At 67.7% G+C, this 40,869-nt stretch carries 41 protein-coding genes (1 of these 41 cut by a window edge); 23 read left to right on the forward strand and 18 right to left on the reverse strand.

Going from position 1 to position 40,869, the window contains the following annotated elements:
- The 6 genes from RBB34_RS09565 to RBB34_RS09590 form a co-directional block, all read left to right on the forward strand.
- Window positions 1-343: the 3' end of an acyl-CoA thioesterase II gene (locus RBB34_RS09565; protein ID WP_306118987.1), read on the forward strand. It extends 518 nt beyond the left edge of the window; the window shows 343 of its 861 coding nt (coding positions 519-861); its start codon lies off the left edge, out of view; the stop codon is at window positions 341-343.
- A 233-nt stretch (window positions 344-576) separates the two neighbouring features.
- Window positions 577-915 carry a P-II family nitrogen regulator gene (locus tag RBB34_RS09570; protein ID WP_306119028.1) on the forward strand — a complete coding sequence of 113 codons (339 nt, stop codon included), beginning with the start codon at window positions 577-579 and terminating at the stop codon, window positions 913-915.
- A 33-nt stretch (window positions 916-948) separates the two neighbouring features.
- Complete coding sequence (locus tag RBB34_RS09575; protein WP_306118988.1) at window positions 949-2,298, forward strand: ammonium transporter; 1,350 nt, start codon at window positions 949-951, stop codon at window positions 2,296-2,298.
- Between the two features lie 381 nt (window positions 2,299-2,679).
- On the forward strand, window positions 2,680-5,259 hold the full coding sequence (locus RBB34_RS09580; protein ID WP_306119029.1) for a DNA translocase FtsK: 2,580 nt from the start codon (window positions 2,680-2,682) through the stop codon (window positions 5,257-5,259).
- Between the two features lie 110 nt (window positions 5,260-5,369).
- Window positions 5,370-6,005, forward strand: a complete 636-nt coding sequence (locus RBB34_RS09585; protein WP_306118989.1) for an outer membrane lipoprotein carrier protein LolA — start codon at window positions 5,370-5,372, stop codon at window positions 6,003-6,005.
- 149 nt (window positions 6,006-6,154) lie between these two features.
- Window positions 6,155-6,976, forward strand: coding sequence for an exodeoxyribonuclease III (locus RBB34_RS09590; RefSeq protein ID WP_306118990.1), 822 nt, complete (start codon window positions 6,155-6,157; stop codon window positions 6,974-6,976).
- A gap of 53 nt (window positions 6,977-7,029) precedes the next feature.
- On the opposite strand, the gene RBB34_RS09595 is transcribed toward RBB34_RS09590, so the two are convergent.
- Both RBB34_RS09595 and RBB34_RS09600 read right to left on the reverse strand, forming a co-directional pair.
- Window positions 7,030-7,497, reverse strand: coding sequence for a Crp/Fnr family transcriptional regulator (locus tag RBB34_RS09595; RefSeq protein WP_306118991.1), 468 nt, complete (start codon window positions 7,495-7,497; stop codon window positions 7,030-7,032).
- A 299-nt stretch (window positions 7,498-7,796) separates the two neighbouring features.
- Entirely contained in the window at window positions 7,797-8,480 is a 684-nt protein-coding gene (locus RBB34_RS09600; protein ID WP_306118992.1) for a response regulator transcription factor, read from the reverse strand.
- Between the two features lie 130 nt (window positions 8,481-8,610).
- Between RBB34_RS09600 and RBB34_RS09605 the strand changes: the two genes are divergently transcribed.
- On the forward strand, window positions 8,611-9,180 hold the full coding sequence (locus RBB34_RS09605) for a L,D-transpeptidase family protein (RefSeq protein WP_306118993.1): 570 nt from the start codon (window positions 8,611-8,613) through the stop codon (window positions 9,178-9,180).
- On the opposite strand, the gene RBB34_RS09610 is transcribed toward RBB34_RS09605, so the two are convergent.
- The 4 genes from RBB34_RS09610 to tsaD all read right to left on the reverse strand — a co-directional run bounded on the left by RBB34_RS09610 (window position 9,181) and on the right by tsaD (window position 12,258).
- A complete protein-coding gene (locus RBB34_RS09610) occupies window positions 9,181-9,588 on the reverse strand; it encodes a DUF1761 domain-containing protein (protein ID WP_306118994.1) in 408 nt (135 codons plus the stop codon).
- A 173-nt stretch (window positions 9,589-9,761) separates the two neighbouring features.
- A complete protein-coding gene (locus RBB34_RS09615; RefSeq protein ID WP_306118995.1) occupies window positions 9,762-10,193 on the reverse strand; it encodes an EVE domain-containing protein in 432 nt (143 codons plus the stop codon).
- Window positions 10,194-10,195: 2 nt separating this feature from the next.
- Window positions 10,196-11,179, reverse strand: a complete 984-nt coding sequence (locus RBB34_RS09620; protein ID WP_306118996.1) for an NAD(P)H-dependent glycerol-3-phosphate dehydrogenase — start codon at window positions 11,177-11,179, stop codon at window positions 10,196-10,198.
- Window positions 11,176-12,258, reverse strand: a complete 1,083-nt coding sequence (gene tsaD, locus RBB34_RS09625) for a tRNA (adenosine(37)-N6)-threonylcarbamoyltransferase complex transferase subunit TsaD (protein WP_306118997.1) — start codon at window positions 12,256-12,258, stop codon at window positions 11,176-11,178. Before tsaD ends, RBB34_RS09620 begins: the two co-directional genes overlap by 4 nt.
- A gap of 90 nt (window positions 12,259-12,348) precedes the next feature.
- On the opposite strand from tsaD, the gene hemC reads away from it, so the two are divergent.
- From hemC to RBB34_RS09665, 8 genes are all read left to right on the forward strand, one after another.
- Window positions 12,349-13,284, forward strand: coding sequence for a hydroxymethylbilane synthase (gene hemC, locus RBB34_RS09630; RefSeq protein ID WP_306118998.1), 936 nt, complete (start codon window positions 12,349-12,351; stop codon window positions 13,282-13,284).
- Entirely contained in the window at window positions 13,281-14,030 is a 750-nt protein-coding gene (locus RBB34_RS09635) for a uroporphyrinogen-III synthase (RefSeq protein WP_306118999.1), read from the forward strand. Before hemC ends, RBB34_RS09635 begins: the two co-directional genes overlap by 4 nt.
- A 94-nt stretch (window positions 14,031-14,124) precedes the next feature.
- On the forward strand, window positions 14,125-15,765 hold the full coding sequence (locus RBB34_RS09640) for a mitofilin family membrane protein (RefSeq protein WP_306119000.1): 1,641 nt from the start codon (window positions 14,125-14,127) through the stop codon (window positions 15,763-15,765).
- A gap of 22 nt (window positions 15,766-15,787) precedes the next feature.
- A complete protein-coding gene (locus RBB34_RS09645; RefSeq protein WP_306119001.1) occupies window positions 15,788-17,740 on the forward strand; it encodes a heme biosynthesis HemY N-terminal domain-containing protein in 1,953 nt (650 codons plus the stop codon).
- Window positions 17,741-17,813: 73 nt separating this feature from the next.
- The gene (locus RBB34_RS09650; RefSeq protein ID WP_306119002.1) at window positions 17,814-18,305 is read left to right on the forward strand and encodes a TerB family tellurite resistance protein; all 492 of its coding nucleotides are present in this window, start codon (window positions 17,814-17,816) and stop codon (window positions 18,303-18,305) included.
- Window positions 18,295-19,068, forward strand: coding sequence for a glutamine amidotransferase (locus tag RBB34_RS09655; protein ID WP_306119030.1), 774 nt, complete (start codon window positions 18,295-18,297; stop codon window positions 19,066-19,068). Before RBB34_RS09650 ends, RBB34_RS09655 begins: the two co-directional genes overlap by 11 nt.
- Before the next feature lie 161 nt (window positions 19,069-19,229).
- Window positions 19,230-21,050, forward strand: a complete 1,821-nt coding sequence (gene typA / locus RBB34_RS09660) for a translational GTPase TypA (protein ID WP_306119003.1) — start codon at window positions 19,230-19,232, stop codon at window positions 21,048-21,050.
- A 106-nt stretch (window positions 21,051-21,156) separates the two neighbouring features.
- Window positions 21,157-21,663 (forward strand): GNAT family N-acetyltransferase, encoded by a 507-nt coding sequence (locus RBB34_RS09665; protein ID WP_306119004.1) that lies wholly within the window; start codon window positions 21,157-21,159, stop codon window positions 21,661-21,663.
- Window positions 21,664-21,708: 45 nt separating this feature from the next.
- Here the strand turns inward: RBB34_RS09665 and RBB34_RS09670 are convergent, their stop codons facing one another.
- Window positions 21,709-22,341 (reverse strand): hypothetical protein, encoded by a 633-nt coding sequence (locus tag RBB34_RS09670; RefSeq protein ID WP_306119005.1) that lies wholly within the window; start codon window positions 22,339-22,341, stop codon window positions 21,709-21,711.
- A 147-nt stretch (window positions 22,342-22,488) separates the two neighbouring features.
- On the opposite strand from RBB34_RS09670, the gene ppa reads away from it, so the two are divergent.
- On the forward strand, window positions 22,489-23,016 hold the full coding sequence (ppa, locus tag RBB34_RS09675; RefSeq protein ID WP_306119006.1) for an inorganic diphosphatase: 528 nt from the start codon (window positions 22,489-22,491) through the stop codon (window positions 23,014-23,016).
- Window positions 23,017-23,083: 67 nt separating this feature from the next.
- Here ppa and RBB34_RS09680 read toward each other — a convergent pair whose 3' ends face one another.
- Window positions 23,084-24,136 (reverse strand): aldo/keto reductase, encoded by a 1,053-nt coding sequence (locus RBB34_RS09680; protein ID WP_306119007.1) that lies wholly within the window; start codon window positions 24,134-24,136, stop codon window positions 23,084-23,086.
- 185 nt (window positions 24,137-24,321) lie between these two features.
- Window positions 24,322-24,615 (reverse strand): YggT family protein, encoded by a 294-nt coding sequence (locus tag RBB34_RS09685; protein WP_306119008.1) that lies wholly within the window; start codon window positions 24,613-24,615, stop codon window positions 24,322-24,324.
- 142 nt (window positions 24,616-24,757) lie between these two features.
- On the opposite strand from RBB34_RS09685, the gene RBB34_RS09690 reads away from it, so the two are divergent.
- The gene (locus RBB34_RS09690) at window positions 24,758-26,005 is read left to right on the forward strand and encodes an MFS transporter (RefSeq protein ID WP_306119009.1); all 1,248 of its coding nucleotides are present in this window, start codon (window positions 24,758-24,760) and stop codon (window positions 26,003-26,005) included.
- Between the two features lie 18 nt (window positions 26,006-26,023).
- Here the strand turns inward: RBB34_RS09690 and RBB34_RS09695 are convergent, their stop codons facing one another.
- The 4 genes from RBB34_RS09695 to RBB34_RS09710 all read right to left on the reverse strand — a co-directional run bounded on the left by RBB34_RS09695 (window position 26,024) and on the right by RBB34_RS09710 (window position 28,141).
- Entirely contained in the window at window positions 26,024-26,641 is a 618-nt protein-coding gene (locus tag RBB34_RS09695; protein WP_306119010.1) for a DsbE family thiol:disulfide interchange protein, read from the reverse strand.
- Window positions 26,638-26,820, reverse strand: a complete 183-nt coding sequence (ccmD, locus tag RBB34_RS09700) for a heme exporter protein CcmD (RefSeq protein WP_306119011.1) — start codon at window positions 26,818-26,820, stop codon at window positions 26,638-26,640. The genes RBB34_RS09695 and ccmD overlap by 4 nt, the downstream gene beginning before the upstream one ends.
- A complete protein-coding gene (locus RBB34_RS09705) occupies window positions 26,820-27,608 on the reverse strand; it encodes a heme ABC transporter permease (RefSeq protein ID WP_306119012.1) in 789 nt (262 codons plus the stop codon). The genes ccmD and RBB34_RS09705 overlap by 1 nt, the downstream gene beginning before the upstream one ends.
- 68 nt (window positions 27,609-27,676) lie before the next feature.
- Window positions 27,677-28,141, reverse strand: coding sequence for a hypothetical protein (locus RBB34_RS09710; RefSeq protein ID WP_306119013.1), 465 nt, complete (start codon window positions 28,139-28,141; stop codon window positions 27,677-27,679).
- Window positions 28,142-28,222: 81 nt separating this feature from the next.
- On the opposite strand from RBB34_RS09710, the gene RBB34_RS09715 reads away from it, so the two are divergent.
- Both RBB34_RS09715 and RBB34_RS09720 read left to right on the forward strand, forming a co-directional pair.
- The gene (locus RBB34_RS09715; protein ID WP_306119014.1) at window positions 28,223-28,579 is read left to right on the forward strand and encodes a type II toxin-antitoxin system RelE/ParE family toxin; all 357 of its coding nucleotides are present in this window, start codon (window positions 28,223-28,225) and stop codon (window positions 28,577-28,579) included.
- 17 nt (window positions 28,580-28,596) lie between these two features.
- Window positions 28,597-28,884: a helix-turn-helix domain-containing protein gene (locus RBB34_RS09720; protein ID WP_306119015.1), complete on the forward strand. Its 288-nt coding sequence runs from the start codon at window positions 28,597-28,599 to the stop codon at window positions 28,882-28,884.
- A gap of 15 nt (window positions 28,885-28,899) precedes the next feature.
- Here RBB34_RS09720 and ccmB read toward each other — a convergent pair whose 3' ends face one another.
- Window positions 28,900-29,565 carry a heme exporter protein CcmB gene (gene ccmB, locus RBB34_RS09725; protein ID WP_306119016.1) on the reverse strand — a complete coding sequence of 222 codons (666 nt, stop codon included), beginning with the start codon at window positions 29,563-29,565 and terminating at the stop codon, window positions 28,900-28,902.
- Window positions 29,562-30,176: a heme ABC exporter ATP-binding protein CcmA gene (ccmA, locus tag RBB34_RS09730; RefSeq protein ID WP_306119017.1), complete on the reverse strand. Its 615-nt coding sequence runs from the start codon at window positions 30,174-30,176 to the stop codon at window positions 29,562-29,564. The genes ccmB and ccmA overlap by 4 nt, the downstream gene beginning before the upstream one ends.
- Before the next feature lie 224 nt (window positions 30,177-30,400).
- On the opposite strand from ccmA, the gene acnA reads away from it, so the two are divergent.
- Window positions 30,401-33,091 carry an aconitate hydratase AcnA gene (gene acnA, locus RBB34_RS09735; protein ID WP_306119018.1) on the forward strand — a complete coding sequence of 897 codons (2,691 nt, stop codon included), beginning with the start codon at window positions 30,401-30,403 and terminating at the stop codon, window positions 33,089-33,091.
- A gap of 236 nt (window positions 33,092-33,327) precedes the next feature.
- Window positions 33,328-34,335 carry a formylglycine-generating enzyme family protein gene (locus RBB34_RS09740; RefSeq protein WP_306119019.1) on the forward strand — a complete coding sequence of 336 codons (1,008 nt, stop codon included), beginning with the start codon at window positions 33,328-33,330 and terminating at the stop codon, window positions 34,333-34,335.
- Between the two features lie 87 nt (window positions 34,336-34,422).
- Here the strand turns inward: RBB34_RS09740 and RBB34_RS09745 are convergent, their stop codons facing one another.
- From RBB34_RS09745 to RBB34_RS09755, 3 genes are all read right to left on the reverse strand, one after another.
- The gene (locus RBB34_RS09745) at window positions 34,423-35,796 is read right to left on the reverse strand and encodes an aspartate aminotransferase family protein (RefSeq protein ID WP_306119020.1); all 1,374 of its coding nucleotides are present in this window, start codon (window positions 35,794-35,796) and stop codon (window positions 34,423-34,425) included.
- Window positions 35,797-35,825: 29 nt separating this feature from the next.
- Window positions 35,826-37,322 carry an NAD-dependent succinate-semialdehyde dehydrogenase gene (locus RBB34_RS09750; RefSeq protein WP_306119021.1) on the reverse strand — a complete coding sequence of 499 codons (1,497 nt, stop codon included), beginning with the start codon at window positions 37,320-37,322 and terminating at the stop codon, window positions 35,826-35,828.
- A 192-nt stretch (window positions 37,323-37,514) separates the two neighbouring features.
- Window positions 37,515-38,012, reverse strand: a complete 498-nt coding sequence (locus RBB34_RS09755) for an Lrp/AsnC family transcriptional regulator (protein WP_306119022.1) — start codon at window positions 38,010-38,012, stop codon at window positions 37,515-37,517.
- 64 nt (window positions 38,013-38,076) lie between these two features.
- On the opposite strand from RBB34_RS09755, the gene RBB34_RS09760 reads away from it, so the two are divergent.
- Both RBB34_RS09760 and dctP read left to right on the forward strand, forming a co-directional pair.
- A complete protein-coding gene (locus RBB34_RS09760) occupies window positions 38,077-39,465 on the forward strand; it encodes a PLP-dependent aminotransferase family protein (RefSeq protein WP_306119023.1) in 1,389 nt (462 codons plus the stop codon).
- Window positions 39,466-39,713: 248 nt separating this feature from the next.
- On the forward strand, window positions 39,714-40,745 hold the full coding sequence (gene dctP, locus RBB34_RS09765; protein ID WP_306119024.1) for a TRAP transporter substrate-binding protein DctP: 1,032 nt from the start codon (window positions 39,714-39,716) through the stop codon (window positions 40,743-40,745).
- The last annotated feature ends 124 nt before the right edge of the window (window positions 40,746-40,869 follow it).

Genomic DNA, 40,869 nt, shown 5'->3' on the forward strand with positions numbered 1-40,869 from the left:
GACCCTGCCGCCGTTCCAGAACGTGTGGCTGCGCGCCACCGGACCGGTGCCCGACGACCGCGCCGTACAGGCGGCGGTGCTCGCCTATCTGTCCGACATGACGCTGCTCGACACATCGCTGTTCGCCCATGGCCGCTCGATCTTCGATCGCGATCTGCAGGTGGCAAGCCTCGATCACGCCATGTGGTTCCATCGGCCCAACCGGCTCGACGACTGGCTGCTCTATACCCAGGACAGCCCCAATGCATCGGGCGCTCGCGGCTTCACCCGCGGCAGCCTTTACACGCGCGAGGGCCTGCTGGTGGCCTCGGTGGCCCAGGAGGGGCTGATCCGGCCACGCTGATGCTCAAAATTCAGGCAAACGCCACAATCTGCCTATTCTCTAGCCACTTGCCGGCGGAATGATTGCCTTCTTGTCGGGCAAGCGCTCGATTTTCTCATGAATATCAATCCGTTGCCGAATTGGCACGCGGTGTGAATCGGCATGTTGCGACGCAGCGTGCCGTGGTTTGGCACCTGTGGCCTACCGCGAGCGGCATGGGGTCGTCGTGGCAAACCAAACGGGGAAGAAAGCGCATGAAAATAGTCATGGCTATCATAAAGCCCTTCAAGCTCGACGAGGTGCGCGAAGCGCTTACCGGGCTTGGCGTTCAGGGCCTGACCGTGACTGAAGTCAAGGGTTACGGACGTCAGAAGGGCCACACGGAAATCTATCGCGGCGCCGAATACGCCATCAGTTTCCTGCCGAAGCTCAAGGTCGAAGTCGTGGTCGATAACGACATGGTCGACAAGGTGGTCGAAGCCATCTCCGGCGCCGCCAAGACGGGCCAGATCGGCGACGGCAAGATCTTCGTTCACGCAATCGACCAGGCCGTTCGCATCCGCACCGGCGAAACCGATTCAGAAGCGCTTTGATGCGGCTTCGGTATCCTTAGGAGTTCTGAACCCATGACCAAGACAAAACTTGCAACTCTGGGATGGACCGGTCTTGCGGCAGCCGTGCTGTTCGCCGAGCCCGGCCTCGCTCAGGAGGCCGCCGAAACGGCCGAGGCGGCCGCCGACGCGGCCGGCGGTGCGCCCTCGCCTCAGGTGCAATACATCTTCAACACGCTGCTGTTCCTGATGGGCGGCTTTCTGGTGATGTGGATGGCGGCTGGATTTGCCATGCTCGAAGCGGGCCTGGTGCGGTCCAAGAACGTCTCCATGCAGTCGCTCAAGAACATCTCGCTGTATTCGATCGCCGGCCTGATGTACTGGGTGGTTGGCTACAATCTGATGTATACCGGTGTCGACGGCGGCTATATCGGCTCGTTCGGCACCTATTCGTTCGACCCGGTCGGTGGCGACGCCCTCGATACCGGCTATTCGACGGCCTCGGACTGGTTCTTCCAGATGGTGTTCGTCGCAACCGCCGCCTCGATCGTCTCGGGCACGGTGGCCGAGCGCGTCAAGCTGTGGCCGTTCCTGATCTTCGTGGTTCTGCTGACCGGCTTCATCTATCCCATCGCCGGCTCCTGGCAGTGGGGCGGCGGCTGGCTCGCCGAGATGGGCTTTTCCGACTTCGCCGGTTCGACCCTCGTCCATTCGGTCGGCGGCTGGGCGGCCCTGGCCGGTGCCATCGTCATCGGCGCGCGCAGCGGCAAGTTCCCGTCCGAGGGCGGCGTTTCGCCACTGCCGGGCTCGTCGATCCCGCTGGCGACGCTGGGCACCTTCATCCTGTGGCTGGGCTGGTTCGGCTTCAACGGCGCCTCGCAACTGGCCATGGGTACGATCGGCGATGTCACCGACGTCAGCCGCATCTTCGCCAACACCAACCTGGCCGCCGCCGCGGGCGTGGTGACGACGCTGGTCCTGCTGCAACTGCTGTACAAGAAGGTCGACACGACCATCGTGCTCAACGGTGCACTGGCCGGCCTCGTCTCGATCACCGCCGAACCGCTGGCGCCCGCGGTCTGGCAGGCGATCCTGATCGGCGGCGTGGGCGGCGCGATCGTGGTCTTCACCGTGCCGATGCTCGACCGTTTGAAGATCGACGATGTCGTCGGCGCCATCCCTGTGCACCTTTTCGCCGGCATCTGGGGCACGCTGATCGTGCCGTTCTCCAACGCCGATGCCAGCTATGGCGTGCAGCTTGTCGGCATCGTCGCCTATGGCGTGTTCACGCTGGTCGCCTCCTTCGTGATCTGGTTCGTGCTCAAGGCCACGCTGGGCGTGCGTGCCAGCGAGGAAGACGAGATGAACGGTCTGGACATGTCCGAAACGGGCGTGGAGGGCTATCCCGAATTCACCCGGGCCTAGTCACCGGAGAATTCGGCTCGAAGGCGGGGCCATCCTCCTCCCGGCCCCGCCTTCGTCACAACGATCCCGTCGTGATGGTTTCCATCACACCAACTGGCCCGGTCCCTGCGACCGGGCCTTTTTTTGCCGCCAGCGGCCGTCTTGTTTCGACTTCCGGCCCGCCGCACGCCCCGCCCACCGGGCCTCCGGGACGTCTCCCGGGGATGATGAGAGCCGGCGAGCGCGCGCCGCGCAGATGGTTAATGCCCCCTTTACCATCCCCGCCTACTGTGGCGGCAAACCGACCCGATTGGCACGACCAGGACGCAACGCATGCCGGCCAACCGCGCAGCAAACCCTTCGCTCAGCGGCCACAGCACCAATGGTGCGATCGAGATGGACATGGACCGGCGGGCATCGCGTTGGCCGGTGCCGGCCTGGCTGCGCCGCCAGGGCCGCCGTGCGGGCGGGACCGCGCTGTTGGCCTTCGGCGCATTCCTGATCGCGGCGGTGACCACCTGGAACGTCGCAGACCCCAGCCTGAGCCACGCCACCGACGCGCCGGTCACCAATCTGATGGGCTATCCGGGCGCGGTCGCCGCCGACCTGGCCATGCAGTTCTTCGGCCTTGGTGCGCTCGCCGCACTGGCGCCGATCGGCTTTTGGGGCGTGACATTGCTGCGCCAGGCCGTGCCCGATCTCGCCGCGCGGCGCCTGGGTGCCTGGCTGGCCGGCGTTCTGCTCGCCGCCGCCGCGATCGGCTGCATTCCCGCGCCGGCGAGCTGGCCGCTGCCATCGGGCCTGGGCGGGGCGCTCGGCGACATGGTGCTGCGTCTGCCGGCGCTGTTCCTGGGCGGATATCCGACCGGCTTTGCCGCGTTCGTCATCGCGCTGCTGCTTGCGCCGATGGCCGGCCTGCTGCTGGCGATTGCCGCCGGCTATGGCTGGCGACGGCCCGCATCGCGCGCGCCGGCCGCGGCCGAGGGCCGGCCGGCAGATGCCGATGCCGATGCTGATGCCGATGACGGCCCGGACGGCGCGAGCTTGATCACCATCGGCGCGCTCATGCATGCCTTTTACGCGTTTCGCGCCAATCTGCGCCGGCTGCTGCCCGCGCGGCGGCGCAAGCGACACGAAAGTCAGCTTCGGCACGACGAACCGGCAATGGCCGCGCCCGAGGCGCCGCCGCCGCGTCAGCCGGTGCTGATCGAGCGCCCCGGTTCGCGCATCCCGCCCGCGCCGCCCGCCGAGGACGAAATGGCAACGGCCGAGCAATGGCGCGGCGTCGAGGACTGGGCGCCCCAGCCGGCGCCGGCGCCGCAGGCCGCCGCGCCCGCCGCGAGCGAACCGGCGCCCGACCAGGGCGCATCGCGTGTCGCCGCGCCGGCCCCGCCACCCAAGCCGAGCGTGCGCGTGCAGCGCCAGGCGCAGGCCTCGCTCATCCCCGAGACCGGCTTCGAACTGCCCTCGGTGCATTTTCTGGTCGAGCCGAAAAATGTCGGACGCGACGAGACGCTGTCGGACGACGCGCTCGAACAGAATGCACGCCTGCTCGAGGGCGTGCTCGAGGATTTCGGCGTGCGCGGCGAGATCATCCAGGTCCGTCCGGGCCCCGTGGTGACGCTTTATGAACTGGAGCCGGCGCCGGGCATCAAGTCCTCGCGCGTCATCGGGCTCGCCGAGGACATCGCCCGCTCGATGAGCGCGATTGCCGCGCGCGTCGCCGTGGTGCCCGGCCGCAACGCGATCGGCATCGAACTGCCCAATGAGCGGCGCCAGACCGTCTATCTGCGCGAACTGATCTCCTCGCAGAACTACGACAAGTCCAAGGCCAAGCTGGCGCTGACGCTGGGCAAGACGATCAATGGCGAGGCGGTCATCGCCGACCTCGCCAAGATGCCGCACCTGCTGGTTGCCGGCACCACCGGTTCGGGCAAGTCGGTGGCGATCAACACCATGATCCTGTCGCTACTCTACAAGATGACGCCCGAGCAGTGCCGGCTGATCATGATCGATCCCAAGATGCTCGAACTGTCGGTCTATGACGGCATACCGCATCTGCTCACGCCGGTCGTCACCGATCCCAAGAAGGCCGTCGTCGCGCTCAAATGGACCGTGCGCGAGATGGAGAGCCGCTACAAGAACATGTCCAAGCTCGGCGTGCGCAACATTGACGGGTTCAACGCGCGCATCCGCGAGGCCGAAAGCAAGGGCGAGCAGCTCAGCCGCACCGTGCAGACCGGTTTCGACCGCGACACCGGCGAGGCGATCTACGAGACCGAGACCCTCGATCTGGAGCCGATGCCCTATATCGTCGTGATCATCGACGAGATGGCCGACCTGATGATGGTCGCCGGCAAGGACATCGAGGGCGCGGTTCAGCGCCTTGCGCAGATGGCGCGCGCCGCCGGCATCCATGTCATCATGGCGACCCAGCGGCCCTCGGTCGATGTCATCACCGGCACGATCAAGGCCAATTTCCCCACACGGATCTCCTTCCAGGTCACCTCCAAGATCGACAGTCGCACCATCCTTGGCGAGCAGGGCGCCGAACAGCTTCTGGGCATGGGCGACATGCTCTACATGGCCGGCGGCGGGCGCATCCAGCGCGTGCATGGGCCTTTCGTGTCCGACGAGGAGGTCGAGGACATCGTCCGGCACCTGAAGGCGCAAGGCGTGCCGCAATATCTCGAAGCGGTCACCGAGGAGGACGAGGACGATGCGAGCGATGGCGGCGCGGGCGGCGGCGCCTCCGATGGCGATGCGCAGGGCGCCGATCCCTACGATCAGGCCGTGGCCATCGTGATCCGCGACCGCAAGGCCTCGACCAGCTATATCCAGCGCCGCCTGGGCATCGGCTACAACCGGGCCGCCACGCTGATCGAACGCATGGAGCAGGAGGGCGTGATCAGCCCGGCCAACCATGCCGGCAAGCGCGAGATCCTGGTGCCGTCCGAGGACGAGCAGATGGCCGGCATGTGAGCGAATGCACCGACATTGCCCCGGCCCCGCCACAGGATAGCCAAAGTGTCTGCGTAGCGCCTGCAATCAACTGGGTCCGAGAACCGACCGAAAGACCGATGATGAAAACCATGCCCCGCATTACCCGTTTGAGCCGCCGCGCCGCGCTGGCGGCCGCCATCGGCACCGCCGCGACGCTTGCCCTGCCCGGCCCGTCCCTTGCCCAGGCGCCCGGCGCTGCCCAGGAAATCGCCAACCATTTCACGCGTGTGCGCACAATGATGGGCGAGTTCGTCCAGTTCGGACCGTCGGGCGAACAGACCGGCGGCCGTTTCTTCATCGAGCGCCCGGGCCGCGTCCTGTTCCTCTACGAGGAGCCGTCCAACATCCGCGTGGTGGCCGATGGCGACAACGTCGTGGTCAACAACAAGAAGCTCAGCACCTGGGACATCTATCCGCTCGGCAAGACCCCGCTCAATCTGATCCTTGGCGACCGCATCGACCTTGGCGGCGGCCGCGTCGTCAGCGTCACCGAGGACGACGATCTGACCACCATCGTCATGCAGGACAAGCAGGTCTTCGGCGACAGCCAGATCACCATGATGTTCGACCCGCAGAGCTACGATCTGCGTCAGTGGACGATCCGCGACGCCAAGGGCCAGGACACCACGGTGATGATCTACAATGTCCGCAAGGGCGTGACCTTCGGCCCGGACACCTTCGAGATCGACTACAACCGCATCCGCCGCGAGCGCGCGAGCCGCTAACGGCCCGATAGCGGCATCTGCGTTCCATCGGTGCCGCACGCGATAAGCTGTGCGCGGCACCGGTCGCGCCGGGTCCCCCGCTTGCCGGCCCGCGCCCCGTTGCCTACAGATCCGGTCCAGCAAAGCCTCACTGCCGCATGGAGCCGGAATTGCGCGCGTCCTCGACCCTGACCGTTGCCACCTGGAACATAAACTCCGTGCGGCTGCGCCAGGGCCTTCTTGAGCGCTTTGTGCTCGAGCATGAACCCGACATCGTGTGCCTGCAGGAGACCAAGTGCCAGAACGGCCAGTTTCCCGCCGCACCGTTCCGCAAGCTCGGCTACGAGCACATCGCGCTCAACGGGCAGAAGGGCTATCACGGTGTCGCCACGCTTTCGCGGTTGCCGCTGGCACAGATCCAGTGCCGGAGCTTTTGCGGGATCGGCGATTCGCGGCACGTCGAATGCGTCGTCGAGATCGCCGGTCGGCGCATTCGCCTGCACAATTTCTACGTTCCGGCGGGCGGCGACGAGCCCGATCGCGATGTGAACCCGAAATTTGCGCACAAGCTCGATTTCCTCGAGGAAATGCGCTGCGTGACGACCGATGCGGGCACCCATGACGCCGCGCTTCTGGTCGGCGATCTCAACATCGCCCCGCTCGAGAACGATGTGTGGTCGCACAGGCAACTGCTGAAGGTGGTCAGCCACACGCCGGTCGAGACCGAGACGCTGGAGGACTTGCGGCGGAAGGCCGGCTGGACCGACCTGATGCGCACGCGCATCCCGCCCGAGGAAAAGCTCTATACCTGGTGGAGCTATCGGGCGCGCGACTGGCAGGCCTCCAACCGCGGCCGCCGGCTCGACCACATCTGGGGCACGCCGAACCTGGTCTCGCCAATGTCTGACCTGCGCGTTCTCACCCAGGCGCGCGGCTGGCCAAAGCCGTCCGATCACGTGCCGGTGATCGCCCGTTTCGCGCTGGGCGCCTGACGTCGCGGACACGGAGGCCGGCAGGGCTGTCGCGGATCCGCTCGGCTCGCGACCTACAGATCGACGGACTTGCGGAAGCTGCGTTCGAGTTCGGTGATCCGGCGCAGAAAGGCCGACAGTTCGTCGCGCATGATGTCGTGGATCGCGAGCGCGGTGTCCGGATACTCGCCGAGCATGCGCTTGAAGATCGATCGGCTCACGCGGAACAGTTCGGCATCGGTCCTGGCAACCGCTCCGGTCATGCGCTCGGTTTCGGTGATCAGCGCGAACTGGCCGAGCACCTCTCCGGCGGCGGCCGTGTCCAGCGCGACGTCCTTGCCGCGAATGCGCCGCGTCAGGTCGATTTCGCCACGCACGATGACATAGCCGCATTCGGCCGGATCGTTCTGGACGTAGAGCGTTTGCCCGGCGGTCAACTGGACCCGCTCCGCGCCGAAAGCCAGGAGCCGCAATTGATCCTGGTCCAGATGCTCAAAGAGCGTTGCGGCCGAAAGGGCGCGTATGTCATCTTCGAGCGTCACGGAACCGCCCCGCCCCCGATCGTTTGCGAATCAAGCTGTTACATGAGCGTAGCAGAAATAAAAAGGGGAGCGCCGCCCCCGGCAAGTCGATCTGCGCGTCGAGCCAGTTTCGCATCCGATGCCAGGGCCACCGGGACCTTCCGACATCGATTGGCGGATCGAAAGCCCCGCTCAAATCAATGCGTTACCAGTGACCCGCCAAACCCGGCATCCGCATCGGCGAGCGCTGCGGAGGCGATGCACGCGCCGGGATCGGTTCGGCCGGGCGGTTCGCACGGCGTCCGGCTGCCCCGTTGGGCTCACGGTACCAGCTTGTAGCCGCCGCTTTCGGTCACCAGGATCGCCGCGTTGGAGGGGTCGCGCTCGATCTTCTGGCGCAGCCGGTAGACATGGGTTTCCAGCGTGTGCGTCGTCACGCCCGAATTGTAGCCCCAGACCTCCTCGAGCAGCGTGTCGCGCGTGACGACCTGTGCGCCGGCGCGATAAAGATACTTGATGATCGCCGCTTCCTTTTCGGTCAGGCGCACCTTCTTGCCATTGCCGTCGATCAGCATCTTCTGGCTCGGCGTGAAGGTGTAGGGGCCCACCGCGAAGGTCGCGTCCTCGCTCTGTTCGTGCTGGCGCAACTGCGCGCGGATACGCGCCAGCAGCACGGCGAACTTGAAGGGCTTGGTGACATAGTCGTTGGCGCCGGCCTCCAGCCCCAGGATCGTGTCCGAATCGGTATCGTGCCCGGTCAGCATGATCACCGGCGCCTTGAACCCGCCCTTGCGCAGGATCTTGACCGCCTCGCGCCCGTCCATGTCGGGCAGGCCGACATCCATGACGATCAGGTCGATCATGGCCGACCGCGCCGCCTCGATTCCCTTGGCCGCGGTCTGGGCCTGAATGACGTCGAATTCCTCGTACAGCGACAATTGCTCGACGAGGACATCGCGCAGATCGTCGTCGTCATCGACCAGCAACAGCGTCCGTGTCGTCATCTTGCACCCCTTGAGCTTCGGGCCGCGCCCGCAGCGAATCGTCCCTGACGGCCTTTTCGCCCGCCGTTTTGGCATCTTAGCGACAAAAGTGATCTCAACAAATGCTCAACTTTGCGTGTATGAGCGGGCCATGCCCGAATGCACCACGACAACCGGACCGATCGGGCGCACCGTGCTGCGCCGGCTGGTGGTGCGGCGCGCGCCGGGCCGGCCGAGCATCGGCCTGCTCGCCGCCGGCGGTCGGGTGCTGCCCTGCGCATTGGGGCGCAGCGGCACGACCACGCGCAAGCGCGAGGGCGACGGCGCAACCCCTGGCTACGCCGTGCTGCGCCCGCTGTGGGCCTACTGGCGGGCCGATCGCGGAGGACGGCCGGCCACGGCGTTGCCCGTGCGACGGACAGCGCACACCGATGGCTGGTGCGATGCGCCCGGCCATCCCGCCTACAACCGGCCCGTGCGCCTGCCCTTTGTCGCCTCGCACGAGACGATATGGCGGACCGACCATCTCTACGACATCTGCGTCGTGCTCGACTGGAACGTGGTTCCGGGTCGCCGGCGCAATGCCGGCTCGGCGATCTTCATGCATCTTGTCCGGCCCGGCTATGCGCCAACGGCCGGCTGCATCGCCCTTGCGCGGGACGATCTTGTCTGGCTGCTGGCCCGCATGGACCGGCACACCCGCATCGCCGTGTGCGGGTGATCACACGCCCATGAAGCCGATCACCGCGCCCATGAGCAGCGCCACGATCAGCCAGTGCGCGCCGTCGATCAGCGTCAGGTCCCAGCGCGCGCCCTGGTAGCGGTGGTTGACCAGCATCGCCGTGATGATGAAGCCGAGCCACACCAGCCCCCCGGAAATGACGCCGTTTCGCACCGTCACCCGGCCATCGCCCAGATGGCCGATCACGCCCGCCAGCACATAGGCCATGACAAGCAGGCTCACCGCCGTCGTCACGAACAGGGTCGGCGTGAATGCCGCCTGCTCGGGCGTCAGGCCCGCCGCCTTCATCCAGGCCCGGGACAGCGCGCCGTAATAGACCGCGCCGAACACGAAGGCCGCCAATGCCGCAAGCCCGACGGCGAGATAGTTCATTCCCGCAAATTCCATGGCCGTCTCCTCCACCGCCATCGCCCCTGTGCGATGAAACGCCGCACCGGCGCGCGAATCAAGCCCGCGCCTCACGCATCAGCCGGCCGAACCGGCGAGCAAGGCGCCGATCGCGGTCGCACGCGCGCGGTCCGCACGGGCACGCTCGCCCGGAAACGGTCATCGGGACACGGTCATCTGGGTGGATCGTCGAGGCCGCCCATGCGGCAGACTTCGAGCCACTCGTCCTCGGTGACCGGTTGCACCGAAAGCCGCATGGAGGTCACCAGCGCCATCTCCGAGAGCCTGGGATTGGCCTTGACCGCCTTGAGCGTCACCGGCTGCGGCATGTCGCACACCGCCCTGACGTCCACGCACTCCCAGCGCGGATCGTCGGTGGTCGAATCGGGATGGATCTCCTTGCAGATCTCGACGATGCCGACGATCTGAAGACCCTCGTTGGAGTGATAGAAGAACGCCTTGTCGCCCAGCTTCATCGCCCGCATGTTGTTGCGCGCCTGGTAGTTGCGAATGCCGTCCCATTCCTCGCCCGCCGCGCCCCTGGCCTTCTGCTGCTCCCAGGACCACTTGAACGGTTCGGATTTGAAGAGCCAGTACTGGGCCATGGTCATCCTTGTCGAAGTTCGGGTCGGATCGGGCGCGCCAGCAATGTCGCGATGGCGATGTCGACGTCAAGCCTGCCCGAAAGGATCGCCGCCACCGTGGCGATGATCGGCGCGTCGATGCCGTGCTGGCGCGCGATCCGGTCCGCGATGGCCGCCGTGGGCACGCCCTCGGCCAGTTTCAGCCCGGATGGATCCTCGCCGCGGCCGATGGCCCGACCATAGGTGAAATTGCGCGACTGCGCCGACGCGCAGGTCAGGATCAGGTCGCCCAGCCCGGACAGGCCGGACAGCGTCTCCGCCCGGGCGCCCAGCGCCATGGCGAGCCGCGACATTTCTGCAAATCCCCGCGTCGTCAGCGCCGCCAGCGCGCTCGCGCCGAGCCGGCGCCCGTCGACGATGCCGGCGGCGATCGCCAGCACGTTCTTGAGCGCTCCGCCCTGCTCGACCCCGACCGGATCGTCGCTCGCATAGCAGCGCAGGCCCGGCCGCGACAGCGCCCGGCTGGCCGCCAGCGCGGCCTCCAGATCGTCCATGGCGACCGTCACCGCGGTCGGCAGGCCGGCGCTCACATCGGCGGCGAAGCTCGGTCCGGACAGCACGGCGTGGCGGTGGCCCGGCGCGATCTCGCCCATGACCTCGGTCATCGTCCGCCCGGTCTCGCGCTCGATGCCCTTGGCGCAGGAGACCAGCAGCGCGCCCGGTGGCACACGGCCGGCCATTTCGCCAAGCACGGCGCGCAGTGTCTGCGCCGGAACCGCGAACAGCACATGCTCGGCGCCGGCCAGCGCTTCGGCGGCATCGGTCGTCGCACCGATGGCCGCGGGCAGTTCGATATTGCCAAGATAGTATGTGTTGCGGCGTCTGGCGTTGACTTCGGCGATGACGCCGCCATCGCGCCCCCACAGCGTGCACGGCGCCGCGCCGCGCGCCATGGCGGCTGCCAGCGCCGTGCCCCAGGCACCCGCCCCGATCACCGCCACGCTCATGCCTTGGCCCCCTTGCGGCCCGCGCCGATCAGCGGCGCGGCCGCCTCATCGAGCGGCCATCGCGGCCGCGGCGGCGCATCGAGCGGCGTCCTCGCGCCCTGGCGGAAATGTTCGAGCCCTGCCCAGGCGATCATCGCGGCATTGTCGGCGCACAGCGCCATGGGCGGAGCGAAGAAGGCGAAGCCGTGCACCCGGCAAAGCGCCTCGAGCATGGACCTGATGGCACCATTGGCCGCCACGCCGCCGGCGACGACCAGCGTCGGATTGGGCGCGGAGATCTCGTTTCGGTATCGCTGCAGGCTGCGCGTCACGCGATCCTCCAGCGTGTCGACCACCGCAGCCTGGAACGAGGCGCAAAGATCGTCGATGTCGGTGTCGCCGAGCGTGCCCAGTTCGCCGGCACGCTGGCGCAGCGCGGTCTTCAGTCCCGAAAACGAAAAATCGGGCCGCGCTTCGCCCCTGAGCGGGCGCGGCAGGTCGAAGCGCGCCGGGTCGCCCCGCGCCGCGCGCGCCTCGACCTGCGGGCCGCCCGGATAGGGCAGGCCGAGCAGCTTGGCCGTCTTGTCGAAGGCTTCGCCGAGCGCGTCGTCGATCGTCGTCGCCCAGCGTTCGTAATCGCCGAGCCCGCGCACCAGCAGCATCTGCGTGTGTCCGCCCGATACGAGCAGCAGCAGATAGGGAAATGCGAGCCCGTCGGTCAGGCGCGGGGTCAGCGCATGCCCCTCGAGGTGATTGACCGCCACGAACGGCTTGCCGCGCGCCATCGCGATCGCCTTGGCCGTCATCGTGCCGACGATCAGTCCGCCGATCAGCCCCGGTCCGGCCGTTGCCGCCACCGCGTCGATCCGGTCCCAGCCGGTTTCGGCCCGTTCCAGCGCGCCCGCGATCACCCCGTCGAGCTTTTCGACATGGGCACGCGCGGCGATCTCCGGCACCACGCCGCCGAAAGCGGCATGCTCGGCAAACTGGCTGTAGACGACATTGGCGAGGATTTCGCCGCTCGGCGCGTTCTTGGCGGCGCGCACCACCGCCGCGGCCGTCTCGTCGCAGCTCGTCTCAATGCCGAGAACCGTCGTCATCGTCCACGCTCGCCAAAGGACCGATTGCCGCGCACCGTCTTCGGGGTTAGGGATTGGCCCGCCTATCACGGATCGGGGAGCAAGCAAACATTGGCGCACGCATTCGGCAAGGTCAGGATCGGCACGCGCGGCAGCCCGCTGGCGCTCGCCCAGGCGCATGAAGTGCGCGACCGCCTGGTGGCGGCGCATGGCACCGATCCGCAGGCGATCGAGATCGTGGTGATCTCCACCGCAGGCGACCGCATCCTCGACCGCCCGCTCGCCGAGGTCGGCGGCAAGGGCCTGTTCACCGAGGAGATCGAGGCCAGGCTGGCCAGCGGCGAGATCGACATCGCCGTCCATTCGTCAAAGGACATGCCGACGGCCCTGCCCGAAGGGCTCGCCCTGACCGCCTTTCTGGCACGCGAGGATCCGCGCGACGCCTTTATCGGCAAGGCCGCGCCGAGCCTGGGCGAATTGCCGCAGGGCGCGGTGGTCGGCACGTCGTCGCTGCGCCGGCAGGCGCTGGTGCGCCGCGCCCGGCCCGATGTCACCGTCGTCGAGTTTCGCGGCAATGTGCAGACACGCCTGAAGAAGCTCGCCGACGGCGTCGCGGACGCCACGCTTCTGGCCAATGCCGGCCTGAGGCGGCTGGGAATGTCCGACGTGATCACCGATCTGATCGACATGACCGTGTTTCCGCCCGCCCCCGGCCAGGGCGCGATCTGCATCGAGGGGCGCGCCGGCGATGCGCGCACGGACGCGCTGGTCGAACCGCTCGATGATCGGGCCACGCACGCCGCGCTGACATGCGAACGTGCCTTTCTCGCCGCGCTGGACGGCTCCTGCCGCACGCCGATCGCCGGTCACGCGCGCATCGACGGCGAGACCATCGATTTTGCCGGCACGATCCTGACGCCCGATGGCAGCCGGTCCCATGATGTCGCGATGAGCGGGCCGCTCGGCGACCCCGCCGGGCTCGGCCGCCGCGCCGGCGAGGACGTCCGCGCCCGGGCCGGCGAGAGCTTCTTCGAAAGCTGGACATGACCGCCGGGCGGCGGCCGACCGTCCTCGTCACCCGGCCCCAGCCGGGCGCCGCGCGGACCGCGACCGTTCTGCGCGCGGCCGGTTTCGAACCGCTCGTCCTGCCCTTCACCGAAATCGCGCCGCTGGCGGTCGACCCCGCTGCCATCGATGCGGCGCGAAAGGCCGGTGGCGTGGCGGTCACCAGCGCCAATGCCATCGCGCAAGCGCCGCCGCCCCTGCTCGGCGCCATTGCCGGCAGGCCGGTCTTCGCGGTGGGCGAGGCGACGGCGCGCAAGGCACGCAAAGCCGGTCTCGCGCCGGTCGTCTCGGCCGATGGCGACGCCACCGATCTCGCCCGGCTTGTCGATGCGCAAAGCGCGCCGTCGGCGCGCGTCGCCTATCTGTGCGGACGCATCCGCACCGGCGCGCTGGAAACCGCGCTCGCGGCAACGGGCCGCGACATCGTGCTGGTGGAGACCTACCAGGCCAAGAAAGTCAGCGGCCTGACTGACAAATGGCGGGAATTGGTCCAAAGCCGCAAAGTCGACGCGATCCTGTTGCATTCCGGGCTCGCCGCACGGATAGCGGTGCAGCTTCTGGACGCCGACAGCGAGCGCCAAGGTGCTGCGAATGTTGATTTTTTCGCGATATCCGAGCGCGTTGGCCGGGAGCTCTGCGACGCTGCGAAGGCGCGGCTGCACATCGCACGGGCCCCGCGCGAGGATGCGCTGATCGCTGCGCTCGGGGCCGTCTATGCCAGGCCATGAGCATCGCATCGACCGATGTGGCTTTCGCTGCGCGTTCAGCGTGCTACAAACGCCTTGCGAAGGCCCGCGATCGGACGGTTAGACGGAGGCGACTATGGCGAAGCGGACAAGACCATCGGAGGGCGTCGGCCGCACGTCGACGCGCAAGCCGGTGACGATCGATCTTGAAGCCGAGCGCGTTCAGGACAAGCCCTCCGGGCCCGACGAGGCCGCCGAACACACCGATCCCGACACGAACGAGCGGGCCGAGACCGAAACCGCCGCCGCGCCCGGTGACCCGGCACCCGAGCCCGTTGCGCTCGGCACCTCGCCCGGCACGGCAGACGAAGCCGACAAGGCCGACGATACGCAAACGAGCGGGTCCGAAGGCACCGGCCCCCGGCCCTGGCAGGCAAGCCACACCGACGAGCAAGGCGATGGCGATGACGAGCCGCAGGCACGCCCGTCGGCCTCCGGCCGTGGCGAAGAGGCGCCGCCGCCCCAGCGCCGTCGCGGCGGGTTGGGTGCAGTGCTCGGCGGCATCATTGGCGGCCTGATCGCGCTGGCCGGCGCCGCCGGTCTGCAATGGGGCGGCGTCCTGCCCTCGCTCGCGCCGCAGCCCGAACCGCCCGCGCCGGTCGACCTGACCCCGCTGCAGGGCGAGATCGCCCAGCTCGAAGGCCGCATCGACGACCTTGCGGCCGCCCAGGACGCCCCGGCGCCGCCCGTCGAGATCCCTCCGGAGATCACCGAACGCATCGAGGCGGCCAATCAGGCCGCGCAGAGCGCCGGGAGCCAGGCGGCCGAGGCGCAGTCGGCCATCGACACGCTCGCCGGGCAGGTCCAGCAATTGCGCAGCGCGATTTCGGCCGGCGAAGCCGGTGAAGGCGCCGGCCTCGGCGCCCTGGCGAGCCGCGTCGACGCGCTCGAGCCGGAAATCGCGCAACTGGCCGAGCAGGTCGACCGGCTTGCGAGCGCGGCCGCCGAAACGCCCGGCGGCCAGGCGCTGTCCGACATCGAAGCCGCGCTCGAGGCGACCTCGGGCAATGTCGAGGCCCTGCGCGCCGATGTCGAGGCCCTTGGCGGCGATGTCGGAACGCTGGACGAGGAGGTCGCCGCGCTGCGCACAAGGCTCGGCGAACAGCTTGCCGCGCTCGGCGAGCGGGTCGCGGACAACCAGGCCGCCATTGCCCAGGCACAGCAGCGCATCGAGGAGGGCGGCGCCGATTCCTCCGCCGTCGCCCGCGCCATCGCCGCCACCGCGCTGAAGACGGCCATCGACCGTGGCAGCGCATTCATGTCCGAACTGGAAACCTATGCCTCCACCGCCGGCGAGGACGAGACGGTGGCCGCGCTGCGCGACTTCGCCGCCTCGGGCGTGCCGACGGTCAGCCAGCTCGTCGACCGCTTCGACGCGGTCGCAAGCCGCATCGTCGCCACCGGCCAGGGGCTGGACGAGGACGCCTCGCTCGCCGACCGGCTGATGTCGAGCGCCCGCTCGCTGGTGCAGGTGCGCCCGGTCGGCGAAACCGCCGGCGAAACGCCCGGAGCGATCGCCGCGCGCATCGAAACGCGTCTGAAAGCTGGCGAACTCGAAGCGGCGATCGCCCAGTGGGAGACGCTGCCCGACGCCGCCAGGCGTGTTTCGGACGACTTCATGGAGCAGGTGCGCGCAAGGCTGACCGTCGATCAGCTCGTCGCCGGCGCGCTCGACACCGCGATGGCGGCCGCGCCGCCTGCCACACCGTCCCAGTAAGCGAGCGCGAGGGGGTTTCGTCATGATCAAGGTCCTGATCTTCATCACCCTGGTCTTCGCGCTCGGCTTCGGCTTCGCCTGGCTGGCCGACATGCCGGGCACGGTCGAGATCACCGTCGCCGACCAGCTGATCACCGTCTCGCTGATGGTCGCCGCGATCGGCATCGTCGCGGTCGTCGCCGCCATCATGCTCGCCTGGTGGCTGATCCGCGTCGTCTTCACCTCGCCCCAGCGCATGCAGCGCTTCTTCCGGGCGCGGCGGCGCGACCGTGGCTATCAGTCGCTGTCCACCGGCATCATCGCCGCGGGCGCCGGCGACAGCGCCACCTCGCGCCGCATGCTCAAGCAGGCGAACGGCCTGCTCGACGCACGCTCCGAGCCGCTGATCCAGCTTCTCGATGCCCAGGCCACCCTGCTCGAGGGCGATCACACCCAGGCGCGCGCCAAGTTCGAGGCGATGCTGGAGGATCCCGAACTGCGCACCCTGGGCATGCGCGGGCTGTATATGGAGGCGCAGCGCCTGGGCGATCGCGACGCCCAGCGCCACTATGCCGAAAAGGCGGCCGAGCTGGCACCGCAGCTGGTCTGGGCCGGCAAGGCGGCCATCGACCTGAAGACCGCTTCCGGCGACTGGGAGGGCGCGATCCGGCTTCTGGACAAGCAGAAGCAGGCCAAACAGCTTTCCAAGGAAGAAGCCAACCGCAAGCGCGCCGTGCTGCTCACCGCGCTCGCCATGGATTGCCTCGAGACAGACACCGCGCGGGCCAAGCAGTCCGCGCTGGAGGCCCACAAGCTCGAGCCGGGCTTCGCGCCGGCCGCGACCACCGCCGCCCAGGCCGCCTTCCGGCTCGGCGAGATGCGCCGCGGCGTCAAGGTGCTCGAGACCACCTGGCGCAAGTCGCCCCATCCCGATGTGGCGCTTGCCTATGTCAACGCCCGGCCGGGCGATTCCGCCCTCGATCGCCTCAAGCGCGCCCAGCGCCTTGAATCGATCAAGCCCAACAATACCGAGTCCTCGCTCATCGTCGCGCAGATGGCGATGGAAGCGGGCGAGTTCGAAACCGCCCGCAAGGCCGCGGCGTTCGTGCTGCGCAACGAGCCGCGCGAAAGCGCTTTCATGCTGATGGCCGACATCGAGGATGCCGAGACCGGCGATCAGGGCAAGGTGCGCGAATGGCTGTCGCGCGCGGTGCGCGCGCCGCGCGACCCGGCCTGGACGGCCGACGGCTATGTCGCCGAGAAATGGGCGCCCTTCTCTCCGGTCACCGGCCGCATCGACGCCTTTGCGTGGAAGGTGCCGGTCGAGCGCATCGGCCCGACCATCGAGAACGATCTCGACCCCATGGTGCCGGGCACGCCCTCCGACCGCGGACCTCGGACCGGAACGGACGAAGCGGCCATGGTGACCCTGCCGCCAGCGCCCGCGCCCGCCGAACCGGCCCGGCCCGAACCCGAACCGGTGCGGACCATCGCCGCCCCGGTCGACCTGTCCGAGCGCGTCAGGGCCGCCCGCAGTGAACGCGCGCACGGCCCGGCCGGTGCCGACGGCGAATCCGAACCGGCCGAAGGCACCGCGCAGGACGAACCGGCAACCATCGATGCCGGAACGGCAGGGGACGGCGCCAACGAGCCGTCCGATGGTTCGACCGGCGGCGAACCGGCCCCGCAAACGCCGCCCCGGCCGGCCGCGCGGGAGGACAGCGACGAGCCCGCTCGAGAGCCGGCGCAGCCAGGCGCAAGCGCCGATCGTCCCGGCGGCACCGGCAATCGGGAGCCGGCGCCGGCCGACCACACCGAACCCGGACCCGATGGCGAGACCGGAAAGACCGGGGCACGCCCGGCGGCGGCCAATGGCGAGGCCGGGGCGGACAAGTCCGAAACGGATGACGGGCCCGTCAAGCCGCCCATTCCCGACGATCCGGGCGTGGATCCCGACAGTGAACCGGACCGTCCGCGACGCTTCCGGTTGTTTTAGCGACGACAGCCCATAGATTGGAGCGGATGAGGGGCCGCAAGACCCGCCGACCGATCCAGCCGAAGGCGCCGCCATGCTCGACCGATTTCGATCCTTCGTCCGCGAGCTCATCGACAATGCGGACGCAGACCCGCGCGAGGACGCGCCCGACAGCCCGCAGCTCGCCGCCGCCGCGCTGATGTATCACGTCATCCAGGCGGACGGCGTGCTGCGGCCGATCGAGCGACAGCGCTTTGCCGATGTGCTCACCGAGGAATACCAGCTCGAGGAGGGCGAGCTTCGCCGGCTCATGGAGGCGGCGCGCGAGGCCGACAGCGAGGCCGTGGATCTTTACCGCTTCACCTCGGTCCTGATGGACACGATGCGTGAGGACCAGCGCATCGGCTTCATCGAACTGCTCTGGGAGATGGTCTATGCGGACGGCTATCGTCACGAACTGGAGGACAATGTCGTCTGGCGCATTTCCGAGCTTCTGGGCGTCAGCGGCCGCGACCGCGTGCTGATGCGCCAGCGCGTGCAGGAAAGGCACGGCATCGACGGCAGTGACGGTGGCGATGAGGCTTGAGCCGGGCATCGCTGCGCTGTCCGGCAAGGCGGGCGTTGCGCCCACGGCCGAGCCGTCGGCGAAGAAGCCGGTCCTGATCATCCTGCATCAGGAGCGTTCCTCGCCCGGCCGCGTCGGCCAGCTTCTGCAAGCGCGCGGCCATGGATTGGACATTCGCCGGCCGCCATTGGGCGATGCGCTGCCCGAAACGCTCGCGCACCATGCCGGCGCGGTGATGTTCGGCGGCCCGATGAGCGCCAACGATCCCGACGAGTTCGTCAAGCGCGAGACCGACTGGCTCGCCGTGCCGCTCGCCGAGGACAAGCCCTTCTTCGGCATCTGCCTTGGCGCGCAGATGCTCGTCAACCATCTTGGCGGCCGCGTGGATGGCCACCGTGAGGGCCATGTCGAGATCGGCTGGTATCCGCTCGAGCCCACCGAGGCCGGCCGCAGACTGATGGACTGGCCGGACATGATCTACCAGTTCCACCGCGAGGGCTTCACGCTGCCGTCGGGCGCCGAGCATCTGGCGACCGCCCAGACCTATCCCAACCAGGCCTTCCGTTACGGCGACAATGCCTGGGGCGTGCAGTTCCATGCCGAACTGACCCAGACGATGATGCACCGCTGGGTGGTCCATGGTGCCCACCGCTTCGACCTGCCCGGCGCGCAGCCTGGCCGCGCCCATCTTCAGGGACGCCTGCACCACGACCACAAGGTGCTGCGCTGGCTCGAGGACTTTCTCGATATCGTCTTCGAGCGCGAGGACGTCTCGGCTCGCTGACCGGCTGCCGCGGCTCCCTGCCGAATTCGCTCGCGGCCGGTCTGGCATCGAAACGGCCTTCCCGGTCCGACCACCTTGACGCCCGCTGCGCAATAGCGCTGGCCAAGACGGCCCGCTGCCACTATATGCGCCGCAACAACGCTTTTCCTCGAGATTGAATCATGTCCCTCCGCAACATCGCGATCATCGCGCATGTCGACCATGGCAAGACGACCCTGGTCGATGAACTGCTCAAGCAATCGGGCGTTTATCGCGAGAACGAACGCGTGGCCGAACGCGCGCTCGATTCCGGCGACATCGAAAAGGAGCGCGGCATCACCATCCTCGCCAAGGCGACCTCGGTCACCTGGGGCGACACCCGGATCAACATCGTCGACACGCCCGGCCACGCCGATTTCGGCGGCGAGGTCGAGCGCATCCTGAACATGGTGGACGGCGCGGTGCTGCTGGTCGACGCGGCCGAAGGGCCGATGCCGCAGACCAAGTTCGTCGTCGGCAAGGCGCTCAAGGTCGGTCTTCGTCCGATCGTGGCGGTCAACAAGATCGACCGGCCCGACGCCCGGCCCGACGAGGTGGTCAACGAGGTGTTCGATCTGTTCGCCGCGCTCGACGCCGACGAGGACCAGCTCGACTTCCCCATTCTGTTCGGTTCCGGCCGCGACGGCTGGATGGCGGCGGAGCCCGGGCGGCCCGCCGATGCCTCGCTCACCCCGCTTTTCGATCTGATTTGCGATCACGTTCCCGCGCCGACCGTGGGCGACGGCCCGTTCCGGATGATCGGCACGATCCTGGAGGCCGACCCGTTCCTGGGGCGCATCGTCACCGGGCGCATCCATTCGGGCACGGTCAGGCCCAACCACACGATCAAGGTCATCGGCCGCGACGGCGCGCCGATCGAAACCGGCAGGGTATCCAAGATACTCGCCTTTCGGGGCCTCGAACGCCAGCCGATCGGGGAAGGGTCGGCCGGCGACATCGTCGCGGTCGCCGGCCTGTCGAAAGGCACCGTCGCCGACACCTTCTGCGATCCGGCCGTCAGCGAGGCGCTGGAAGCCCAGCCCATCGATCCGCCGACGGTCACCATGAGCTTCATCGTCAACGATTCCCCGCTCGCCGGGACCGAGGGCGACAAGGTCACCAGCCGCGTCATCCGCGACCGGCTGATGCGCGAGGCTGAAGGCAATGTGGCGCTCAGGATCGAGGATTCCGACCAGAAGGACGCCTTTCACGTCTCCGGCCGGGGCGAACTGCAGCTCGCCGTGCTGATCGAGACCATGCGCCGCGAAGGGTTCGAGCTGGCCGTCTCGCGTCCTCGAGTGGTCCTGCAAAAGGGCGAGGACGGTGCGCTGCTCGAACCGGTCGAGGAGGTGGTGATCGATGTCGACGAGGAGCATTCGGGCGCCGTCGTCCAGAAGATGAGCGAGCGCAAGGGCGACATGCTGGAGCTGCGCCCATCGGGCGGCAACCGGGTGCGCCTGGTCTTCCATGCGCCCACGCGCGGGCTGATCGGCTATCAGTCCGAACTGCTGACCGACACGCGCGGTACGGCGATCATGAACCGGCTGTTCCACGGCTATGCGCCGTTCAAGGGGCCGATCGCCGGGCGCACCAACGGTGTCCTGATCGCCAATGAGCCGGGCGAGGCGGTCGCCTATGCGCTGTTCAACCTCGAGGATCGCGGGCCGATGGTGATCGACCCGGGCACCAAGGTCTATCAGGGCATGATCGTGGGCATTCACACGCGCGACAACGACCTTGAAGTCAACGTGCTCAAGGGCAAGAAGCTGACCAATGTGCGCGCCGCCGGCAAGGACGACGCGGTCAAGCTGACGCCGCCGGTGCGCATGACGCTCGAACGCGCCCTGTCCTGGATCCAGGACGACGAACTGGTCGAGGTCACGCCCCGGTCGATCCGGCTGCGCAAGCTCTATCTCGATCCCCATGAGCGCAAGCGTTTCGAAAAGGCACAGAACGTCGCATGAACGGCCAGGCCCCTTCGGCGGGGCTGTCAAGACCATGTGAAAAGGCCGCGGGCGTTGCATGAATGCGCTTGCCCGCCACGGCCCGCTGGCTCACACTGGCCCTGCCATGCGTGCCCTCACCCTCGACATAAGACCGGCCCAGCCGCGCGATGCGATCGAGATCGCCGACGTTCACGCGGCGGCCTGGCAGAACGCCTATGCGGGCATCATCCCCTACAGGGCGCTGCGCGCCATGATCGGCCGGCGCGACCATCGCTGGTGGCAGCGCGCCATCCGCCGCGGCACCTCCATGCTGGTGATCGACCTTGACGGCACGATTGGCGGCTATGTCACGTTCGGGCTCAACCGCGCCCGCGCCCTGCCGCAGGACGGCGAGGTGTACGAGCTCTATCTGCGGCCCGAATATCAGGGCGTCGGCTTCGGCTCGCGCCTGTTCAGGACGGCGGCGAACCGGCTTTCCAGCCATGGCTGCAAGGGCCTGGTCGTGTGGGCGCTCGAGGACAATGCCACCGCGATCGACTTTTATCGCGGACGCGGCGGCCGCCCGGTCGCCGAGGGCGCCGAGGTCTTCGACGGCCAGCGCCTGCGCAAGACCGCCTTCGTCTGGGATTGACGATCGCCGGCGGCGGCGGGCAGGCATTCGGTTCGACCGGCCGGGCTACTGCCCGAAGGCCCGCACCGGCTCGGCGGCTGTCGGGCCGACGGCACCGTGATAAGAAGGCTCGTCCTGCCGGCAGACGAACGAACCGGCGAGATCGTCGCCCACCTGCCGGGCCAGCGCATTGGCGTCGGCGTTGGCGCGCGCGTCGACATAGCCGACAACGCATCCCTTGCCCTCTCCGGGCTGGGCGACCCTGGAGATCACCAGCACCTGGCCGCGAATTGCCGGATCGGGCGCGCCCGTTTCGGGGTTCATGTTGTCGATGAACCATCGCAGGATCGCCGCCCGCGGCACGCCATCGGCAATGCGCCACTCGACCGTCTCACCGATCGCGTTGAACGGGCCGAAGCTCTCCCAGGCGCCTTCGCCATACCAGGCGCCGACATAGCCGTAGAAGACGGACATGCGCAGGTCGCCCTCGGAGACGAGAACACCGTAGCCGGCATGGCCGGGGCACGACCATGTGCCGCCGACCCGATGGGAGGCGATGCCGGCGCAGGCCGCCGAAATCGACACTCTCGTATAGACGCTTTCCATGGCAAGGGCGGGCACCGCCGCGCAAAGGCCGGCGGCAAGGGCGAGCGCGGCAACGCCGGTGCGTGTGGGCTCGGGCAAGGCTGGTCGGGGCATGGGGAGCTCCTGCTGCGTGAAAACGCCATCATGGCCGTGCCGATGCGACCGGACAATGACCCCTTGCATACGCGGTACGCACGAAGGTCGTGTTGCGGCGCAGCGCCATGGCCGCTATCACCGCGCAGTACCAGCCCGGAGACCCCCATGCGCATCGACGCCATTTCAATCGGCGGCAACCCGCCCCACGACGTCAACGTGATCATCGAGGTGCCGTTGGGCGGCCAGCCGATCAAGTACGAGATGGACAAGCAGGCCGGCACGCTGGTCGTCGACCGGTTCCTCTACACGCCCATGTCCTATCCGGGCAATTACGGCTTCGTGCCCCACACCCTGTCCGAGGACGGCGATCCGATCGACGTTCTGGTCTGCAACACCCGTCCGCTGGTGCCCGGCTGCGTGATCAATGTGCGGCCGATCGGCGTGATGCTGATGGAGGACAATTCGGGCCAGGACGAAAAGGTCATCGCCGTGCCCTCGCACAAGCTGACCAAGCGCTATGACAAGGTTCTCGACTATTCGGACCTGCCCGAGATCACGCTGCAGCAGATCGAGCACTTCTTCGAGCACTACAAGGATCTCGAGCCGGGCAAATGGGTCAAGCTCGGTGGCTGGCAGAACAAGGACACCGCCGAAAGGCTGATCGTCGAGTCGATCGAGCGCGCGAAGGCTTAGGCGAGGCGCGTTGCAGCCTTCGGCCGCGCGGCCGGGCCGGGCCGAGCCGCGCCGCGCCGGCCACCGTTCAGGTGCCCAGCGTCTTCCACACCTCAAGGCCCGACCAGTCCTGCACGAACGCGTAGGGATAGGACGGCAGACCCGGCGCGGAAGCCTCGGTCAGCGCCTGCAGATCCGCCGCTTCCAGAACGAGGTCTGCGGCCGCCAGATTGTCGGCAAGCTGCGCGACGGTCCGGGCGCCCAGCAACACCGTGGCCACGCCCGGACGAGCGAGCAGCCAGGCGATCGCGACATGGGCCGGTGGCCGGCCGTAGCGTTCGGCGACCGCGCGCACGACGTCGAGAATCGCGTAGGTGCGTTCGGTATTGCGACGGTCATAGGCTTCCACGCCCCTGTCGGGATCCTCGCCCAGACGCGTCGCGCCGGTCGGACGCGCCTGGGCGCCATATTTTCCGGTCAGCCAGCCCCCGCCCAGTGGCGACCAGGGCGTAAGCGCGATCGCTTCGTCCAGGCAACACGGCAGCACTTCGATCTCCACACCACGCTCGAGAAGATTGTATTGCGGCTGCACGGCCACCGGCAGCGGATAGCCGCCGGCGCGTGCGGCGGAGACGATCTTCTGCAACTGCCAGCCGGTCAGGTTCGACCAGCCGATATTGTGGATCCGCCCGGCGGCGACCAGATCGCCCAGCGTCGCCAGCGTTTCCTCGATCTGGGTGTGCCGGTCCCAGCCATGGATGAAGTACAGATCGACGGCATCGACCTGCAGTCGGTTCAGGCTGGCATCGAGGCACCGCCTGATCGCGCGCCGCGAGCCGCCACGACTTCCCGCCGGCGGCGCGAAACGCGCCTTCGTCGCCACGATCAGATCGTCCATGCCGCCGCGCTGGCGGCTCCAGCGGCCGATGATCGCCTCGGAGGCTCCGGCACCATAGACATCGGCGGTGTCGATCAGCGTGCCGCCCCGTTCAACGAACAGGTCCAGTTGCCCGAACGCCTCGGTCTCGCCCGTCTCGGCGCCGAAGGTCATGGTGCCAAGGGCCAACTGCGAGACCAGTGGGCCGTTGGCACCAAGGGCGCGCGTCGGCAGATGCGCTTGTTTCGTAGCTTCCTGCGGCATGCGAACTCCCGTTGATGCGGCCTGGCCCGAGTCCCGCTCCGACACCGGCATCCCACATGCATCGCGCGCACATGGCAATGTCGGAATGTCAGGACCGATAGCCGGTCAGGCCGCGGGTGCAAACACATCAGGATGAAGGACGCTTTTCGCCGATGAAAAGCGCGGCCGTCCGCCATCCGCCGCGGTCAGATGATCGCCGGGGCAAGCACGTTGACGATGATCTGGCGCAGGAAATAGATGCCCACGAAAAGGATGATCGGCGAGATGTCGATGCCGCCCAGATCGGGCAGGAAGCGCCGGATCGGCCTTAGCACCGGCTCGGTGGCCTTGTAGAAGAACTCGCCCAGCATCGACACGAAACGGTTCGACGTGTTGATGACGTTGAAGGCGTAGAGCCAGGAGAAGATGATCGCGCCGATCACGATGAAGGTGTAGATATCGAGCGCGAACAAGAGGGTGTTGATGAGGGTGAGGCCCACGCTTCGGCTCCTTTTGGCTGGGACCGCCCAGACATAGGCAAGCAGCGCCCGCCGGGCAAGCCGCCGGCGGTCCGCGCCGCGCCGCCGGCCGGCGGAACGAAAAGGCTTTGCCTGCGCGCGAAAACAGCCTAACGCAAGGCCGATGAGCGACGACACCGGACACGCGGGCGTGGCCGACGGACGGTTCGAGGCCTTTGCCTATCCGGCCTATGTGAAATACTGGGCGGCGCGTTTCGCCTCAAACTTTGCCGGCAATGTCGTGGTCGTCGCCGTCGGCTGGCAGATCTACGATTTGACGCGCGATCCGCTCGATCTGGGGATCGCCGGGCTCGTTCAGTTCGTGCCGCTGGTGCTGTTCATGCTGGTGACCGGCTCGGTGGCCGACCGCTTCGGGCGGCGCACGGTGATGGCCTGGTCGGTCGCGGTGGAGATCGCCTGCACGCTGGTGATCCTCGCCCTGACCTGGCGCGGGCTGACCTCGCCGCTGCCGGTCTTCGCCGCGCTGTTCGTCTTCGGCATCGCGCGCGCCTTCTTCGGGCCGGCCTCGCAATCGCTCGTCGTCAACCTGGTGCCCGGCCGCGTCTTCCCCAACGCTGTCGCATGGAACTCTTCGGCCTGGCAGGTCGCCTCCATCGTCGGGCCGGTCGCAGGCGGCCTGCTCTACGGGGTGGGCGCGACCGTCGCCTATGGCGCGGCGGCGGTGGTGTTCGTGGTCGCGCTGCTGCTCGTCATCGCCGTGCCAAAGCCGGCCCAGCGCGCCGACGTGGCCGCGGTGACCTTTTCCTCGCTGTTTGCCGGATTGCGCTACATCCGCGACCAGAAGGTGATCCTGGGCGCCATCTCGCTCGACCTGTTCGCGGTGTTCCTCGGCAGCGCGGTCGCGCTGCTGCCGGTATTCGCGCGCGACGTGCTCGAGGCGGGTCCATGGGCGCTGGGCATGCTGCGCGCAGCGCCGGGCGTCGGCGCGCTGCTGATGGCGGTGTTCCTGGCCACATCGCCCATACGCGACCATGCCGGCCGCATATTGCTCGTGTCGGTCGGCCTGTTCGGCCTGTTCACGGTGGTCTTCGGCGTGTCCACAGTTGCGTGGCTGTCGGTGATCGCGCTCGCCCTGATCGGCGCCTTCGACATGATCAGCGTCTATCTGCGCGAGACGCTGCTGCAGTTGTGGACGCCCGACTGGGTGCGCGGGCGTGTGAACGCGGTCAACATGGTGTTTCTGGGTGCATCCAACGAACTGGGCGATTTCCGCGCCGGCGTCGTCGCCGCGGGAATCGGCGCCATGCCGGCCGTGGTGATCGGCGGCATCAGCGCCATGGCCATCGCCGCCGGCTGGGCGTTCCTGTTCCCGCAATTGCGCGACGTGCGCCGATTGCATCGGCCGATATAGGCGATCCTGACAGCCCGGCTACGAGCCCGGCGAGGCTTCGGCCGCTGCCAGCTTGTCGATTTCGGGCACGATGGTGCGTTCGAGGATATCGGCGCTGATCGGGCCGACATGCTTGTAGGCGATGGTCCGGTCGGGGGCGACGATGAAGGTCTCCGGCACGCCGTAAACGCCCCATTCGATCGCCGCGCGGCCGGTATCGTCGGCGCCGACCGCATCGAACGGATTGCCGAGCTGGCGCAGAAAGCGGATCGCGTTCTCCGGCTTGTCCTTGTAGTTGAGCCCGATGATCTGGATGCGCTCGTCTTCGGCCAGTTGCATCAGATAGGGATGCTCCTGCCGGCACGGCGCGCACCACGAACCCCATACATTGACGATGGAGATGCTGCCCTCGAGCATGGCCGGATCGAGCCCCGGCGAGACGGCGCCGCTGCGGGTCGTCAGCCCCTCGATCGCCGGTAGCGGCGTTTCGGGCGCCTGCCGTCCGATCAGCGCCGAGGGCACGGTCGAGGCCACCCGGTCGGGCAGCAGCAGCATGTAGGCGAACACGCCGGCAAGCGCGAAGAACACGATCACCGCGATCATGATCGGCCAGGAGATGCCGGAGCGGCCGGCGGAGGTGCGCTCGCTCGTGCTCATGGCTCGGCTCCGTCGGTCTCGCCGCCACGCGCCGACCGCCGCGTCAGGCCTGCCCTTTCCAGGCGCTCGATCTCGCGCATCGTCGCCGCCCGGTCGATGAGCAGCCAGACGATCACCAGCGCGAGCACGCCGAAGGCGGCCCCGTAGCTGGCCAGAACGAAAGCGCCATGGCTCCACATCAGCCCTGCTCCAGAACCGCGGTCGCCGGTGCCGAGGCGGCACCGCGCGCGCCGGCCCGACGCAGGGCGGCCGCACGCCGGCGGCGGATCTCGTTGCGCATGGCCAGCATGTGCATGGCGAAAAACAGCACCATGAAACCGGCCGCCGTGACCAGCAGCGGCCACAGCATGGAAGCATGGATGGTCGGCCCGTCGAGCCGGATCACCGAGGCCGGCTGGTGCAGCGTGTTCCACAGATCCACCGAGAACTTGATGATCGGAATGTTCACCGAGCCGACCAGCACGAGGATCGCCACCGGACGCGCCGCCCTGGCCGGGTCCTCCATCGCGCGCTGCAGGGCGACGATGCCCAGATACATCAGCATCAGCACGAAAACCGAGGTCAGCCGCGCGTCCCACACCCACCAAGTGCCCCACATGGGCCGGCCCCACAGCGAGCCGGTGATCAGGCAGATCAGCGTGAAGGCCGCGCCGATCGGCGCGGCGGCGCGCACCGACACGTCGGCCAGCGGGTGCCGCCAGATCAGCACGCCGAGCGCCGACGCGGTCATCACCGCATAGACGAACATGGAAAGCCACGCCGCCGGCACGTGGATATACATGATGCGGACCGTTTCGCCCTGCTGATAGTCCTGCGGTGCGTTGAAGGCCCAGACGAGGCCACCGAGCGTGACGATCGCGGCGATCACCCACAGCCACGGCAGCATGGCCGCCGAAAGGCCCATGAAGCGGGTCGGATTGGCCAGGCGCGAGAAGAACCCCGGCTTGCGGGCGGCGGAAACACTCATGTGCGCGATATAGGCCGTCAATTGTGGCGGGGCAATTGATCCGTGACAAGCGAACGCGCACGAAACCGTTACGCTTTCGGGTCGAAGCCGGCGGCAACCAGTTTCCGCCAGCGGCGCTGGCGATGGCCGTAGAAGATGCGCGCGAAAAGGGCGATGGCGGGTGTCAGCCAGCCGGCCTCGATCGTCACCCGATCGGTGTAGCGCGTGCCCTCGCCCTCGGGCGCCACCTCGATGACGTGATCCCAGGTGCGGATCAGCGCGCCATGGCCATTGTCGCGGATCGACCATGTCTCGCCCTCGGCGGGCCGCATCTCGATGCCGACCATTTGCCAGCCCATCGGCACGATGCCGAACAGGTGCATGGCGACCTTGTAGCGGTCCTGCTTCCAGACCTCGGGCAGGGCCGGCGGATCGATCGGCGTGAATCGGATCAGTGGCCGCGAGACGTGCAGCAGGATCGCCGGGCGCATGATCTGCTCGCGCACCATGGCCGGATCGGCGGGCAGATGGGTCGAAAGCTCGACGGTGGTCATCGCTGATCGGTGCGAGCTGGAGCGGGGCCGGCCGCACTTGTCTGTTGAAATCGGTACGGCAATGCCGTATTTCCTTCAGGAATGCACACGGTTGTCACGACGTCGGTCTTCGAGCGGCAGGCCAAGGCGGCAGGCCTTTCCGAAGAGGAGTTGAGCGGCATCATTGCATACCTTGCCGACAACCCGAAAGCGGGATCGGTGATTCCTGGGACAGGCGGCGCGCGGAAGGTGCGCTTTGCGGGTGGCGGCAAGGGCAAGCGCGGTGGTTACCGCACGATCCACTATTTCGCGGCCGATGACGTACCGATTTTCTTGCTGGCGCTCGTCAAGAAGGGTGACAGAGCCGATATCAGCCAGGCCGAGCGCGACGCGCTTGCCGCGACCTTGCCCAGAATCGCGGAGGCATACCGGACAGGGTCGGGCGCCAGAAGAAGATGATCTGCAAGGAGGCACGGATGAGCAAGTTTGGCCGGGAACTGGTCGAGAGCGCCGAGGAAGCATTGGCCATCGCCAAGGTCGAAAAGGCCCCATCCCGCATGGTGGTCCCCGCCAGGACCGACGTGGCCGCGTTGCGGCGGCGCCTCGGGCTGACGCAGGCCGGCTTTGCCGCCCGCTATGGCCTGAACGTTGCCACCGTCCGTGACTGGGAACAGAACCGCCGGCAACCCGACCAGCCAGCCCGCGTGCTGCTGAAGGTCATCGAAAACGATCCGGAAGCCGTCGAGCGGGCGCTCGCCGAGTAGCACTGCGGGTCCGCGTCAATCCTGCAACCCCTTCAGCGCCACGGCCGCCGCGAACGGGCCGAGCACCGCAAAGAACAGCGTCAGGGCGGCGAGAAACGCAAATGGCTGCACGAAGGGCGCCGGATCCTCCACCGCGCCGTAGCTCGCCATGACGCCGAAGATCAGCACCGGGATCGTGAACGGCAGGATGATCACCGAGACCAGCAGCCCCCCGCGCGGCAGCGCCACCGCCACGGCCGCCCCGGCCGCGCCGATGAAGGTGATCGCCGGCGTGCCGACCAGCAATGTCAGCGCCGTGGCGCCGATCGCGGCGATCTCCATGTTCAGCAACAGGCCGAGCAGCGGCGTGACGATGACGAGCGGCAGCCCCGTCACCAGCCAGTGCGCCACGCACTTGCCGAACACGGTCAGCGCCAGCGGTGTCTCGAACCGGCTCATCACCAGCACGTCGAGCGCGCCGTCCTCATGGTCGATCCGGAACAGCCGCTCGAGGCCCAGAAGCGAGGCGAGCAGCGCACCCACCCACAGGATCGCCGGGCCGATGCGCGACAGCAGGTTGAGGTCCGGACCGAAGGCGAACGGCGTCACCGCCACCACGGCGAGATAGAACAATATGCCGATCAGCGCCCCGCCTCCGGCCCGCACGCCCAGCCGGATGTCGCGGACGATCAGCGCGATCACGCCGGTGCCCGCTCGGCAAAGCGCAGCCGCTTCATGCCCGCAACGGCGATCGACAGATGCGTCGCGGCGATGACGATGCCGCCGCCGGCGACATGATCGCCGACCAGCCCCGCAAACACCGCCTCCGCATTGGCGTCGAGCCCCGATGTCGGCTCGTCGAGCAGCCAGATGGTCCGGCGGTTGAGCAGCAGCCGGGCGATCGCAACGCGCCGCCGCTGCCCCGTTGAAAGGTCCGAGTAGGGCACGTCGATGACATGGTCCAGACCCAGCCGGCCGAGTGCCTCCTCCGGCTCCAGAAGGGGCGCATCGCCGAAGATGCGCCAGAAATCGAGATTCTCGCGCACGGTGAGCGCCGGCTTCATGGCATTGACCGGGCCGAGAAAATGGGCGTGCGCGGCGATGTCGCCGGCCCCGTCCGCGGCGTTGGTCACCCGTGCCCACCCCGCCGCCGGAGGCAGGAACCCCGCCAATACGCGCAGCAGCGTCGACTTGCCGGCGCCATTGGGGCCGGTGACGGCCATCGCCTCGCCCGCGCCAAGGGCGAAGCGGATGCCCTCGAAGATCATGTCGCCGCCGCGCCGCGCGGCCAATCCCTCGACCTCAAGCCGCATGTCATGGTTCCGATTGGTCGGGCTGCATTGACACGAAAATGTTGACGCGCGCAATCGCGGGACCGATTTGACCTTGGTTGGTCTGGAAAGCGCCCTTGAATGGTTCTAAGCAGGCGCCATCCAAAGGCGACCGCACTGCACAATGCGGTTGCCGCAACACATATGCCATGGTGATCGGCGATGGCGCAGCCAGCCGCCGCGCTGGCCAACCGGAGGTAGCGTACATGTCCAGCATCGACAGCTTCAATTGCCGCAGGACGCTCGACGTAGGGGGCAAGGCCTACACCTATTTCAGCCTGGCCGAGGCCGAGAAGAACGGGCTCGACGGCATCTCCCGCCTGCCCTTCTCGATGAAGGTGCTGCTCGAGAACCTTCTGCGCAACGAGGACGGCCGTTCGGTGACCAAGGCCGACATTCAGGCCGTCGCCGCCTGGCTCGACGACCGGGGGACCGCCGGCTACGAGATCGCCTATCGGCCGGCGCGCGTGCTCATGCAGGACTTCACCGGCGTGCCGGCGGTGGTGGATCTTGCCGCGATGCGCGATGCGATGGTCAATCTGGGCGGCGATCCCGAGAAGATCAATCCGCTGGTGCCGGTCGACCTGGTCATCGACCATTCGGTGATCGTCGACGAGTTCGGCACGCCCATGGCCTTCGAGCGCAATGTCGAGCTCGAATACGAGCGCAATGCCGAGCGCTACCGCTTCCTCAAATGGGGCCAGAGCGCCTTCGACAATTTCCGCGTCGTGCCGCCGGGCACCGGTATCTGCCACCAGGTCAACCTTGAATATCTGGGCCAGTGCGTGTGGACGAAGGATGCCGACGGCGAGACCGTCGCCTATCCGGACACGTGCGTCGGCACCGATTCGCACACCACCATGATCAACGGCCTTGGCGTTCTCGGCTGGGGCGTCGGCGGCATCGAGGCCGAGGCCGCCATGCTCGGCCAGCCGATCTCCATGCTGCTGCCCGAAGTCATCGGCTTCAAGCTGACCGGCGCGCTCAAGGAAGGCGTCACCGCCACCGATCTGGTGCTGACGGTCACGCAGATGCTGCGCCAGAAGGGCGTGGTCGGCAAGTTCGTCGAGTTCTTTGGCGACGGGCTCGATTCCATGACGCTGGCCGACGCCGCCACCATCGGCAATATGAGCCCGGAATATGGCGCCACCTGCGGCTTTTTCCCGGTGGACTCCGAGACGCTGAACTATCTGCAGATGACCGGCCGCGACGCCGACCGGATCGCGCTCGTCGAGGCCTATTGCAAGGACCAGGGCATGTTCCGTGTCACCGGCACCGAGCATCCGGTCTTCACCGATACGCTGGAGCTCGACCTCGGCGAGGTCGTGCCCTCGATGGCCGGGCCCAAGCGCCCCGAGGGCCGCGTCGCGCTCAACCAGATCGGCGAGAAGTTCGCCGAGGCCTTCACGAGCGAATACAAGAAGGATGCCGGCCAGATCGATGCCCGCTATCCGGTCGCGGGCGAGGACTACGATCTGGGCCATGGCGACGTGGCGATCGCGGCGATCACCTCGTGCACCAACACCTCCAACCCGTCCGTGCTGATCGGCGCCGGCCTGCTGGCGCGCAACGCCAATCGCCTGGGCATCAAGCAGAAGCCATGGGTGAAGACCTCGCTGGCGCCGGGTTCGCAGGTTGTCGCCGAATATCTCGACAATTCCGGCCTGCAGAAGGAGCTCGACCGGATCGGCTTCAACCTTGTCGGCTTCGGCTGCACCACCTGCATCGGCAATTCCGGCCCGCTGCCCGAGCCGATCTCCAAGACCATCAACGACAAGGGCCTGATCGCGGCGGGCGTCTTGTCCGGCAACCGCAATTTCGAGGGCCGCATCTCGCCCGACGTGCAGGCGAACTATCTCGCCTCGCCGCCGCTGGTGGTCGCCTACGCGCTGGCCGGCACGGTCAAGATCGATCTCGAGAGCGAGCCGATCGGCCAGGACAAGGACGGCAACGACGTCTACCTCAAGGACATCTGGCCCTCGCCGCAGGAGATCCAGGAATTCATCGGCAAATATGTCACGCGCGACCTGTTCGCGACCAAATATGCCGACGTCTTCAAGGGCGACGACCGCTGGCGCGCCGTCGAGGTGCCCGAGGGCAAGACCTATGCCTGGGACGACAATTCCACCTACGTGCAGAACCCGCCCTATTTCACCGGCATGGACGCAACGCCCAAGCCCATCGAGGACATCGAAGGCGCGCGCATTCTGGGCCTGTTCGGCGACAAGATCACCACCGACCACATCTCGCCGGCCGGCTCGATCAAGGCGCAGTCCCCGGCCGGCTCCTACCTGATGGATCACGGCGTCGGCGTTGCCGACTTCAACCAGTACGGCACGCGGCGCGGCAATCACGAGGTGATGATGCGCGGCACCTTCGCCAATATCCGCATCCGCAACCACATGCTCGGCGAGAACGGCCGCGAGGGCGGCTACACCATCCACTATCCGTCCAAGGAGGAAATGCCGATCTACGATGCGGCGATGAGATACAGGCAAGAGGGCGTGCCGCTGGTCGTCTTCGCCGGCGGCGAATATGGCAACGGGTCCTCGCGCGACTGGGCGGCCAAGGGCACCAACCTGCTCGGCGTCAAGGCGGTGATCGCGCAATCGTTCGAGCGCATCCACCGGTCGAACCTGGTCGGCATGGGCGTGGTGCCGTTTGTCTTTGACGCGGGCGTGTCATGGGCCTCGCTCGGCCTGAAGGGCGATGAGACCGTCACGATCGAGGGCCTCGCCGACGTCAAGCCGCGCCAGAAAGTCATCGCCAAGGTCAGCTATGCCGACGGGACGACCAAGGACGTGCCGCTGATCTGCCGCATCGATACGGCGGACGAACTCGACTACGTCAACAATGGCGGGATCCTGCACTACGTGCTGCGCGATCTGGCGGCCTGAGGGCGCGCCGGGCACCAGCATCACGTCGTTGCCGGCCACCGCCATCGGCCGGGCGCCGCCTTCCGTCGACGGCAAGGACGGGCTGAAGGCGCTGGAACTGGCCGCGGCGGCGAACGATTCGCTCCGCACCGGAGAGCCGGTCAGGCTCGCGCCGTCCTGCGCATCCGCGCGGCCGGGCTTGCCCCATCGCCGCCGATCGCATTTCATGGCCGCAAGGGCCGCAACGGAGCGCAGCGATGGACCGCAAGACCGACCCCACCGCGACGGTCGATCCCGAACACGGTTCGGACGGCGCCTGCTGCCGGCCGACCGTCAGGGGCGAGGACGACGGCAAGGCGGACACGGCGGCATCGGCGGCGCGCGCGGCCCGCGACGACGCCCCGCCCGTTGCTCGCGCGCCAATACGTGTCGAGTTTCCCGGCGGGCCGAGCTTTGTGGGCACGGATACGCCAGTTATCCCCGTCGACGGCGAGGGGCCGCCACGCAGGATCACGCTCAAGCCCTTTGCCCTTGAGGCCGAGTGCGTCACCAATGCGCGCTTTGCCCGCTTCGTCGCCGAGACAGGCTATGTCAGCGAAGCCGAGGAGTTCGGCTGGTCGGCGGTCTTTCGCGGGCTCGTCGACGATCAGCGCGCGGCGACCATGCAGTACAATCCGGCCATTCCCTGGTGGCTGAACGCCCCCCATGCCATGTGGCGCACGCCCGAAGGCGCCGGCAGCGATCTCGACGGGCGCTGGGACCATCCGGTGGTGCAGGTCTCCTGGCGCGATGCCAATGCCTTTGCCAGATGGGCCGGCGGCCGGCTGCCGACCGAGGCCGAATGGGAGCACGCCGCGCGTGGCACGCTCGCCAATCCGCGCTATGTGTGGGGCGATGCCGACCCCGACGACACGACGGTCTATTGCAACATCTGGCAGGGCAGTTTTCCGCGCACCAACACGCTCGCCGACGGCTTTTACGCCACCAGTCCGACCCGCGCCTTTCCGCCCAACAGCGTCGGCCTTTACGACATGGCCGGCAATGTGTGGGAGTGGTCGGCCGACGCCTTCCGCATCCGCTCGGTCTCGCGCGCGGCCAGGGCGCGCAATGCCGACGCGCGAAAGACCGACCAGAAGGTGCTCAAGGGCGGCTCGTTCCTGTGCCATGCGAGCTATTGCTACCGCTACCGCATTGCCGCGCGCCTTGGCCTGCCCGCCGATTCGGCCGGCAGCAACACCGGCTTCCGCCTCGCCTACGATCTGTAAGCCGCCCGCGCCTGGCGCGGACCAAATCGCCGGCCGGCACGCCCGGCCGACGATCCAGCCTCCTCACCCGACGCTCCGGCGCCGCGTTCAGGCGCCCAGAACCTCCTCGATCGCCGCCTTGGCCGTACCGACGATCGTATCGGCCTCGGCGCGGGTCAGGCACAGCGGCGGCGCAAAGCCGATGATGTCGCCCTGCGGCATGGCGCGGGCGATCACCCCGCGTTTGGCCATTGCCCCGGCGACCGCCGCGCCGACTTTCCTTGCCGGATCGAAAAAGGCGCGCCCATCCCTGTCCTCGACCAGTTCGACCGCGCACAACAGGCCCTCGCCGCGCACATCGCCGACATGGGCGTGGCCGGCGACCGCCTCGGCCATGGCCGCATTGAAATACGCACCCACATCGCGCGCATTGTCCACGAGCCCCAGTTCGTCGATCAGTTCGAGATTGGCCACGCCCGCCGCCGCGCCGATCGGATGCGCCGAATAGGTCCAGCCATGGCCGATCGGGCCGGTCTCGTCGGTGCCCTGTTCGAGCACCTTCCAGATCCGCTCGGAGACGATCGAGCCCGACAGCGGCGCATAGGCCGATGTCAGCCCCTTGGCGATGGTGATGATGTCCGGCTTCATGCCGTAATGGTCCGACCCGAACATCGAGCCCAGCCGGCCGAAGCCGGTGACCACCTCGTCGGCGATCAGCGCGATGTCGTGCCGTTCGAGCACCGGCTGGATCGCCGCCCAGTAGCCGGCCGGCGGCGGCACGATGCCGCCCGTGCCGAGAATCGGTTCGCCGATGAAGGCGGCAATGGTCTCGGGACCCTCGCGCTCGATCAGCGCCTCGAGTTCGGCGACGCAGTGGCCGACGAAATCGGCCTCGCTCATGTCGCGGTCCTCGCGCCGGAAATAATAGGGCGCGGTGGTGTGCACGATCCGCTCGAGCGGCAGGTCGAACTTGTCGTGGAAGATCTTCAGTCCGGTCATCGAACCGGTCACCAGCCCCGAGCCGTGATAGCCGCGCCAGCGCGAGATGATCTTCTTCTTTTCGGGCCGGCCGCCGATGTTGTTGACGTACCAGATCAGCTTGACGTTGGTCTCGTTGGCGTCCGAGCCGCCCAGGCCGAAATAGACCTTGGACATGTGATCGGGCGCCCGGTCCAGCACCATCTTGGCGAGGGTGATCGAGGCCTCGGTGCCATGACCGACATAGGCGTGATAATAGGCGAGCTTACGCGCCTGCTCGGCGATCGCCTCGGCGATCTCGGTACGGCCATAGCCGACATTGACGCAGTACAGCCCGGCGAACGCGTCCAGCAGACGGGCGCCGTCGCGATCCTCGATATAGACCCCTTCACCGCCGGTGACGATGCGGTTGGGGCTTTCGCCGCGCGCATGCTGGGCGAGGTGGGTGGAGGGGTGGAAGAAATTCTCGCGGTCCCACTGGTCGAGCTGGTCGTTGCGGAGCATGGCGTGTGCCTTTCTGGTTCGTGTTGGCGTCATGCCCAGTCGCGGCAGACATATTTGACTTCGGTGAACGCCTCCAGCCCGAGCCGGGAGCCTTCGCGTTCAAGACCTGACTGCTTCATGCCGCCAAACGGGATCGGCGCGCCGGTGACCTTGGTGCGGTTGACGGCGACCATGCCGAATTCGAGCGCCCGGCTGAGCCGGTAGATGCGGCGCGGATCCTGCGTGTGCAGATAGGCGATCAGGCCGTACTCGGTGGCATTGGCGCGGTCGAGCGCCTCGGCCTCGGTGTCGAACGGTGCGATGGCGGCGACCGGACCGAAGGTCTCCTCGCCCATGATCTGCGCGTCGGCGGGCACGTCGGCGAGCACGGTCGGCGCAAAGAACAGGGGGCCGGCCGGGTGAAGTTCGCCGCCGGCGAGCACGCGCGCGCCCCTGGCAACGGCATCGGCGACGTGCGCCTGCTGCTTCCGGACGGCCGCCTCGTTCATCAACGGGCCGATATCGGGATCGTCCATTCCCGGCCCGACCGTCAGCGCCGCCGTGCGCTCGGCGAAGCGCCGGCAGAATTCGTCGTAAACGCCGCGCTCGACGAAGAACCGGTTCGCCCCAAGGCAGTCCTGGCCGGAGGTGGCGAACTTGGCCTTGACCGCCTCGTCGACGGCACGGTCGAGATCGGCATCGGCGAACATCAGGAACGGTGCATGACCGCCAAGCTCCAGGACGAGCCGCTTGACCGTCTCGGCGCCCTGCCGGTAGAGCAGCTTGCCGATCCCGGTCGAACCGGTGAAGGAGACCGCGCGCACCCGTGCGTCGTCCATCCACGGGCCGACCACTTCGGCGGCCTTGCCGGTGACGACGTTGAACACGCCCGCCGGCAGGCCGGCGCGCTCGGCCAGTTCGGCCAGCGCCAGCGCCGACAGCGGGGTTTCGGCGGAGGGGTGGGCGATCACGGTACAGCCGGCCGCGAGCGCGGCGGCGGCCTTGCGGGTCAGCATGGCCGAGGGGAAGTTCCACGGCGTGATCAGCGCGGCCACGCCCACCGGCTCGCGCCAGACCTCGACCTCGGCGTCGGGCAGATGCGAGGTCACGCTCTCGATATTGGGCCGTTTGGCCTCCTCGGCGTAGAACTCGATGAACGAGGCGGCATAGTCGATCTCGCCGCGCGCCTCGGAAATCGGCTTGCCCTGTTCGAGCGTCATGATCCGCGCCAGGTCCTCGGCATGGGCGACGATCCGCTCGTACCAGGCGCGCAGGATGCGCGAGCGCGCCTGCGGCAACAGTCCCGACCATCCGGCGAAGGCCGCCTGCGCCGCATCGACCGCCGCGCGGCTGTCGGCGCCGTCGAGCGCGGCGACCTCGGCCAGTTCGCTCCCGGTCGCCGGATCGGTAACGGCGAAGGTCCGCGCCGCCCCGCCCGAAATCCAGCGCCCGCCGACATAGGCGAAGCTGCGCAGCAGGGACGGATCGGCCAGCCCCACCGCATGCAGGAAGTCGTCGGTTGCAATGGACGGCATCGCCTGGGCCATGGCTTTTCTCCCTCGAACGGATTTGCCCGCAGGCTAGGGTCCGTTGCGTATCAGCACGCGAGGCCGCGTTTCGGCCCAACCCGAAGGGCCGCGTGGTGATTGTGAAAAGACCCTAGCCCGATTGGGTCAGAAGGATCGTCCGAAGCAGCCGCCCGGCGCAGGCGATCGCACTGTTTTGCCCGGCCGGCGCAGTCAGTCTTTCGCCATCTCGCCCAAAAGCGTGGCGAAGGGCGGCGGCGCGCCGGTCTTCACCGGCTTGGTGACGATGTATGTGAAATAGCGCGCCAGCCCGATACCCTCGCCGAGCAGCGCGTCGATCAGACGCTGATAGCTGTCTATGTCGGCGGCGATTACGTGCAGCAGATAGTCGAAGCCGCCGCCGAGCGCCCAGCATCCGACGATCTCCTCGTGCCGGTCGATCGCCCGCTCGAACGTCTGGAACGCTTCGGCCCGGTGGTTGTCCAGTTCGGCGAGCACGAACACGGCGACATGGGGCGCCAGCTTCTTGAGTGCGATATCGGCATGGTAGCCGGTGATCAGCCCGGCCTTTTCGAGCCGTTTGAGCCGCTCCCAGCACGGCGTGGCGCTCAGCGCCACGCGCTCGGCGAGCGCCGTCTTGGAAATGCGGCCCTCGCGCGACAGGATCGACAGGATCTTCACGTCGCGGCCGTCGAGCTTGATCGCGGACATGACAATGCTTGTGCGGCGGCGCCGGGAGCTTGTCAATTGTCATGATCGATGCGCATACTCGACCATGACAATCTGGCCCCCCAGACGCGGCCTCTTGCGACGGCCGGCCTATCGCTCGCTCGCCGAGACGGTGACGCGCGCGGTCGAGGCGGGCGAGCTGAAGACCGGCGACCGCATGCCCACCCATCGCGACCTTGCCTACGATCTGGGCGTGAGCGTGCAAACGGTCAGCCGCGCCTATGACGAGCTGATCCGCGCCGGCGTCCTGGTCGGCGAGGTCGGCCGCGGCACCTATGTGCGCGCGACCGCGAGCGAGCCGCGCACGCCCTACCTGCCCGAACGCCAATATGGCTCGATCATCGATCTGTCGCTGCTCAAGCCGGTCTTTGCGCCGCTGCACGAGGCGGCCATGCGCCAGTCCCTCGAGCGGCTGTCCCAGGACCTGCCGATGACGACGATCGCCTCGTTCCGCCCCAGCGCGGCGCTGCGCAAATACAATGACGCGGCGGTCGAATGGCTCGCCCTGTGCGGGCTCACCGTCGCGCCGCCAAGCCTGCTTCTGACCAACGGCAACACCGCGGCCATGACCACCGCGCTGATGACCGCGGCCAATCCGGGCGATCTGATCGTCGCCGAGGAACTCGGCCACCACACGCTCAGGCCGCTGACCAGCTATCTGGGCATGCGCCTGCGCGGCCTGCCGATCGACGCCGAAGGCATCGAGCCCGAGGGTTTCGAGCGCGCCTGCCTGCGCGAGCCGGTCAAGGCGATTCACCTGATGCCGACGGGCCTTGCGCCCAAGCCCGCCACCATGGGCACGCAGCGCCGCCAGGCGATCATCGACATCGCGCGCCGTCATGACGTTCTGATCATCGAAAACGATGCCTGGGGGCCGATCCATCCCGACCGGCCGCCGCCGATCGCCGCGCTGGCGCCCGAACGCACCTTCTATTTCACCTCGCTGACCAAGTGCATCATGCCGGGCCTGCGCGTCGGCTTTCTGGTCGTGCCCGAGACCCACGAATCCTCGGCCGCCAACCGGCACCTGGTCACCAACTGGATGGCGACGCCGCTGATGGCCGAGATCGCCATGCGCTGGATCGCCGACGGCACCGCCGAGCGCCTGCTGACATGGCAGAAATCGGCGCTCGCCGAGCGCAACGCGGCGACCGCGCGGATCCTTGGCGGGCTCGACCTTCTGTCCAGTCCCAACGGCATGCATGTCTGGCTGCCGCTGCCCGACGCCTGGCCCGAGGAGGACTTCTTCGCTCACGCCCGCCTGCATGGCGTCGCCGTCGCGCCCGGCTCGTCCTTCTGCCTTGCCGATCCCAAGCGTCACGCCGGGGTGCGGCTGTGCCTTGGCGGGGAATCGGGCGAGCGGCTGGAGCTTGGCCTCCAGATCGTCCGGCGGCTGATCCGCAGCCGCCCCGAGCCGGCGTTGCTCGCAATCTGAGCCGGCGCCGCGGCCGATGGCGGCGCGTCGCCCGGGCCGGTCGCTCGCCGGTTCATGCACGCTTCGTTCCGCGATCGGACTAAATTGTCATGATTTTATTATTGTTATTGACATGATTTTTTCTCTGCCTCACCGTAGTAAACCAGAACAATCCGGTCTTTTCCGGCCATTGGCAGGACATGGCCGGTCAGGACGCGCCCAGCATTGCGCGTCGTCAGTTTCCGGTTTTTCAAAGGGAGAGCAGTCACATGACAAAATCCATGCGTTCACTACTGGGGACCGTGGCCGCCGCCGCGATCGTCGTGACGGCCACGGGCGCCGCGCAGGCCGAAACATGGCGCTACGCCTTCGAGGAGGCGCTCGACGAGGTGCAGGGCATCTTCGCGCAGAAGTTCAAGGAAGAGGTGGAAGCCAATTCCGACCACACCGTTCAGCTCTTCCCCTTCGGCACGCTGGGCGAGAGCGCCGACATCATGGAGCAGGCGCAGGCCGGCATCCTGCAATTCGTCAACCAGTCGCCCGGCTTCACCGGCGCGCTGATTCCCGAGGCGCAGGTCTTCTTCGTGCCCTATCTGCTGCCGCAGGACCAGGACGCGCTGTTCGAATTCTTCCGCTCGTCGGTGGCGATCAACGAGATGTTCCCCGAACTCTATGCCGAGCAGGGCCTGGAACTGCTGACCATGTATCCCGAGGGCGAGGTCTGCATGACCACCCAGGAGCCGGTGCGCAGCCCCGAGGATCTTGACGAGGTCAAGTTCCGCGTCATGACCAACCCGCTGCTGGTGGAAAGCTACCGCGCCTTCGGCGCCACGCCGACGCCGCTGCCCTGGGGCGAGGTCTATGGCGCGCTGCAGACCGGCATCATCCAGGGCCAGGAAAATCCCGGCTTCTTCCTGGAATCGACCAAGATGTACGAGGTGACCGACGTCATCACCTGCATCGGCCACAACAATTTCACCACCGCGCTGATGGCCAACAAGGACTTCTATGACGGCCTTGGCGAGGAAGACCAGCAGGTGATCCAGGACGCGGTCGACGTGGCGTTCGAATACATCCTCGAATACCAGCGCGACCTTCAGGAAGAGTCGCTGGCCAAGATCAAGGAAGCCAAGCCGGACATGCAGATCAACATCCTGTCCGAGGAAGAGCGCAAGCCCTTCATGGAGACCGCGCCCGCGGTCGAGGCGGCCTTCATCGAGATGACCGGTGACAGCGGCGAGGAGATCCTCAACCAGATGAAGACCGATCTCGAGGCGGCCGCCGAAGCCACCGGCGGCTGACCGTCAGTTCGGCAATGTCGGGCCCGTCACCGATCAGCGGCGGGCCCGTCCGGACGCGGGCGGGCGCGCACGCGTCATGAGGAGGCCGCTTTTGTGACAGAACAACCGTTGACCAGCGAGCCCG

Origin of the sequence: Roseitalea sp. MMSF_3546, from assembly GCF_030732865.1 — a bacterium.
Lineage (GTDB): Bacteria > Pseudomonadota > Alphaproteobacteria > Rhizobiales > Rhizobiaceae > Roseitalea.

Bases quoted from the DNA above. Each gene is read 5' to 3' on its own strand.
- RBB34_RS09755 (WP_306119022.1), bottom strand. From the start codon at position 38,012: ATGTCCGCGATCAAGCTCGACGGCCGCGACGTGAAGATCCTGTCGATC.
- typA (WP_306119003.1), top strand. From the start codon at position 19,230: ATGTCCCTCCGCAACATCGCGATCATCGCGCATGTCGACCATGGCAAG.
- RBB34_RS09575 (WP_306118988.1), top strand. From the start codon at position 949: ATGACCAAGACAAAACTTGCAACTCTGGGATGGACCGGTCTTGCGGCA.
- RBB34_RS09645 (WP_306119001.1), top strand. From the start codon at position 15,788: ATGATCAAGGTCCTGATCTTCATCACCCTGGTCTTCGCGCTCGGCTTC.
- RBB34_RS09670 (WP_306119005.1), bottom strand. From the start codon at position 22,341: ATGCCCCGACCAGCCTTGCCCGAGCCCACACGCACCGGCGTTGCCGCG.
- RBB34_RS09740 (WP_306119019.1), top strand. From the start codon at position 33,328: ATGGACCGCAAGACCGACCCCACCGCGACGGTCGATCCCGAACACGGT.
- RBB34_RS09605 (WP_306118993.1), top strand. From the start codon at position 8,611: ATGCCCGAATGCACCACGACAACCGGACCGATCGGGCGCACCGTGCTG.
- tsaD (WP_306118997.1), bottom strand. From the start codon at position 12,258: ATGACGACGGTTCTCGGCATTGAGACGAGCTGCGACGAGACGGCCGCG.
- RBB34_RS09655 (WP_306119030.1), top strand. From the start codon at position 18,295: ATGAGGCTTGAGCCGGGCATCGCTGCGCTGTCCGGCAAGGCGGGCGTT.
- RBB34_RS09715 (WP_306119014.1), top strand. From the start codon at position 28,223: ATGCACACGGTTGTCACGACGTCGGTCTTCGAGCGGCAGGCCAAGGCG.
- RBB34_RS09610 (WP_306118994.1), bottom strand. From the start codon at position 9,588: ATGGAATTTGCGGGAATGAACTATCTCGCCGTCGGGCTTGCGGCATTG.
- ccmA (WP_306119017.1), bottom strand. From the start codon at position 30,176: ATGCGGCTTGAGGTCGAGGGATTGGCCGCGCGGCGCGGCGGCGACATG.
- RBB34_RS09745 (WP_306119020.1), bottom strand. From the start codon at position 35,796: ATGCTCCGCAACGACCAGCTCGACCAGTGGGACCGCGAGAATTTCTTC.
- RBB34_RS09695 (WP_306119010.1), bottom strand. From the start codon at position 26,641: ATGAGCACGAGCGAGCGCACCTCCGCCGGCCGCTCCGGCATCTCCTGG.
- RBB34_RS09615 (WP_306118995.1), bottom strand. From the start codon at position 10,193: ATGGCCCAGTACTGGCTCTTCAAATCCGAACCGTTCAAGTGGTCCTGG.
- dctP (WP_306119024.1), top strand. From the start codon at position 39,714: ATGACAAAATCCATGCGTTCACTACTGGGGACCGTGGCCGCCGCCGCG.
- RBB34_RS09580 (WP_306119029.1), top strand. From the start codon at position 2,680: ATGGACCGGCGGGCATCGCGTTGGCCGGTGCCGGCCTGGCTGCGCCGC.
- RBB34_RS09640 (WP_306119000.1), top strand. From the start codon at position 14,125: ATGGCGAAGCGGACAAGACCATCGGAGGGCGTCGGCCGCACGTCGACG.
- RBB34_RS09665 (WP_306119004.1), top strand. From the start codon at position 21,157: ATGCGTGCCCTCACCCTCGACATAAGACCGGCCCAGCCGCGCGATGCG.
- RBB34_RS09750 (WP_306119021.1), bottom strand. From the start codon at position 37,322: ATGGCCCAGGCGATGCCGTCCATTGCAACCGACGACTTCCTGCATGCG.
- RBB34_RS09705 (WP_306119012.1), bottom strand. From the start codon at position 27,608: ATGAGTGTTTCCGCCGCCCGCAAGCCGGGGTTCTTCTCGCGCCTGGCC.
- RBB34_RS09680 (WP_306119007.1), bottom strand. From the start codon at position 24,136: ATGCCGCAGGAAGCTACGAAACAAGCGCATCTGCCGACGCGCGCCCTT.
- RBB34_RS09635 (WP_306118999.1), top strand. From the start codon at position 13,281: ATGACCGCCGGGCGGCGGCCGACCGTCCTCGTCACCCGGCCCCAGCCG.
- RBB34_RS09690 (WP_306119009.1), top strand. From the start codon at position 24,758: ATGAGCGACGACACCGGACACGCGGGCGTGGCCGACGGACGGTTCGAG.
- acnA (WP_306119018.1), top strand. From the start codon at position 30,401: ATGTCCAGCATCGACAGCTTCAATTGCCGCAGGACGCTCGACGTAGGG.
- RBB34_RS09585 (WP_306118989.1), top strand. From the start codon at position 5,370: ATGCCCCGCATTACCCGTTTGAGCCGCCGCGCCGCGCTGGCGGCCGCC.
- ppa (WP_306119006.1), top strand. From the start codon at position 22,489: ATGCGCATCGACGCCATTTCAATCGGCGGCAACCCGCCCCACGACGTC.
- RBB34_RS09570 (WP_306119028.1), top strand. From the start codon at position 577: ATGAAAATAGTCATGGCTATCATAAAGCCCTTCAAGCTCGACGAGGTG.
- RBB34_RS09650 (WP_306119002.1), top strand. From the start codon at position 17,814: ATGCTCGACCGATTTCGATCCTTCGTCCGCGAGCTCATCGACAATGCG.
- RBB34_RS09720 (WP_306119015.1), top strand. From the start codon at position 28,597: ATGAGCAAGTTTGGCCGGGAACTGGTCGAGAGCGCCGAGGAAGCATTG.
- RBB34_RS09600 (WP_306118992.1), bottom strand. From the start codon at position 8,480: ATGACGACACGGACGCTGTTGCTGGTCGATGACGACGACGATCTGCGC.
- RBB34_RS09760 (WP_306119023.1), top strand. From the start codon at position 38,077: ATGACAATCTGGCCCCCCAGACGCGGCCTCTTGCGACGGCCGGCCTAT.
- RBB34_RS09710 (WP_306119013.1), bottom strand. From the start codon at position 28,141: ATGACCACCGTCGAGCTTTCGACCCATCTGCCCGCCGATCCGGCCATG.
- ccmD (WP_306119011.1), bottom strand. From the start codon at position 26,820: ATGTGGAGCCATGGCGCTTTCGTTCTGGCCAGCTACGGGGCCGCCTTC.
- RBB34_RS09620 (WP_306118996.1), bottom strand. From the start codon at position 11,179: ATGAGCGTGGCGGTGATCGGGGCGGGTGCCTGGGGCACGGCGCTGGCA.